Origin of the sequence: Ligilactobacillus animalis KCTC 3501 = DSM 20602, assembly GCF_001434535.1 — a bacterium.
Lineage (GTDB): Bacteria > Bacillota > Bacilli > Lactobacillales > Lactobacillaceae > Ligilactobacillus > Ligilactobacillus animalis.
Window position 1 is genome coordinate 57672 of sequence record NZ_AYYW01000014.1, and the last position, 57671, is coordinate 115342.

Sequence of the window (57671 nt, forward strand, 5' to 3'; positions counted from 1 at the left end):
GATTTGAGTAAAGGCTGTGCCCCCTTCAGGCGATAACTTGAATTGTCCTAGAGACATTGCACCTAATAAGATCAAGAGCAAGTAGATCAAAGCAACTGCCCCCATGGAGAAGAAACCTGATTTAGCCGTAACGAGTGAAACGCTCTTGGGATCTTTTTGCCCCATCTGTTGGATAGCTGTGACCACTGTGACCCCAAAGGCTAAACCGGCTAAAGCATCCATCGTGTTGTAACCTTCCAAAAAGCCGTTTGTTAAAGCATTTGAGAAGTTAGAGTATGCTTCTGTAACAGGTGCACTTGTAGTCGAACCTAATGGATTTGCAAAAGCTACCACAAAAACTAAGGTCAAAAGTGCTAGGAACAAAGGATTCAAAACCTTACCGACATTAGACAAGATGTTGTTTTCACGGTAAGAAAATACAAAAGCGGCGCCGAAAAATAAAGCAGAAAATAAGAGCAAGCCCCAGCTGTTATCAGCCCCTAAAAATGGTTTCAAACCAACTGCATAAGCAACAGTTGCCGTCCGTGGTGTTCCAAAGAGTGGTCCGATCGTAGCGTGGATCAAGACCATAAATGTCAATGCAAAGCCAGTCCCAAGCGGTAAACCAACATCATAGACACCTTTAGCCCGAGTGATCGCGATGGCCAAAACTGATAATAGTGGTAATAAGACCCCAGTAACTAAAAATCCAAGGGCTGCTGGTCCCCAGTTATGTCCGGCTAATTGACCTAAATGTAAGGGGAAGATCAAGTTCCCAGCCCCAAAGAACAGGCCAAATAGTAATGAGCTGACGACAGCATAATCTTTAAATGTCATCTTTTTTTCTGTGTTATTCATAATCCATACTCTCCTTTTTTAGTTGCACAAAATATCAGAACTAAAAGAAAAAGCGTCCTTAGACTAATTGCTTAGTCCAAGGACGCCTGTAGAGCGTGGTACCACCTTGCTTCATGAACGCCTCGCTACGTTCACCTTTCACATACGGCCCGTGCCTAGAATAAAGGGCGATATGCTAACACTGTAATGGGTGTACCCAGAGTATCTACTAGAAGTTCGTTCGATACAACGCTCGAAAGTGATTTTTCATCGTAAGGCTGACCTGCTCTCTTTCACCGACCAGAGCTCGCTTTTAGGCGCACATACGATTACTTGTCTTTCTCATTGCGTTCGCTGATATTTATTGTTGAACTAAATTTACAACCTTTTTTTGGTAATGTCAACACTTTTTTTGAAGAAAATAAGTTAGCACCAAAAATGAGTTTATAGAAATAACATTTTCAAATAATTTTTTTCTAATGTTCGTTGCTAGTGCTAGATAATAAAGGGATAAGTAAATGTTTTTAGTTTTGATTTGATAATTTTATTTCATATTGCAATTATGACCCTACAAATAGCGGTTTTAAAAAGTGAAAACTTTTAGTAAATTAGTTGTTGATAAAAGTAAAAATTATAAATAGAATTGGTAAAAAATTCACTCACGCTAAATTAGGGGGGCGAGATATTGTTACTGGAAATCAAAAATGTCAGTACCGCATTCAAAGTTGAGGGCCAATTTTACAACGCACTTGATGATGTTTGCTTAGAAGTAAATGAAAATGAAGTTCTAGCGATCGTTGGTGAATCTGGCTGTGGTAAGAGTACTTTAGCCACGAGTATTATGGGGCTACACAACGAGAAGCAAGCCAAAGTGACTGGAAGTATCAAATATCGTGGGACCGAATTGGTCGGCACGAGGCGCCAACAACTAGAACAGATCCGTGGCAAACAGATCGGAATGATCTTTCAAGATCCGCTCTCTGCACTTAATCCGTTGATACGTGTGGAAGATCAGATCAAAGAAAGCTTGGACCTCCATACTAAGATGACAGATGAGCAAAAACATGCTCGTGTGCTTGAATTACTACAGCAAGTAGGTCTAGAACATCCCGAGCTAGTGGCACGGCAATATCCACATGAGTTATCAGGTGGGATGCGCCAACGTGTCGTTATTGCGATCGCGATCGCCTGCAAGCCCGATCTGATCATTGCTGATGAACCGACCACAGCCTTAGATGTTACGATCCAAGCTCAGATCTTGGATTTATTGCTAGCGATCCAAGCTGAAAATCATGCGGGCATCATTTTGATCACCCATGATCTAGGGGTCGTGGCAGAGATGGCCGACCGAGTTGCTGTGATGTATGCGGGGCAGGTCGTTGAGTTAGGGTCGGCTAAGCAAATTTTTACCGATCCCAAACATCCATATACACGATCACTCTTACGCTCAATGCCACAAGCGGACAGCGATCAAGAAGAATTATACGTGATCGAGGGGATGGTGCCATCTTTGAAGAATGTGGAACATAGCGGTTGTCGTTTTGCTAAACGTGTCCCATGGCTAGATACCTGGGAACATGAAAGTGAACCGCAAATGCACCAAGTTGCGGTCGGCCATTACGTCAGATGTATTTGTTGGCGGGATTTCAAATTTCCCGATGAAACTAAAGTAGGGGGCGCTGATAATGGGTGATGAATTGCTAAAAGTAGAGAATTTGCGGGTCCATTATCCCGTACGATCAGGTTTTTTCAATCATGTAACAGATTATGTCCATGCGGTCGATGGGGTCTCATTTACGATCCAAAAGGGGCAAAGTTACGGTGTGATCGGTGAATCAGGCTCGGGGAAATCAACGATCGGGCAAGCACTTGTTGGCTTGGTCGAAGCGACTTCGGGGACGATCACTTACCGTGGAAAAGATGTGACTGACAAGCGGGTCAGAAAGAAACTAAAGTACAACAAAGACGTACAGATGATCTTTCAAGATTCACTTTCCAGTCTAGATCCAAAGAAAAAGGTCATCGATATCATCGGTGAGCCACTCAGAAATTTTGAAAAATTGTCACGTAAAGATTTAAAACAGCTGGTACTTGAATTACTACAAACTGTGGGCTTGGATGAGGAATCACTGTATAAGTATCCCCATCAATTTTCTGGGGGACAACGGCAACGGATCGGAGTTGCGCGAGCCGTGGCGACTAAACCCAAATTGATCATTGCTGATGAACCAGTCTCGGCTTTGGATCTGTCGGTACAGGCTCAAGTCTTGAATTACATGAAGGCGATCCAAAAAAAGTATGGTGTAGCCTTTCTGTTTATTTCACATGATCTAGGGGTCGTCCATCACATGTGTGACAATTTGGCGATCATGCATCGAGGACGCTTTGTTGAAATTGGGACACGTGAGGATATTTATACAAAACGTCTTTTGGCTGCTATTCCGCAGACAGATGTAGAAAATCGGGAAAGTCATCGCAAAAAGCATCAAGCACTCGAAGCCGAATATAATGCTCAAAAAGAGGATTATTATGATAAAAATGGTCGGGTCTATCCGTTAGAAGAGGTAACGCGGACACATTCTGTTGCTTTGAGAAAAGAATGAGCACTGAAAGGGGAATCGATATATGTGGAAAATTATTTTGAGACGTGTTTTGCTGATGATCCCAGAATTAGTCTTGCTGAGTATCGTGATTTTTTTGATCGCAAAATTAATGCCTGGAGATCCATTTACGGGGATGATCACACCGCAGACTTCACCCGCCCAGATCGAAGCTTTGCGTGTTAAAGCTGGGGTCTATGATCCGTGGTATCTGCAATACTGGCACTGGATCGTTCGGATGGTCCATGGGGATCTAGGGATGAGTTATCAGTTTAAGACACCCGTTGGAAGTCTGATCTTATCGCGGATGGGCAATACGATCTGGTTACATTTATTGACTTTGATCTTGAGTTATTCATTAGCTATTCCATTGGGGTTGATCGCAGGGCGGTATGAGAATTCGAGATTGGATAAGGGGATCATGATCTACACCTTTGTTGCATATGCGATCCCGTCCTTTGTCTTTTACCTGTTAGGGGTTTGGTTATTTGGGTATAAATTACGCTGGTTTCCGACTTCTGGTTCCGTCTCAGTCGATGTTACCGGAACGCTAGGTTATATTTTGAGTCGTTTGGATCATATGATCTTACCGGCTTGCTTGATGGCCGTTCTTAGTGTGACCGCGGTCGTGCAATATTTGCGGAGTGAGGTGATCGACAATAAGAATCAAGATTATGTCAAGACAGCTCGGGCCAAAGGTGTACCAGAAAAGACGATCTTCACCCATCATATCTTTAGAAATTCATTATTGCCGATCGCTGCTTTCTTAGGATATTCGATCACAGGTCTGCTGGGAGGCTCGATCTTTATCGAACAGATCTTTAACTATCCAGGCATGGGGCTATTATTTATGAACTCGATCTTAAACCGCGATTATTCAGTGATCACCGCCTTAGTCCTGTTATATGGCACGATGACTTTGATCGGCTCGTTATTGTCGGATATCATTTTGAGTTTGGTCGATCCACGGGTCCGGATCGAATAATGGGGGAAGGATTATGAAAAAGAATACGTCTAATTTCTCAATGATCGTGCGCGAATTTAAACAGGACAAGGGAGCAACATTTTTCTTGTTTTTACTGTTAGCACTGATTTTTTTTATTTATATTTATGCAGCTTTTTTGAATACTAAGCAAGTAATGCATGTGGACATCATAAACAGCTACGGCCACCCCGGAAAAGGTGGGCATTTGTTGGGGACCGACCAAGGTGGACGTGATGTTTTGAAGTATTTAGTGTTGGGGGCACGTAATTCATTAGATATTGGTTTAGCGGTCACATTGATCGTTGAAGTGATCGGGATCGTTTTTGGCTTGGTCGCAGGTTATTACGGTGGGCTCGTCGATAATATCATGATGCGCTTTTTGGATTTTATGATGCTGTTACCGATGCTGATGTTAGTTATCGTGATCGTGTCGATCATTCCAAATTATAGTATGTTGGACTTTATTTTAGTCGTTTCGGCTTTTTTATGGGTCGGTACGGCAAGGTTGATCCGCTCTAAGACGCTAGCTGAAGCGCATAAAGAATATGTTTATGCGGCTGTGACTTCAGGGAGTAGTGCTTGGAAGATCATGTTGACCGATATTTTGCCAAATATCAGTTCACTTATCATTGTTGATCTGATCTTGAGCTTGACATCAAATATCGGGATCGAAGTTGGTTTAAGTTTCTTAGGGTTTGGTTTGCCGGAATCAGTGCCAAGTTTAGGTTTGATGATCGGATTAGCTCAAGATCCGGATGTCATGATCGGGGCGCCTTGGGTCTGGATGCCGGCATCGTTGTTGATATTGTTGTTGTGTGTGGGCATTAGTTATGTTGGAAATGTTATTCGACGTGCGTTTGATGCACGTCAGCGCTTAGGATAAGCGAGGAGGAATTTAAAATGGGGAGAAGACATTTATTCACGCAAACAGTAGCTTTATTAACAGTTTTAGCTGGAACACTAGCTGTTCCGACCAGTACTGTCTTAGCCAAAGATGTCACGTTGAAACAAACGCATGTTAATCATAAAAAGGAACTAAAAGGTGGCACGCTAAAAGTCGGCTATCCTTCAAATACGAACTTTAAAGGCATCTTTATCCAAGAATTGGGGACCGATTCTGAAACAAATAGGTTGGCAGAATTAGGCCAATCGGGATTGTTCAGAAAAGATAAAAATGGTAAGTATGTCAAAGGCGGGTTAGCCGATGTTTCATTTGACCGCGGTAGTAAAATAGCTTTGATCACGATTGGACCGAAAACTCGCTGGTCTGATGGCAAGCCAGTGACAGCCCGAGATATGGCATTTGTCTATGAGATCATCGCTAATAAAGATAGTACATCTGAATACTACAGTGACGCTCTTGAGACGATCATGGGGATGAAGGAATATCACGAAGGTAAAGCTGATAAGATCTCGGGTCTGCAGATCAAAGATAGCAAGCACCTTTTGATCCACTATAAGAAGATGACACCAGCGATGGAGTATGTTGATTCAGGTTATCTGTACAATGATGCTCAACCCTATCACTACTTAAAAGATGTGCCGATGTCTAAGATGGCACAAAGTGATAAGGTACGCAAACACCCATTGTTCTTTGGACCATATACGATCAAAAAAGTCGTTCAAGGTGAAGCGATCGAGTGGGTCCCAAATAAATATTACGGTGGTAAGAAGCCTAAGTTAGACAAAGTGGTCGAAGAAGTTGTACCAGTAGCACAGATCGCAGAAGCTATGCGTTCGCATAAGTATGATGTCATCTTGCATGAATCACGGGCTACTTATGCTAAGACGAGCAAGGTCGATCAATATGTGACACTAGGGACGATGGCATATGGCTTGCAATACATGGGCTTTCGTGTCGGGGATAAGGGTGCGAATGGTACAAGCGTGTTAGACAAAAAGCTAGTTACGAATAACCGCTCTTTACGTCTTGCTTTGGCTTATGCGATGAATACGCAACAGATCGTCAAAGAATATGGTGCTGGTCTGCAAAAATGGGCCAATTCAATGGTCTCGCCAGCTTATGGTGCATATCATGACAATAAGATCAAGCCGTATTATCAAAATTTGAAGAAAGCTGATCAATTGCTTGATCGAGCTGGTTTCAAACGAGGAAAAGATGGTTATCGGACTCAGCCAAATGGTAAAGAATTGACATTACATTTGTTAGATCAAGCAAGTGGACGTGGAAATGATGAGATCCGAGCTAATTATATGCAACTTTGGAAAAAGATCGGGGTCAGAGTTGAGTTAGTAAATGATCGTCCTTTGGAATTTAATACATATGAAGATCTGCTTCATAGTAATTCACATAAGTTTGATATTTGGTTTGGTAACTGGTCATTGGGTCAAGAGCCATCAACTGCAGCGACTGCAGCTTACAGTCCAAAGTCTTCGTTCAACCACGGGCATTTTGTAACTAAAGAAAACACAAAACTATTGAAGTCGTTGAATTCAGAAAAAGCATTTAACCCTAAATATCGGATCGAGCAGATGCACAAGTGGCAAGAATATATGCGCAAAGAAGCTTATGTCGTTCCACTTTCATATAGTTATGATCTGACAGCAGTAGGTAAAAATGTCAAAGGAATGACGGTCGATGATAGTACGCAATTGACAGTGTGGGACAATGTTTGTTTAACAAAATAAAGGGGAGTATAAATTGAAAAATAAAAAATTTTTGCAGCGCTTGGCTGTAGTAACGGCAGTAAGTTTAATGACTGTTTCTAGTGTACAGCCTTTAACAGCTAAAGCAGTTAGTTTCCCAGATGAATATGTGAATCATAAAAAAGCTCTCAAGAATGCGACCTTGCGTGTAGGGTATGCCAGCGATGAGCCGTTTAAAGGTATCTTCATCGATGAACTGGACAGTGACGGGAAAACAAGTGTTATGGCTGCACCTGGTTCCGCTAGTTTATTTGGCTATGATAACGATGGTAAGTATGTTGCTGGAGGCTTTGGCAATGTTAAGTTTGATCGAAAAAACAATACTGCTTTGATCTCGATCACTAAGAAAGCCCGCTGGTCAGATGGTGAGCCAGTGACCTCCCGTGATGCAGCCTATGCTTACGAGATCCAAGCTAATAAAGATAGTAATTCTCCTTATTACAATGAGATGTTAGAAAATATCGAGGGTGTGAAGGAATATCACGAAGGTAAAGCTGATAAGATCACAGGTTTGGAAGAAAAGGATAGTAAACATTTATTGATCCATTTTAAAGAATTAACACCAGCGGCTGAATATGCTGGCTCTGGCTATGTAGCGAATGTGGCCTATCCGTATCATTACCTAAAAGATGTTCCATTCGATAAATTAGTTTCAAGCGATAAGGTCAGAAAACACCCATTGTTTTTCGGACCATATGCAATAAAGAAAATTGTTCAAGGTGAATCGATCGAATGGGTCCCAAATAAGTATTACGGTGGTCCTAAACCTAAATTAGCTAAGATCATAACCGAGATCGTACCCCTTTCTCAAGCTGCAACAGCTATGAAATCAGGGAAGTATGATGTTCTTTTAAATACATCAAGTGCAACATACAACAAGATAAAAGATGATAAGAAATTGGTAACTTTGGGGAGTTTAGGAACGGGGATCACCTATCTTGGCTTTAAAGTGGGTCATGCCGATAAAGATGGAAAAAGTGTGATGGATAAATCTTTACCGATAAGTAATCGTGCACTTCGTCAAGCTATGGCTTATGCAATGAATGTAGAGGCCGTAACTAAAAAGTTTGGTCATGGAGTGACAAAACATGCTAATACGCTGATCTCGCCAAATTATGGTACGTATCATGATAAAAGTGTCAAAGCGTATAACTTTAATTTAAAGAAGGCAAATGAACTGTTAGGCAAGGCTGGATTTAAGCGAGGTAAAGACGGGTACAGAACACAACCTAATGGTAAAAAATTGGTGTTGACCATGTTAGACCAAAAGGGAAGCGAGAGTAATGTGGCAGCTCGAGCTAACTATATCCAACTATGGAAAAAGGTAGGACTAAATGTCAAATTATATAGTGGTAAAGCGCTTGAGTATAACAACTATTTAGATGTGTTATCAAGCAATAAGAAACACAATTTTGACCTTTGGATCAGTGTTTGGAGTTTGCCACCGGAACCAACTAGCTATCCAAGTTACATTTCGGCGCCAACATCAGAATTAAACTACGGTCATTTTACATCTAAGGAAAATGATAAATTGGTTGCTCAGATGAATTCACAAAAAGCATTCAATACCAAATATCGGATCCAACAAATGCATAAATGGCAACAATATATGCAAAAAGAAGCGTATGTTGTTCCGTTATATTACCAATATGATCTAGAAACAGTTGGTAAGAATGTGAAAAATATTTCAGCTGATGCCACGGATGTTAAATATAATCTCTGGGATCAAGTAGCATTGACTAAATAAAGCGGGGCTGTGTTTCGTGTTTCACGTGGAACAAATATGCTAAAATTTGGGTAAAACGATTGGAATGAGAAACATGAAAATAATTATTTCACCCGCTAAAAAGATGCAAGATGCTACGAGTGACTTTGAAGTTCAAAGCCGACCTCAGTATATGTCAAAGACACAAGAACTTTTTGAGTGGCTACAACAATTGTCCTATCCACAACTAAAAGAGATCTGGCACTGTAGCGATAAGTTAGCACAGTTGAACTATCAACGTTTAAAGGATTCAAAGCTCGACCAAAATCTAACGCCAGCTTTGTTTTCTTATGTGGGCTTACAGTATAGTTCGATGGCACCAGACTTATTAGAAGTGGAAGCTGTAGAATATCTAGCGCAAAATTTGCGGATCCTTTCGGGATTGTATGGGATCTTAGCACCATTTGATGGCATTATTCAATATCGCCTGGAGATGGGGTCTAAATTGCTGGATTCACAGTATCGTGATCTGTATAACTTTTGGGGCGCTGATCTATACACGGCACTTTATGAGACTAAAGAGCCAGTGATCAATTTAGCTTCCAAAGAGTATGCAAAAGCGATCGAACGTTATTTGACGCCAGCGGATATCTTTATCACTGTTGAATTCAAAGAATTTGACCAAAAGCGCCAAAAATATGTTCAAAAAGCTACACATGCGAAACAAGCACGGGGACAATTTGTACGTTACTTAGCACAACATCAAGTAAAAACTTTAGAACAACTCAAAGGCTTTGATGAACTGGGGTATCATTTTGCAGCCGAAGTATCAACTGAAAAGGAGTACGTATTTTTAAAAGAATGATCAAAAGATAAAAAGGGGATAAACAGATGGAGAAAAAGTGGGCAGTAAAAAGTGTTTTAGCGCTGGCGACAACATTATTGATGTCAGGGACGGTCGTTAATAGTGTTCAAGCGGCTAAGTTTCCAATTGAATACGACAATCACAAAAAGCCAGTTAAAGGTGGGACCTTACGCGTTGGTGTTTCTGAGAATGGGGTATTCAAAGGTGTATTTGCTGATGTTTTACGCTCGGATGCTCCTACAAGTGAGGTAGCGCAATTTGGCGAAATTAGTTTGTTCAGAGTAAACGATGATTACACGTATGCCAAAGGTGGTTTGGCTAATGTTTCTATCGATTATGGTAAAAAGGAAGCAACAGTTAAGTTGAAGAAAAATGCAGGTTGGTCTGATGGGCAACCTTTGGAAGCTAAGGATCTTGAATATACCTATGAAGTTGCAGCTAATCGTGCTACCGGTTCAGCTGATTATAATGGACAGTTGCAAACTATTGAAGGTATTAAAGAATATCATGATGGTAAAGCCGACAAGATCTCTGGTCTAGAAATCAAAGATAAAAAGACTTTGGTGATTCATTTTAAGGAATTGGAGCCCGAGATCAAATTCCTGCATGCAGGGTACATTCTTTCGACAGCAATGCCATACCACTATCTAAAAGATGTTCCGTTTGATAAATTAGCTTCAAGTGATAAGTTACAAGAGCATCCGCTATTTTATGGGCCATTTAAGATCAAAAATATGGTTCGGGGTGAATCGATCGAATGGGTCCCTAATAAATATTACGGGGGTAAAAAGCCTAATGTAAGTAAGGTAGATGTTGAAATGGTCTCTCCATCTAAGTCTGCTGCAGCAATGCGAGCTAATAAGTTTGACGTCTTACTATATGAAAATGGCAGTACCTATAATAAAGTGCGAAAATTATCGCAATATGTTGTTTTAGGCGAAAAAGCAAAGTATTATTCCTATCTCGGTTTTAAGGTCGGACGTGTCAACGATAAAGGTGAAAGTGTGATGGATCGTAAGACACCAGTTCAAAATCGAGCTTTACGCCAAGCAATGGGCTATGCGCTTAACACCGATCAATTTGATAAGAAGTTTAGCTACGGTCTTGCTTATCGGGCTAATACGATCGTTCCGGACGTATTTGGAAAATACAATAATCATAAAGCAAAAGGTTATCCATTAGATCTAAAAAAAGCTAATAAATTATTGGACAAAGCTGGTTTCCGTATGCAAAAGGACGGTTATCGGACTTTACCAAATGGGAAAAAATTCACATTGAAGTTGTTAGCGCCAATGGGATCAGGTCCAATGAACGACCGAACAGCTATCGATGTGTATTTTGAACAATGGAAAAAAATTGGGGTCAAAGTTGAATTAAAGGATAATCGTCTCCAAGAATTTAATTCGTATGTTGAACAATTGACTAAAGATGGCAAAGGCTGGGATGTTTGGCTAAGTGCTTGGTCTGTAACTAATGCCCCAACGACTGGTGTTGCTGGTAGCTATATGCCTAATGACCCATATAACTTAGGACATTTTGTCACGAAAGAAAATACAGAGTTGATCAAATCATTGAGCTCTAAAGCAGCATTTAACGAAAAATATCAGCTTAAACAATTCCATAAGTGGCAAGATTACATGAATAAGGAAGCTTATATCGTTCCAATGAATTTCCGCTACAATACTTTTGTTTTCTCGAAAAAGTTAGCCAATGTTTCGTTGGATGATAAAAAAAGTTACAATTTATGGGAGAATATTGCTTTCACTAAATAATAGAAAATAGCGTAAGTTATCGAAATAAAAAAGTCCCTAGGGAAAAATTTTTTCCTAGGGACTTTTTTAGTGCCAAAATAATAAAACAAGTGGTGGGATCAATAAACTTGGTAAGAGATTCAAAACGCTGATCTTGGTAAGCTTGAGAATGTTTAAGCCTGCGACAAAGATCAAGATCCCACCAACGATCGAAACTTCGGCCATGAGTGCAGGGGAGATAGCTGAGGCAAAAAAGAGAGCACAGAGATATAGACTTCCTTGCCAGATAAGCAACACGACCCCACATAAAGCGATCACCCAGCCGTATGCTGAAGCTAAGATGATCGAGGTGATCCCATCTAATAATCCATTTGTCAAAAGATATGTATAGTTATGATTTAAAGCAGCCTCAAAAGGCCCGAGGATCGAAAGGGAGCCGACGCAAAACAATAAGATCCCCGTTGAAAGTCCACTACTAGCGCGACTTCCTCCCAAGTGAGTGGTGAGTTGCTCAAAACGGTCTTCGAGTTTGAGTGCTTGTCCGATAACGCCACCGGTAACAAGGCTGACAATGAACAATACGGGTAGCTGGCTTTTTTGCATATTAGTCAAAGTACTGTTGAGTCCGATCATTAAGGCGCAAAGCCCTAAAGCTTGCATGACGATCTGATGATAACTGTCACCGAGCCCTTTTTTAAAGATCGAACCGACTGCGCTACCTAAAAAAATCATACCAACATTAAAAAATGTACCCCACATGGGAAGAAACCTCATTTCACAAAAAAAGACTAAGCAAAGCCATGACTTTGCTTAGTCAACTATAGCAAAATTTTAGTGGAATTGCATACCGCCATCAACGATCAAGGTTTGACCAGTGACATAATCGGAATCTGGCCCAGCCAAAAATGAAACAGCAGCTGCTACATCTTCTGGTTCGGAGAGTTTTTCTAATGCAATATCTTTAGCGAAAGTTTGCATGCCCCATTCATCATCTTTGCCAGCATTTTGGCCGACACGGTGGGCAATATCGTACATCATTGGGGTTTTTACGATCCCAGGGGCAAAAGCAGTTACCGTGATCCCTTCTTTAGCAAGGTCACGTGCAGCTACTTGGGTGATCCCGCGAACGGCAAATTTGGTTCCACTGTATAACAAGAGATTGGGGTTACCTACGACACCAGCTTGAGAGGTGGCGTTGATGATCTTACCAACGATTTCTTTACCAACGCGTTTTTTCTTTCTAAACTGTTCAACTGCGGCTTGGATACCCCAAATAACACCAGCAACGTTGATGTGGTATACTTGATCAAATTGTTCAGGTGTGATCGTTTCGATCGGAGTGATCGGACCCACGCCAGCGTTATTAACGATCACATCAAACCCGCCAAATGCATTGTATGTTTTTTGCACAGCTTGGAAGACACTATCCTTATCGGCAACGTCAACTTCGATCGCAACTGCGCTTTTACCAGCAGTCGTTAGATCAAAGGCTGTTTGTTTAGCCGCTTCTAAATTGCGATCGGCAACGGCTACAGCAAAGCCATCATCAGCTAAACGGCGGGCGATCGATTGTCCAATTCCTTGGGCACCCCCGGTGATCAATGCTACTTTTGTCATAAAAAAACCCCTCATAAATTAAAACCAACTTTAACTTCTAACTAAGTATACCATTTTTTGTTGATTAAGAAAATGGTTACAACAGCAAGAAACTTGAAATATACTAAAAAAAAGCTATAGTTAAGTAATTAAGACTGACATTTCAGGGGGTAGAATTGATGCGGATAAAATTTGATGAAAAGATGCTTGTGGCCCAAGACCTTTCAGCGATCGGGAATCTCTCATTGGCAGTGGCGATCCCGATCTTACAAGTACAAAAGATCCCGTTAGCTATCTTGCCTACGAGCCTATTATCGACCCAAAGTGAAGGCTTTGGCACCCCAGCAGTCAGTGATTGCTACTCCTTTGTCAAAGAGACTTTTGCACATTGGCAAGCACAAAATGTTAAGATCACGGCAGCATTGGTCGGTTATATCGATAATTTGGCTACTGGCGAAGCACTATACCAATATTTAAAACAGGCCGAGTTAGATCTAGTTGTAATCGACCCAGTTTTTGCTGATGAGGGGAAATTCTACCCTAATTTAGATGAACGGCATTTAGCTTTGCAAAAAAAGTTATTGCAAGTAGCTGATTTTGCGACTCCAAATTTGACTGAAGCAAAATTTTTAACAGGCCAAATGCAAAACGATCCTGATCTAGCCAAATTAGCCCACGAGGTAGAACGGCTTTTACGTCCAGGAGGTCGGGCGGTCATCACTGGAGTTGAGTTGGATGGACAAAAGGGATGTATTTGGCTGGAGGATGGCCAGTTAAAAACCTGTGTCTTACCGAAAGTAACAGGCCACTTCTATGGGAGTGGTGATGTTTTTGCGGCGCTCTTAGCCTCATTTTTACGGCAAAAAGTTCCGTTTGAACAGGCGATAAAGCAAGCCACGGGGTTGACGCAACAAGCTTTGATCCAGACTGCTGACCAAAATGTTGATCGTAGTTATGGGATCTATCTGGGCGAGTTATTGCCACAATTAGCGAAGGGGATATCACATGAAGACTAGACAAATCGTGACATTAGCTTTGATAACGGCTTTAAATGTAGCTGTGGCACGCATCTTTTTGATCCCGGTAGCATTTACGCATGGAAATATCAATTTATGTGATGCGGGGATCGTTCTTGCTGGGCTTGTCTTTGGCGTGCGCAGTGGTGCTCTAGTTGGGGGCCTGAGTGGCTTTTTGCTCGATCTATTCAGCGGTTATCCGCAGTACATGCTCTTTTCGTTGGTGATCCATGGCACACAAGGAGCACTTGTTGGCGCCGCTCGATCTAAGTCCTTAAAAGAGCAAATACTGGTCTGTGGCGGAGCGATCGGTGTTTTAGTTGGGGGATATTTTATCGCCGATAGTTTGCTGTATGGCTGGAGTGCTGGGGTCTTAGGCATAGCAACTAATTTAGTACAAGGGATAGTTGGAACGGGGCTTGGTTTGGTCTTGGCCCGAAGAGCACCTAAGATAAGAGCGTGGAAGTGGTAATTTGTTCGGTTTTTCTGATATGATGAAAGAAAAACTGGAGGGATTTTTATGCACGAATTAAGTGGGTGGCTACTGTTGATTTTTGCATCAATAGCAGCTAGTATTTTAGCGCAGTTTTTTCCAAAGATCTCGGAAAATTATGTCAGTATGGCCGTTGGCGCGATAATTGCTAGCATCCCCTTTTTCAACGATATGATCCCCGAGTTTGAGCCTGAGGTCTTTATGATCACGATCATTGCGCCATTGCTGTTCTTTGAAGGGCAGGCAATGAATCTCAATCGTGTGGGGCACAAACTCAAAACAATCTTGGGGATCGTAGTCGTTTTAGTAGTCATAAGTACAATCGTAACGGGGTTTGCACTCTCATATATCACGGGGATCGGTTTGTCGCTAGCATTAGTGATGGCAGCGATCAGTACCCCAACTGATGCGACGGCGACAGAATCTGTTTCGGAAGGACTACAGCTTCCTAAGAGTGAAAAAAATATGTTAAAGATGGAAGCTTTGTTCAATGATGCTTCTGGGATCATCTTATTGAATGCGACGGTGCTGTTCTTATTGCGCGGAGAGATCGATTATGGGTCCACGATCATAAACTTCTTATTTGCAGCGATTGGTGGCGCACTGTTTGGTGCTATTATTGCTTTTATTGCGATCTTCTTCCGCCAAGCCTTGATCCGCTTGCCCTTTGACAATGCAGTCAATGCCCAGATCATGTTAGCCGTTGCGTTACCATTTATCATTTATGTCTTAGCTGAAGAGATCCATGTTTCCGGGATCATTGCCGTTGTATGTGCTGGCTTATTGCATAACAGTGAAGCGCAGCGGAGTCGTTTCAGTGATATGCATCAATTCTATTTGGGAAATAATATTTTTTCCTTAGTCCAAGAATTATTGAATAATGCCGTCTTTTTGATCTTAGGCTTAAACTTTGTCCGGATCATTATGGACGAAGATGTGACCTTCTCATCATGGATCTGGATCACAGCTGGGATCGTCTTGTATGCCATGAATTTGCTTGTTCGGTACCTCTACGTTTTACTGATCATGAAACGTGGTCACCATAGCGCTTTGATCTTTTCGTTAGGTGGTGTTCATGGGGCCGTTACGTTAGCGCTTGTCTTTATGGCTGCAAGTTTGGGGCTAAGTTCAAATCAATTCAACCTGGTCATCATGTCTGAATCAGTAATGATCATTTTGAGTATGTTAGTACCAAGCATCGTTTTCTGGTTTATTTTGCCAAAGGAAGAGCATGATACAGGCGAAAAGAAAAAGTATCGCCAAGAGATGGTCAATCGAGCGATCAGTGAAGTTGAACAGATGTATCTGCCAGAAAAGGTCAGGCAAAGTGTGATCTATGATCTGCGTGACCAAAATTCAGAGACCAGCTTGCGGCAATTTTGGCAACAGTGGTTCTACGTTTCACGCCGTCCAGCCTTTAACAAGGTCGAACGTTCCTTAGAGCAACAAGCCTTGTTATGGTCATTTTATATTGAACGTGAGTATTTGGCAGGATTACTGGAGGAAGGGGAAGTTGATTCGACCGACCTATATGATTTGTATAATGAAGTTGCATTAGCTGAAGCCATGGTTTTAGATCCAAAGAGTTCATTCCACTGATCAGCAGAGACCCACTGCGTATTATCGCGGTGGGTCTCTCTGTGTATTTTAGTGTATTTTTTGATAGATCAAGATACCAAGATAAAAGAGCGGAGCAAACAGCAAGAAAAGTAGGCTCATAAAAAAGCTCTTGGCTAAACTGTAAGCTAAGCCGGTGGCGCCATCATAGGATTGGGTATAAGGTGAGGTGTACTCAAAGGGATTGACCCGCACGCCACTTGAATCCCAGCGGCCACCGCAATAATGGGAAGCGACGTCTTGGTGGTGTTGATCTAAAGCCTTTTGTCGTAAAGAGACAAATTGATCATCACTGATGAACAGGCGTGGATGTCTGAGACGAAAAAATGGCAGTAATAATAAAGTGATCACGAAATAAAGCTGATAGAACTCAAAATGATATGCAAAGCTGGGGTAAAAAACGAGTGCATCAAGATACATCAAGAGCGCTACCAAAGCGAGCGCACCAAACAACAAATAACATGACCATCTAAAGCATATACTAACGATCCGCATTTAGCTCAGTCCCTTTTTAATTTTTTTATTATAATAACATCAATTTCTAATGAAATAAAATGTTTTGGGAACAAGAAAGAGCCACCACGATATTCCGTGGTGGCTCTTGTTATTGATCATTGTGTTTATTACCAAATAGCGATCCGTTTGTCGGGTGCTAGATACATCCCATCGCCTGGTCGAACGTCAAAGACTTGGTAGAAGTCGTCTAAGTTACGCGGCTGGATATTTGCCCGTAAGACATGGGGGGCATGAACATCGATCGCTAACAGGAGTTTTTCCCGTTCTGGTGCAGACTTCATCCCCCAGATCCGAGCCCAGTTGATGAAGAATTCACGCAGATCAGCATCCGGTTCACTTTTGGCGGCTTCAAGCGCACAGCTCAACCCACCTGCATCCGCAATGTTTTCGGAAACGACGAGCTTGCCGTTGACTTTTCCAGCGGGCAATTCTAAGCCGTCAAATTGTGCGATCATTTTTTCGGCTAATTTTTGGAAGTGGGCTAGATCTTCTTTAGTCCACCAATTAGCTAAGTTCCCGTGTTCGTCAAATTGAGCCCCGTTGTTATCAAACGCATGAGAGATCTCATGGGCGATAACGGCACCGATCCCGCCATAATTGGCACTTGAAGATTGTTCAAGGCTGTAAAATGGCGCTTGTAAGATCGCTGCTGGGAAGACAATGATGTTAAATGAAGGATGATAGTAAGCGTTGACCATGTGTGCGGGCATCTCCCAACGTGTGCGGTCGACCTCTTCATCGATCCGTTCAAAATGACGCTTAGTTGCGATCTTGGTGAAATTCGTCACGTTATCAACTAAGTTTAAGTCATCATTGACGATAAACTTGGAGTAAAGGGGATCGAGTTCATCGGGATAGCCGACATTGATCCCGAGTGCATCTAATTTGACGATCGCTTTTTTACGCGTTTCATCGCTTAACCATTCATTTTCTTCCAGTCGTTTCTTATAGACGGCGATCATCTTTTCGACCATGTGGTGCACATCGGCTTTAGCTTGAGCACCGAAGTATTTATGGGCATAATAGAGCCCGACTACTTGACTGTATTGGTTCGTAGCTAAGTAAAAGGCAGCTTTTTGCGGTTTCATCGCCTCTTTTGAACCAGAGAGCGCCCGGTTATAGGTGCCACCTAAAACCCGGATCTCATCGCTCAATAACCCAGTCAGATCGAGCAGTGTTTTGACAAATAACCAGCTCCGCATGCTCTCAAAGTTTTGTTCGTTGACTAATTCATTTAAGGCTGCATAGTATTTAGGTTCGCTGACGATCACTTGTTCAGGTGCTTTTCCAAGTAAAGCCGTCACGACTTTAGCGAGATCAACATGTTCGCTCAACGCTACGAAATCTTGGAAAGTGTACTTGTTGTAGGATTTGACGTAATCGGCGCGTTCAGTGCTGTCCTTTTGGAAAGGAGCCAGCTTTTTGTCGTAAGCCAAAGCTTGTTTGATCGTCTTTTGGCTAAATTCTTCATCATAACCAGCTAACTTGAAGAGTTCAGTCAGCATCTGTTCTAAGATCTGAAGCAATGTTTTCGCTTGTTCATTGCCAGGTTCATAGTAGGTCTTATCGGGTAAAAATAAAGATGGCACATCAGCATGGAGCGCGTAATGTTTAGTATCTTTCATATCCGGTGAAACATAGAATTCAAACGGTGCATCATAGCTCTCAAGGAACAGATCCGGTAAAGCATCTTGCCAAGCTTTTAGATCTTTTAAGGCTAAGATCTTATCTAGATACTTTTTAGCTGGAGCAAAGCCAGCATTGTTACGAGCTTCAAAATCAGATGCAAGGCGGTAGAATTTCACAAATTCTGCCATTTCTTTAGTCTGTGGTCGGACTTGGTCTGTCAACATCTTGCCAAAATCAGACATCAACGTTTCTTCGATATTATCGGCCAAGTCGGCAAAGCCCCCAGTAGTTGCCTTATCTGCTGGGATCACGGCGGTTTTGAGCCATTCACCATTGACGGCTTGGTAGAGATCATCTTTTAGCAAAGCTTCATTGACAGTTGTTTTTTTCCCCATCGCAAATTCCCCCTTAGGATCTTTAAAAATCGGCCGTATCAGGGTCAGTTGCAAAGCCCGCAACGCCCTGTAAGGCATCGATCTGTTGCATTTCGCTTTCGGTCAATTCAAAATCAAAGACTTCAGTATTTTCTTTGATCCGAGCCGGATGGACGGATTTTGGTAGTGGCAAATAGCCGTGTTGTAACGACCAGCGTAAGCAGATCTGAGCGACAGATTGGCCCTTTGTTTCTGCTAAAGCTTTTAGTGTTTCGTCATTAAAAATCTGACCGGTTCCAAATGGACTGTAAGCTTCCAATAAAATATCGTGCTGTTGACAGTAATCAATGGTCGGTCGATCGACGTCACCTGGGCAGATCCGGATCTGGTCGACCATCGGCTGGATCGTTTGTGTCTCAGCCAAGATCTCAAGGTGCTTTGGCTTGAAGTTTGAAACGCCGATAGCTCTGACTTTGCCAGCTTTATAGGCATCTTCTAAAGCACGCCAAGTTTCTTGGAGATGTTTTTTCCAGTCTTGGTCACGAAAGGCCTTTGGATTAGGCCAATGGATCAAAAATAAGTCCAAATAGTCGGTCTCAAGGTCGGATAAAGAACGATCAAGGGCTTGAGTAGCCAGTTCGTAAGTATGAGCCTGATTATCCAATTTGCTTGTGATAAAAAGGTCATTACGAGCGATTCCGCTTGCTTTGACGGCTTGACCGATACTTTTTTCGTTGCCGTACATTTCAGCTGTATCAATATGGGTAAACCCGGCATCCAATGCGGCTAAAACAGAATCTGTTGCTGTTTTACCGGCTGGAGTTTGCCAGGTACCAAAGCCCAAAACTGGAATCTTAACGCCATTTGCAAGTGTGTATGTGTTCATCAAACTCATAAATTCCCACCTATCCTTTATTGAATTATTGTGTACTACACGCCTCGATTATACCATAATTAAGTAAATGTCCACTTTTCGAGTGCTTACAAATCAAAGAAAATTAATCTTTTTTGAATAAAAGCATTTTCACGTCTAATATTTGTGTGAAACACAATATAAGTATGCTATACTACTAAATGAGTTGCGGACGAGTTAGTCTGCTATTTTTGTTGATCACTTTTTTGAAAAATGTAGTTTATTGCTTTATTTAGGGGGAAACGATGTGAAATTTTGGGGCAAGACAACACAAGATGCAATTAGATCTGGCTTAGAGGAATTGCATAAGACTAAAGCGCAGGTCGAAGTAAAAGTTATCAGCGAAGGAAGAAAAGGCTTTTTAGGGTTTGGCAAGAAACCAGCTGAGGTGGAACTCGTTGTTAAGGAAGAAACAACACATAAAAATGCTGGACGACCACACGCTAAAAAAGTGGCTGTTGCAAAACAAAAGGTTGAAGACTGGGAGAAATATCTGCACGAATTAGGTTACTATTTGGCAGATGTCACACAGAAGATGGGAATCAAGACAACGATAGATGTGGTGGTGGAAAAACGGGTCGTGACCTATAATTTTGAAACCGAGCAGGAAGGTAGCTTGATCGGGCGCCACGGAAAAACGCTCAATGCGTTACAGTTGTTAGCCCAGGATTTCTTGGATAGGAAGAGCAAAAGGAAGGTCCAAGTCATCTTAGATGCGGCTGATTACCGGGCGCGACGCAAAGAAACACTCCAGTTTTTAGCACGAAAAGTTGCACGGGATGCAATTCGCCAAGACCGGCGGCAACGGTTGGATCCAATGCCTTCGTTTGAAAGAAAGATCATCCACGCTGCTTTGGCTAGAAATACCGAGGTCAAAACCTATTCGAGCGGTAATGAACCGCGACGCTTCGTCGTTGTTGAGCCGGCGTATGCCAAAAATACAGGGAAGAACTAAGAGAGGATTTTGACTATGTTTGAGCATAAACCCAACCATTTGGAAGATGAATTGTGCTTTTCGATCTACACAGCACAACGCTTTTATAATCGTTTCTATACTGAAGCCTTGAAGAAGTATAACTTGACCTATGCACAATACATCACGTTATTAGTTTTATGGGAAAGTAAAGAAAAGATGATCATTCGTGATCTAGGTCTACGTTTGAAACTCGATACAGGTACATTGACACCTTTATTGAAGCGCATGGAAAAAGAAGGCTGGGTAACTCGTACGAAGACAAAGGCTGATGGACGCAAAGTTTATATCACTTTGACTGACAAAGCACTTGAATTGGAAGATCAGATCAAGGGCCGTGTCACTGGTTTCTTTGGTTCAGTCGATATGTCCAGTGACGAGTATAAAAATGCCGTCAAATTTATCCAAGACATCGCTAAGAAATTAGAAGATAACAACAAGTTGTTGGTGGAAAAAACTAAATTCTAGTAGCGTTATATCCGCTAGGCAGATATCTGCTTAGCGGATATTTTTTTGGGAAAATTCCCACAAGTTGACACTTTATCCCACTAGAGGAAAGGAAATTCCACTTTACTAGAAAGTGATGAAAACGGATACATTAAAATGGTATGCTTAGTTTGGTAAGAAAAGCTAAAGTTTTTTAGGAAAGGTAGTGAAGTTTTATGATGGAGAAGATCCAGCGCTTTGGGGGCGCAATGTTTACGCCAGTCTTGCTTTTCTCGTTTGCCGGGATCATGGTCTCGATCGCGATCGTAGCGACGAATCCAGTTTTAGTCGGTGATCTAGCTAAAGAAGGCACGATCTGGTATAACTTTTGGAAGATCGTTGAAAATGGTTCTTGGACTGTTTTTAACAACATGGAGCTCTTGTTTGTGATCGGTCTACCGATAGGGTCAAGCTAAAACGGCTAATGCGCGGGCGGTAATGGAAGCCGTAGTCACATATTTGACCTTTAATTATTTCATCAGCACAATGTTGCAATTATTTGGCTCAAGTTTTGGCGTTAATTTCAAACAAGCAGCTGGTGACGAAAGTGGATTGAAGCTGATCGCCGGGATCAAGACGTTAGATACTGGGATCATCGGTGCGATCTTTATCTCAGCGATCGTGGTCTACTTGCACAATCGCTATTTTGAAAAGAAATTACCTGATTTCTTAGGGATCTTCCAAGGATCATCTTATGTTGTTGTTTTAGGATTTTTTGCAATGTTACCGATCGCCTTATTGACCTGCTATATCTGGCCTAAGATCCAATTTGGGATCAGCTCATTACAAGCGATCTTAGCTACTTCAGGCGTAGTCGGAGTCTGGATCTACACCTTCTTAGAACGGATCTTGATCCCAACAGGCTTGCATCACTTTGTTTATACCCCATTTGTCTTTGGTCCCGCGGTCGTTGAAGGTGGGATCACACAATACTGGTTTGCTCACTTAAACGAATTCTCACGTTCGACCCAACCGCTTAAGACGCTGTTCCCAGAAGGTGGTTTTGCTCTTCATGGTAACTCTAAAGTCTTTGGGGCACCAGGGATCGCGTTAGTCTTTTACTTCACAGCGCGGCCAGAGAATCGTAAAAAAGTGCTCTCCATGTTGATCCCTGTAACCTTGACAGCCGTCTTGTCCGGGATCACTGAACCGTTAGAATTTACGTTCTTATTCCTATCACCACCATTGTTTGCAGTTCATGCTGTTTTAGCTGCAACTTTGGCAGCAACACTATACACATTTGGTGTTGTTGGTGATATGGGCGGGGGCTTGATCGATCTGTTGACGAGAAACTGGATCCCAGTCTTTTCAAATCATGCCGGTACGGTGCTCATCCATATCGTGATCGGACTATGTTTCACATTTATCTGGTTTGTTGTTTTCAAATTCTTGATCGTAAAATTCAACATTATGACACCAGGGCGCGATATCGACAAGGAAGCTGACATCAAGCTTTACTCCAAGCAAGATTACAAAGATAAAAAAGCGGGTAAAAGTGATGAAAAGGCGGCTCCAGCAAATCGTTATCGGGAACAAGCAGCGATCTATTTGGAAGCAGTCGGTGGACGTGACAATATCGAAAAAGTCAACAACTGTGCGACACGCTTACGTTTGACCGTCAAAGATCCAGCTTTGGTCGAAGATGATGCTGCCTTTAGAGCCGGTGGCGCACATGGTGTCGTGCGAAATGGCAATGCTTTACAAGTGATCGTGGGCTTAGATGTGCCCTAAGTCAGAGAACAATTTGAAGAATTAATGAACATTGGTGATTAGAGGAGGAATTTAACATGGATAAGAAGTTTTCAGTTATAATTGCTGGTGGTGGGAGTACCTTTATTCCAGGGATCGTCTTGATGTTATTGGAGAACTTAGATAAATTTCCGATCCGTCAGATCAAGTTTTATGATAATCTCGAATCGCGTCAAAAAGTGATCGCAGATGCTTGCGAGATCATTTTAAAAGAAAAGGCACCCGAGATCGATTTTGTTGCAACAACTGATCCAAAGACAGCCTTTACTGACGTAGATTTTGTCATGGCTCATATTCGTGTCGGACTATATGCGATGCGTGAAAAAGATGAAAAGATCCCACTTAAATATGGGGTCATCGGGCAAGAGACCTGTGGACCAGGGAGGATCGCTTACGGGATGCGTTCGATCGGGGGCGTCTTAGAGTTGATCGACTACATGGAACAATATTCACCAGATGCATGGATGTTGAACTATTCCAACCCAGCAGCGATTGTGGCTGAAGCAACACGCAAGTTACGGCCTAACTCTAAGATCATCAACATTTGTGACATGCCGGTCGGGATCGAAGAACGGATGGCGCATGCGATCGGGCTCAAGTCACGCAAAGAGATGGAAGTGCGCTACTACGGCTTAAATCACTTTGGCTGGTGGACTGATATCAGAGATCATGCTGGCAACGACTTGATGCCACAGATCAAAGAGCACGTAGCTAAATACGGCTATTCACTCAAAGAAGAATTAGGTGAACATGAATCACAACATACTGATCCAAGTTGGATGCACACCTTTGCTAAAGCCCGTGAAGTCTATGCAGTCGATCCAGATACCTTACCAAATACGTATCTCAAATACTATCTCTATTCACAAGATGAAGTTGAGCATGCCGATCCAGAATATACTCGGGCAAATGAAGTTATGAATGGGCGTGAAAAACACGTCTTTGGCGAATGTGAAAAGATCGCACAAGCCGGAACAGCTAAAGATACCAGTTTAGAAGTTGATGAACATGCCAGCTATATCGTGGATCTAGCACGGGCGATCGCCTACAATACGCATGAACGCATGCTGTTGATCGTGGAAAATAACGGTGCTTTGAGTAACTTTGAACCAACCGCGATGGTCGAAGTTCCATGTATCGTAGGTAAAAACGGACCTGAGCCATTAGTTCAAGGCCAGATCCCTCGTTTCCAAAAGGGCTTGATGGAACAACAAGTTGCAGTCGAAAAGCTCGTTGTTGAAGCTTGGGAAGAACACTCCTATCAAAAATTATGGCAAGCCCTCACTTTATCCAAGATCATTCCAAATGCGCGTGTCGCTAAACAGATCTTGGGTGATCTGATCGAAGTCAACCGTGATTTTTGGCCAGAACTCAAATAGTGTAATCGCTTTAGTTGATTGTGCGAAATATGCTATAATTTAGCATAGTTAAACAAAGTAGGGGGACGCACATGACACTGGAAGAATTGATCACAAAACATCAAAAGGCCTTAGGAGATCTTGATAAGACAATCTTGCGTTATGTGCTGGATAACAGACCAAAGATCCAACAGATAAGTATTACTGAATTAGCAACTGCCACATATACCTCTAAATCGACAGTTTTGCGCCTAGTCAGGAAATTAGGCTTTACTGGTTTTTCAGAATTCAAATACTTTTTAAAGACGAGCACTAAAGAGGCTAAGCCAGCTACGGAGATGTTTGCCGATCTCCAGGTCTCAGATATCATTAAGACGATCAAAGGCTTGGAACATATCGAATGGGATGATCTGACAGCCCAGCTCAAAGAGGCCCAAACGATCTATTGTTACGGCACGGGTTTTTCGCAACGGCGAATCTTAGATGAATTTGCTAAAAATCTGTTGCAACTAGGTAAACGGGCGATCACGATCCCCAATAAGACAGAGCTTGATATGGCGATGAAGATGATCACGCCGCAAGATGTAGTTTTGTTGGCCTCGCTTAGTGGAGAGACGGAAAATATCAAGGAAAACATCTTCATGTGGACGCTAAAAAATGTCCCCCTTGTAAGTATGACCCGAGCAGGCGAGAACACCTTTGCGAGTCATTCGGATTTTGCTTTGCATTACTATGTGACGCCATTTTCCGTTATCAAAGAAAAAAAGGTCGAGTCGTTAGTCACATTATCAGTCGTTGTTGATTATCTTTTTCGAAAGTTGACCGAAAAAATGAGTAAAGATAGGTGAGAAAAATGTTGAAACAAGTACTGGCAAGACCAGCTGTATACAAGAAGATCTTATTAGGCTACTGGATCGGTTCAAGTGTGATCTTATTTGGATATCTATATTTGGTCGCACTTGACCTTGGCAAAAGTCTGCCAGCGACTTTACAAGCAATGCCTAGTTTAGCTCTAGTAACGATCATTGCAGGTCTCAACTTATTGTTAGCGGCGGGTTTATGGAAGATCTCAGCCACGGATAGTCCACTATTTTTGAGTCTAGCTTTGGTACAACAACTCTTGAGTTTAAACTTTGTAGGGGCGTTACTGATCTATTTTTACCAACGTTTCAGTCAACAGAAGTTTCTCCAGAAGCCGACAAGAGATCAAGGTGCGCTGGTAATTTCCTTTACGCTGGTCATCTTACTGACACTTTTTGTTCTCTTGATCAGGATCAGATTGGAATTTGTAAACTAACACAGTGCGCAAAAATGCGCTTATTTCCTAGGAGTTGCATTCTGGAGCACGACTATGAGCACAGTACGTAAGAATTGCATAGTTACACAAAAAAGCATGCCAAAACAATTTTGGCATGCTTTTTTATATTAAAATGAGTATTGTTCGACCGGGGTTTCAAACCAGTCGTAACGTAAAAGTTGTTTGAGTTTTTTATTTACAGGGATCCAGATCCCACTCTTTAAGATGTCTTTCATTGTTTGGATGAAGAGCATGTCATGTGCCACGCTGTCAGGGCGGGCAACTTCAATGACTTCATCATCTTCAGTTTTTAAGGTGATCTTGTTTGATTTTACGTCTACAACTTGTGCAGAGACAATATCAGTCTTTTTATCCATATAGATGTTCCTTTCTGGATGGTATCTTAACTTGATACTGTCTTAACTATACGCTAGTTGCTTAAATTTGTTTATAAATATGCCTTAAATTTAGTTTAAGAATCACTTGTTTGAACTTGAGTGATCAATTTTTTGACTAACTGTTGAGTTGCTTGCTCTTGTAACTCTTTGAGCACATTCTCCCGTTCGGTGCTAGACATTGTTGGGTTTTGTTGCAATTTCTGCGCTAATTCTTGTTGAATTACCTGGGAAATATTTTCCTTGAGCTCGGTGTCATGTTCTTTGAGTAATTTTTTAAGCTGTTTAGCTTGTTTAGTGCTCAAAACAAACCAATTATCAGTCAATTTGAATTCATAAGTTCGATGTTTGAGACGATCATTATTGTCTAAAATGCCAAAGAAAAGCTCGGAAAGGCCATTTTGGTAGACATAACGCTCTTCAGTTACGACTAATTGCGGAGTTTTGCCAGTTTGCGAGTATTTGGTAGTCGTATCAGTCGTTGGCGTTTGGCGCAATTTCTTCTCATCAGAAGAATTGTGGTAGAGATAAACTCTTTCTGACTTAGTACCAAGTGGTTGGTACAGCAATACATCGAGGTGATCGGGGACTGAAGAAACGAGTTTTTGTTTTTTGGTGACCGTTTGAACTTTCATCCCCCAATTATAGGAATCATTTAACACGATCGCACCGGTACAGAGCACCATGATCGCCAATGACAGTAAAGCATATAAAACGCGATGCTTAAGGGTAGGTAGGACTGTAAAACAAAAGAAACTGATCGTGGCTAAAACTAAAATAATGATACTCATTTACTTAGCCCCCTTTTTAGTGATCGTGACTTTAGGTGCATTATTGCCCTTCTTTAAGAAGAAAGCAAAGAACAATGCGACAGCCGCAAAGAGGATCGAAATAAAGAATGCAGCATGATAACCATTCAAAACAGCCCCAGTAGCGAGGTCAGCATATTTGAGCGGTGTTTGGACCAAAACACTGTGGGCTGGCATTGAGTTTTTGGTGACCGAGCTCAAAACGGAGATCAAGATCGCAGTCCCGATCGAGCTTAAGACTTGGCGGAAAGTATTGTTGACCGCCGTCCCGTGAGAGATCTTATTGAACGGTAAGACATTCATCCCTGAAGTCGTGACGGGCATCATTGTTGCGGAGATCCCAAACATCCGGATCGCATAAAAGACGATGATCAACATGATCGAGGTCTCTTTAGTGATGAAAAGAAATGGGATCGAGCCTAAAGTCAACATCGTCATCCCGGCAAGCGCCATGAATTTAGCTCCGTAACGGTCAAATAAGCGTCCCGTGATCGGTGACATGATCCCCATTGCTAGAGCTCCGGGTAATAAGATCAAGCCAGAATGAAAGGCGGATTCGCCGCGAATATTTTGGATGTAAAGTGGGATCACCATTTCTGAACCAACTAAAGCCAAGTTAGCCACCCCACTTAAGATCGCAGCCAGGCTAAATTCACCATATTTGAAAACTGTGATGTCCAAGAAAGGTTCGTCCATTTTTAATTGGCGCCAACAAAAGAGAACAACAAAAATCGCCCCGACAGCTAGATAGACGAGGACGTAGAAATCGCTCCAGCCGTCGTTACCAGCTTTAGAAAAGCCATATAATAATGCTCCAAACCCGATCGTTGAGGTGATGATCGAAATGACGTCGATCTTTTGATGGGTGTTAGGCACCACGCTTTTCATAAAGAAGAAGGCTAAGATGATAACGGCGATCACGATCGGAATGATCATGCCGAATAATTCACGCCAAGTCCAGTTATCGACGATCCACCCAGAAAGTGTTGGCCCTAAAGCTGGTGCAAGCCCGATCACAAGTCCGACCGTCCCCATAGCAGCTCCACGTTTTTCCGGGGGAAAGATCGAGAGCATGATCGTTTGAAGTAACGGCATTGAAACGCCGACCCCGATACCTTGGATCAAACGACCGGCGAGAAGGACTCCAAAATTTTGGGCGGTAAAGGAAACGACTGTCCCTAGTAAAAAGGTCAACATCGCCCAGAGATACATCGTTTTTGAGCTGAAGCGGTTGATCAACCAAGCTGAGATCGGGATCATGACCCCATTGACCATCATAAAACCAGTCGTTAACCATTGAACGGTTGCCGTTGAGATCGAAAAATCCTTCATGATCGCAGGAAAAGCAGTGTTCATCAAGGTACTATTCAAAAAAGTACAAAAAGAACCGACCATTAAAACTAAGACCAATAGATTACGATTATAACTATTGCCATTGATGTCGGTCGGATGTGTAGCATTATTCAAACAAGTTCACTCCTTTATTATTTTAGATATTATTTTCAATTTATGTGCGTTGCCTACTATAAACCTTATTTACCAACTTTGTCAAGATAGTTGACAAATCGCCTAAACAATATAAAATCTAAAGTAGGAAAATTATTTGCGAGGGGGAAGAAACTTGAAAGAGACGAAGCATAAGATGCACAAACCCCACTTTATCCATGACATTCGGATCGGGATCGGTGATATGTGTAAGATCACAGGGGTCACAGGGCGGCAATTGCGCTATTGGGAAGAGCGTGGTTATATCAAGTCGCTAGCTGATGAGAAGAATTCAGTGCGTAAGTATAGCTGGGAAATGTTGTACAAAGTCGGTTCGATCAAAGTTTTTATCGATGAGGGTTATACTTTAGCCAAAGCCGTAGAAAAATCTGAATTGCGTGAAAAAGAAATGGCGATCATCCGCAAATTTATGGCAGCCAATATGCATGGCGTGGAGATCACGGATGAAGAAAAACTCTACGGACAGTTAGATCTAGGGCAATGTGAAGGTAAAAAGATATACGGTGTTGTCGATGAAAATGGCAGTCATTTGGAATTTGGTGAAGGGTAATGTTTGTCCATCATATTGCAATCATTTGTAGTGATCGAGCGCAAGCAGTTGATTTTTATGTCGACAAATTAGGCTTTAAGATCGTATCTGAGCATGTTCGTCCCGAAAAAGATGATATTTTGTTGAATGTAGCTAAAGATGGGCTAGTATTGGAGTTATTCATCAGGCCCAATGCACCAAAACGTGTCAGTGGAGCTACTGGAGAGGCAAGGGGTTTGCGTCATTTGGCTTTCAAATGTGACGATGTTGCAGCGGAAAGGAAGCGTTTGTTGGCGTTAGGCGTCAAATGTGAGCCGTTGCGGCGTGATGACTTTGATGGTAAGTTGATGACCTTTTTCTTTGATCCCTACGGCTTGCCCCTCGAATTACATGAATAGAAGGAATCGTAATGGTAGAAAAATTAAAACAATATCCAGTCACAGCTATTACTGTGGTAGCAATGGTGTTGATAACATTATTATTAGGTGATCTGGCTTGGTTTAGAAAATTAGCAGTAGTCTTATTGACCTGGTGGGTCGGAGTAGGCTTTGAAAAACCGGTCAATGAGATGATCGTTCAAGAAAAATTAGGAAAGCTCATGGGCAAAGGCTTTGTTTTGATAGCAACAGCAGTTTTTGCGGCCGTAGTGACCTATGTTCAAATAAGATTTTAAGAGTGTGAGACAATGCGGTCAGCGCCGTATGAATAACGCGGAGAGCCCCATAATGCGTACTTTGCATTGTGGGGCTCTCCGTGTTATTTACTAGGCGTTGCATTGTCGAACACGTTTCAGCTACATAGCTTGGATGCGTATTTTGCCCGCTTAAGCTAACTTTCAGACCGTTTGCCTATCATTACCGACCATTTAGGCGTCTTTAGCGAAAATCAGCCTAATATTTGCTAGAATTTAGCTAAAGGAAGGGGGAAAGCCAAAATGAAAAGTAAATTTGAGATCGACCCTAAATTACCCGAAGAATGGGCCGAATTTCATGTGCATGAATTGACGGCCAAGTTACAACAAGTCATCCAATTACTTGAGCATGATGAACAAATTTGGGGCTATGCTGATCAGATCGTTAAGCCGTTACCTTAGCTCAGATCATTTCCTTAAATAGCCAAGCTGGTAAGGTCTATGCTATCACCGAGCACGGTAGCTATCAGATAAAGAAGAAATTGTATGAAGTGGCTGAACTTTTATCCCCGGATTTTGTTAAGATCAGTCGCAGTGAATTTGTTAACTTGAATTATTTAGATCATTTGGAATTGACTGTGCAAGGAACGATCGCTTTAAAACTAAAAAATGGTACTACGACCTTTGTGGCTAGACGTTGTGTCAAAAATCTCAAAGAAAGGCTAGGGATCTAAGATGAAAATATTTAAAAAGATAATTAATGCTAGTTGCCTGGGGATCGCGATCGGGGTGATCTTATCCGTCATCTTTTCCAGTATTTTGGGGCAGGGAGAATATATGCCCTCAACGCCAACGTTTATGGAACTATTTACGACCCCAGTTAGAGCGATGGCAAGCTCGATCATTTTGTGGGCTCTAATGGGAAATGTTTTTTATTTTTCCGGATCGATCTTCAAACAAGAACAGTGGAGTTTGCTCAAGATGTCGCTCCTTCATTATCTTGTGACATTGATCTGCTTTTTCCCGTTAGCTTATCTGGCGGGCTGGTTTCCTCATAATATTTTGTGGATCGCTAGCTTTTTACTGATGTATACGGGAATTTATCTCATTATTTACCTTGGAAATTATCTTTCCACATGGTTAGAGATAAAAAAGATCAATCAAAAAATCAAATAAAAGCCTAGTCCTAAGCGGTTTTATAGCCTACTTAGGGCTCTTTATATCAAATTTAATTTATTTTACAATATTAGTTGACTCTATATATTATACGTCATATAATATTAGTGAAGTTAAGATATAACAGGGAAAAAAGAAAGGTGGGAAAAACCGCATGGAAATCAAAGTAACAGCTGATCTATTAGATGGTTTGGTCTTAGCCTTGTTAGAAAGTCAAGATTACTATGGATATGCGCTGACACAAGATATGCAGCAAGCGATCTCGATCTCAGAATCAACGATGTATCCGGTCTTACGTCGCTTACAAAAGGCAGAATATGTGACCACATACGATGCGCCTTATCAAGGACGCAATCGTCGTTACTACAAGATCACTGAGAGCGGGGAAAACCATTTACAACGTATCAAAAAAATGTGGAATGATTATAAGGAAAGTTTAGATGCTGTCTTTGCCGCAGCGGATAAGCGCAAGCAAAATGCACAAGATGAGGAGGGGCAACATGAATAGGGAAAAATATCTGGCTGAATTAGAAGAATACTTACAACCTTTAACGCCAGAAGAACGTGCCGATGCCATTATGTTTTATTCAGAATTTATCGATGATGCAGGGTTAGAGACCCGCAGTCAGATCGAAGAACGGTTAGGCACACCACGGCAATTGAGTCGGAAAGTCTTAGCTGATTATTCGATCAAGACGACCGATGAAGAAGTCAAGTATCAACGCACGGCGACCCCACAGTCAAATGTGAAGATGATCTGGTTGATCTTACTAGCTTTATTAGCTTCACCATTCCTCTTAGGTTTTGGTGGGATCATGATCGCAGTGTTGATCGGGATCTTAGTCTTACTGGCAGGGTTAGTTTTTGGCGCTGGCGTGCTCTTATGCGCCGGTGTAGTTGTAATGGGGCTCTTGATCTATATCGGGGTCGCAATGCTATTTAGCAGTTGGGCAGTCGGGCTCTTTTATCTAGGCTTAGGGCTGTTAGCCTTAGGGGGGCTTTTAGTCGTTATCCCGCTAGTCTATTGGTTGATCCGCTTGATCTTGCAAGGGATCGCCAACTTCTCCAAGTATCTCTATGATAACTTGAGTAAGAAACGCAAAGAAAAAGGAGGCAGTGACCATGAAGAAGACATTTAAATTTGGTTGGTTGATCTTAGCTATCGGTGCCGTGATCGCAATTGTGGGCGCTGTGTTCCACGGCGTTAAGGCAGTCGAATTCGATGGCTTAAAGGTCCAAGCCGTTAAAAAAGATAGAGATATTCAAAAGACGTATGCTAAAAAAGAATTTGATCGGATCGAGATCGAAAATGGGTCGGGTTATTTTGCGCCGGTCGATCTTGATATCAGACAAGGCTATGATTATAGCGTTTCTTACAGTGGAAGTTCACGCTTTGAACCAAAGATCAGTTATCAAAATGGAACATTGAAGATCATTCGGGGGCGTAATATATCTGGTACAGTGAGCTTTGATTTTACGGATCATCGCACAAAGATCGATAGCAAATTAGTCATTACGGTACCCGAAAATGTAAAATTGAGCACGTTAAAAGTTGAAGGTATCTATAATAACCTCGACTTGGAAAAACTAAATGTTGGAATGCTAGAGCTTGACTTAAATCACACTAAAAAACTTGAATTAAATGAAGTGACGGCAGAAAGAACAGACGTTGATACTGGTATTGACGCTGGTCAGATCATCAACTCTAAGCTCAACAATGGTAAATTAGAATTTACTGCAGAGGCTGATCTAGACCTAGTGGTTTCAGGTGGTGAACTAAATAACATCAAAGTCAAAACAGAAGGTCGAGGCAGAGTCTACTATAAAGACGGGCTAGTCTTGAATGGTGGGAGTACACAATTAGCTGACATCGAATACGGTTATGAGTATAGCGATGATGAAAGTGATAGCGAAGATGTTGATGACACCGAGCCAAGTCCAGATCTTGATGCCGATACGATCACAGTCAAGGGTAAATATGAGATCAAAAACACAAATGGTGCGATCCGTGTCGGCAATGTAACAGTACAAGGTTACCGTTTGACCAACAAACATGGTAAAAATACATTACATGACCAACAACAGACAAATGGTGGTACACTAGAAGAAAATGCAGATCAAGCTGATGTCTTGACTTTAGATAATCAAACCGGCGAAAATACGGTAAAGTAAATCAATTAATTGAAAGGATGAAGTTGCGATGGCAAAAACAAAAAAAGAATTAACAAAATCAAATGATAAAGTAGTTTCAGGTGTCTTTGGTGGTGTCGCAGAATACTTTGGCTGGGATAAAGCGATCACCCGGATCATTGGTGCGATCTTGATCATTTTCCCGGGAAATATTGTTCTTGGTTTATTGATCTACTTCATTGCCGCTTTAGTTATACCTGATGCACCAAGTAATGGTCGTAAAGATTCACACCATTCAGAAGATGATAGTGTGATTGAAGGCGAATTTAAAGAAAAATAATGTTAAGTAATAGAGCTTCGCTGGTCGGATAGATCAGCGAAGTTTTTTTCTATTTTTAATTTTTTATTCAAAAAAATAGGTATAGTATTTTAGACAATTCCTCGGTATCATAAAAATAAAAAAATGACTGAGGTAATGAAAATGACATTTTATACCTTACAATATCTTCAAAATCAACGTGAGGTAAATCAGTTGGTGATCTATACCTTAGCTGCGATCGGTTTAGTTATATTATTGTTTGCAGTTTTGATGTATTCACGCAATCGTTTAGATACTAAATACCGCGATATCAGTATCATTATGTTACTGGTGATGCTTTTCTTGTTTGGCTTAGGCTACAGTAATTATGAGCAACACCGTACGCAAACATTAACGACTTCACAGGTCCAACCATTTTTACGTTCGGTTGCACGTGAAGAAGGTGTCAGTACAAAAGACGTGGCTGTCAACAGTCGTAGTCTTGCGGATGGGATCATCGTGAAAGTCAAAGATAAGTACTATCGGGTCGAATTAAGTGTCGATCGTAACAGTTATAAGTTGGCCCGGACGCATTTGATCAATAAAGATATTACGATCCAATAGGGGGATTTTAACGTGGAATTTTATGGACCGATAATTGGCAAATTTATTTTAGGGATGTTATGTATCATCTTACAGATAAATATTGTTGGTAAACGAAATTTAGCCCCAGTGACAGCACTCGATCAAGTACAAAATTACGTACTTGGTGGGATCATCGGGGGGATCATTTATAATCAAGATATTACGGTGCTACAGTTTTTGATGGTGCTCATCATTTGGACTTTAGTGGTGATGGTCTTGCAATTTTTAAAAAATCATAATCGCTTAGCCAAGGTGATGATTGATGGACGCCCAGCGATCTTAGTCAAAAATGGCAAGCTCGACGTGGAAACTTGTTTAAAACGCGGGGTGACGGCCGATGAATTGATGTTTAGATTGCGGGTCAACGGGATCTATGAGTTAGCGCGGGTCAAACGGGCCGTTTTGGAACAAAATGGCCAATTGACAGTGCTCGAATACGGTGATGATGAAAGTATTCGCTACCCCTTGATCAGTGATGGGATCATCAATTACGATATTTTAGAAATGATCTCACGGGATGAAGCCTGGCTTGATGAGCAATTGCAAAAGAACGGCTTTAAGAGCAGTACAGAGGTCTTTTTAGGCGAATACATCAGTGGTAAGTTACATTTTGTGGGTTATCCAAAGAAATAATTAGCAGTTTTTAGCTAATAGGTTTAGAATAGTCCTAGTGCTATACTAATAAAGTAAGTCTGCTGAAAGAAGGATGAATTATGCCATTAAATGAAATTAATTTGGCCTTAGGACCAGAAAAAATGTTGACGACGATCTCAGACCGTTACGCTGACCGGAATTTTTTACTTTATCGTGCATTAGCCAATAAAGATGGATATTTGCTCGTTGATATTTCCGGTGAACATACAGTGTTTGAATCTGGTTTGAATTATCGCGTCTTAAAAGAGATCGGTGAAACGGATTGGGACGGCCTACTAGAATTGCGGTATGTGACTTTAGATACTGATCAACAAAAAGTTTTCAATGCAGTTGTTGATTCTTGGAACAACAAAGCTGCGCGTCCCCTTGGGTTGAAGGCTTCTAAAGTGTTGATCTCTTTGAAAAAGGATTTCCAATTCCTCTTGTTGAATGTCTGGGAAGATGAACAAGACTATTTGGCTTGGAATAATTCACCTGAAAATAAATTAGCGCAATTTGGACACGATGGTAACCGTGCCCCAGTAGATAAGCTCTACATGCGCGTAAGATAAGCTACACAAGAATATGAGATATGACAAGGGATCCACTGTGATACAAAAATATGTATCACAGTGGATCCCTTGTTGCATAGCCTGTTCATAGTCGTGCTCCAGAATGCAGCCTCTAGAAAATAGCAACACCCCAACTTTGAGGTGTTTTTTGCCTCGGAGTTGGGGTGCAGTTATTTCTACGGAGCTGAGCGCAATCCTCCGCACTGTGATTAGTCTTCGTTGATGTGTTCTTCTACTTGCTTGAAGATCGTGATGATGTGGTTGTCGGCTAGCGTGTAGTAGACGTGTTGCCCGTCATGCTTGCTGGAAACTAGTCCCGTTTGGCGCAAGATCTTTAATTGATGTGAGACCGCTGATTGCGTCATGCCGATCGCCTCGGTGATCTCATTTACTGTAAGTTGTTTTTCAAATAATAAATACAAGATCTTATAGCGAGTCTCATTGCCAAATGCTTTGAAGATCTGTACACTGGCTTCTGTTTCCTCCTTTGAAGGGAGATTTAAATCATTATCCATCATAATATTCACCTTGTGTCTTGCTAGAGTTAATAGATTTCCTAACTATTATAGCAAAACTATTTTTAAATTGAGTGGTTGAATAAAAATTAAAATTCCGCTAGACTTGTACATACGAAGCAAAAATGTCTTAATAAATTTATCATTATGGAGGGGAATATGGAGATCTTAAAACCACACTTGAAAAACTATTTGGGTGCGATCATTGGTGCGGTCATTTCGATCATTGTGGCTGCAGGTGCATCTCTATTGCAACCGCGTATCCTACAATTTATCTTAGATAATTTATTAAAAAATGATCGCCAGGCAATGTTCAATTACGGGATGATCTTGATCGCTTTAGCGGTGATCGGGGTGATCGCTGGGATCTTGAATGTTTATTTTGCCGCTCGGGTCGCTCAAGGCGTTACCAGTGATCTGCGGGAGGAGACATACCGTAAGATCCAAACATTTTCTTTGAGCAATATTGAAAAATTTTCGGCTAGTACCCTAGTCGTCCGTTTGATCAACGATATGAATCAAGTGCTAAATGTTGTGATGACGACCTTTATGCAGGTTTTACGGATGCCGATCATGATCATCGGGGCTTTTGTGTTGGGGATCGTCACTATTCCACGTTTTTGGTGGCTACAAGTCGTGATGTTTTTAGCCGTTGCTTTAGTCATCGGGCTGACTTTCCCGCAATTAGGTAAGATGTTTGATCGTTTCCAAAAGAAATTAGATCGCAGTAATACGATCGCTAAGGAAGCGATGCAAGGTATTCGAGTGATCAAATCTTTTAACCAACAAGAAAACGAAGAAGAACGTTTTGGTGAAGTTTCAGATGAGATGAATGATCTAAATATCAAGATCGGTTATGTGTTCTCCTGTTTATTGCCAGCCTTTTTCTTAGTCTGCAATGTGGGGATCACGGCAGTCGTTTATTTAGTTGGGATAAATGTAGAAAATAACCCGGGTGAACTGGCAGCGATCACTTCATATATCGGGTATCTGATGCAGATGTTATTTACATTAGCCTTTGGTGGGATGACGATGGCGATGTATGCGCGTGGTTTTGTTTCTTTGGGCCGAATAAAGGAAGTTTTAGATACAAAACCAGATTTAACATTTGATCCAAATGCACCAGAAGTAGAGCTTGATGGGACTGTTGAATTTGATAATGTCTCATTTGCTTATCCTGGGGCTGAAAATGAAACGCTCAAAAATATCAGTTTTAAAGTTGCTCCAGGTGAATCGATCGGGGTCATCGGGGCTACTGGCTCAGGGAAATCGACCTTAGCTCAGTTGATGACTCGTTTATACGATCCGACTTCTGGGGTCGTTAAAGTTGGTGGGGTCGATCTGCGTGAGGTAAATGAAGGTTCATTGCGTAAGGCGGTATCACTAGTCTTACAAAAAGCCTTACTCTTCTCAGGTAAGATCTCAGATAACTTGCGCCAAGGTGATCGGAATGCTACCACTAAAGATTTTAGATGGGCAGCCCGGATCTCACAGGCAGCTGAGTTTGTGGAGCACTATGATGATCAATATGAACATCCCGTTGAAGAGCGTTCGGCGAACTTCTCTGGTGGGCAAAAGCAGCGTTTGTCGATCACGCGTGGGGTCGTCGGTAAGCCAAAAGTTTTGATCTTGGATGATTCGACCTCGGCTCTAGATGCTAAGTCGGAAAAACGAGTCAAAGAAGCGCTAGAAAAAGAATTGACGCAGACGACGACCTTTGTGATCGCAGAAAAGATCTTCTCCGTGATGGATGCTGATCGGATCATGGTCTTAGATCAAGGTCAGATCGTAGCATTGGGATCGCATCAGGAGTTATTAGCGAATTCACAGGTCTACCGTGAAATCTATGAGACGCAACGTGCTAAAGATAAGATCGAGGAAGGGGAGCTGTAAATGAAGGATTTTAAAATTGCCTGTGGCTACTTTTGGAAGTATTTGAAGCAATATTGGCTAGCTGTGACAATTATGATCGTTTTGACTTTACTAGCGACCTTTTTCCAAGTGATCGCACCGATCTACATGGGAAATGCGGTCACGGCTTTGACTAAGTATGTCGCTCAATTAGCTGACCCAGTGACACGTGCGAGTGCCTCAATGGCTGCTTTTTATACGGCATTGAAATTGATGGCACTGTACTTCTTATTGAATGTGTTAGCTCAATTCATTGCTTGGATGATCATGTCTAAGTTTAATGCGGACGCAACCAATGGCATGCGCAAAAACTTATTTGCTAAATTGCAACGTATGAAGATCCGTTATTTTGATACGCATCAAGACGGGAAGATCTTATCGTTATTTACGTCAGATATCGATAATATCTTCAACGCTTTGAACAATGCGGTCTTTGAGATCGTTTCTCAGGGGGCACTTTATATCGGAACATTGATCGTGATGTTTTCGATCAACGTCAAACTAGCTTTGATCACTGTAGCCTCGACACCATTTGTGCTAGTGATCGCTCTAGTTATCATGTCAAAGGCCCGAAAATATTTAGATGCCCAACAAGATGAGATCTCAAATCTAAACGGTTATGTCAATGAACAGATCAACGGTGAACAGGTCATTTTGAGCAACGGTCTCCAACAAGAATCGATCGCTGGGTTTAAAAAATATAACCAGCGTGTTAAAGATACGATGTTTAAAGGTCAATTCTATTCCGGTCTCTTGTTTCCTTTGATGCAAGGTCTGTCATTATTGAACCTAGCGATCGTGATCGTTGGGGGGATCTGGTTGATCGTGGCGGACTCGATGAATACAGCGACTGGTCTAGGCTTGATCGTGATGTTTGTGCAATATTCGCAAACCTATTTCCAATCACTGACACAATTGACCTCGATCTACTCGATGATTCAGCTGGCATTGACCGGTGCGAGACGTTTGGCTAAAGTCGAAGCCCAAGCAGAAGAGGATCTAGTTTTGGACGGTAAAAAGCAGGAGGGCTTACGTTCAAAAGTAGCTTTAAATGATGTGCATTTTAGCTATGATGAAGGTAAAGAGATCTTGCATGGGATCGATCTGTCAGTAGATAAAGGTCAGATGTTAGCCTTAGTTGGACCAACGGGATCAGGTAAGACGACGACGATGAATCTTTTCAATCGCTTTTATGACGTTGATTCTGGGTCGGTGACTTTTGATGGAGTGGATGTACGCGACCTTACACTCAAGTCATTGCGTTCAAAAGTTGGGATCGTATTGCAAGATTCGTTGCTCTTTACCGGAACGATCGCCGATAATATCAAATACGGCAAACCAGATGCTAGTGATGAAGAGATGATCGCCGCGGCTAAACAAGCACAGATCCACGATTTCGTCGTTAGTTTGCCCGATGGATATGCAACTAAAGTCAGTGATGAGCAGTCGATCTTTTCAACGGGGCAAAAGCAATTGGTAAGTATTGCGCGGACTTTACTGTCTGACCCTGATTTCTTGATCTTAGACGAAGCGACATCTAACGTTGATACGGTGACGGAAGAAAAGATCCAACAAGCAATGGATGCAGTCCTAGCTGGACGCACGAGCTTTGTGATCGCGCACCGCTTAAAGACGATCGTCAATGCCGATAAGATCGCAGTTCTACGCGACGGTAATGTGATCGAGCAGGGCAGTCATGCAGAGTTGATCGCCCAAAAAGGTTTCTATTACGATCTATATACAAACCAAATGGTGCTGGATTAACGAACACAGTGCGCAGAAAAGCGGGTAACTCCGTAAAAATCATGTATCCCACTTTTGAGACCGTTTTTGTCTTGAAAGTGGGATCTTTTTATTTCCGGGGAAATATTGATTTGAGCGTATCAATTGTATTTTTGCTTACTTTCCGTCAGACTAGATGATATGAAAGTACGAGGTGAAAGCGATGATCCATTATCAAGATGTAGGGATGAAATATGGTGAGAACACGATCTTAGAGCATATCGATCTTGAGATAGATGCTGGGGAATTTTTTGTGCTAGTGGGTCCCAGTGGTAGTGGTAAAACAACGCTCTTACGGATGTTAAATCAACTGACGATCCCCACTCAAGGCAATATTTATCTAAATGACAAGAAGATCAAAGAGTATGATAAGCAAAAATTACGCCTAAATACTGGATATGTGTTACAAGATAGCAGTTTATTCCCAAATTTGACACTGGAAGATAATATCACGATCCAACTCGAACAACTCGGAGTAGGCAAGGAAAAACGCCGGGCGCGAGCACATGAATTGTTGCGAGCGGTCGAACTTGATCCTAAAGTATTTGCCAAACGTAAGCCAGCTGAACTTTCAGGTGGCCAAAAGCAACGCGTGGCGATCGTCAGAGCTTTAGCCACTAAGCCAGACTTAGTTTTGATGGATGAATCATTTAGTGCCTTAGACCCTGTGTTGAGGCGCCAGTCGCAGGATCTGATCTTAGATCTGCACCAAAAATTAAAGCCGACGATCGTTTTTGTGACACACGATATGCAAGAAGCTTTGCGTTTGGGTGATCGGATCGCTGTTATCCATGCGGGACATTCACAACAAGTCGGCACACCTACGCAGATCATGCAACATCCCGCCAATGAATTTGTAAAGGACTTCTTTGATCCTGAATGCCCTCACTTTTGGAACTTGGAATATTTATTACAAACTACGTATCCGACTAAGATCGCAGATGCTAAATATGCGATCGAGCTCGAGAGTTTTGATGACTTATTGATCCAACTGCAAAAAACGCCTGAGTTGCAATTCACGTATCAAGCCCAGACTTATCAGATCACCTATCAAGCGCTCCTGGCTTATCTAGCAGAACAAGGGGGACGGAGCTAATGGCAAAATTATTTGAAACGCTCAGTGTGCAACGCACTGAGATCTTACAGGCACTGGGGCAGCATTTGACGATCTCACTTATTTCATTAGTGATCGCTATTTTGATCGCAGTTCCTTTAGCGATCAGTTTGCGTGATCGACCATTTTGGGGCGAGGCTGGTTTGCAGGTAGCTGGGATCATCCAAACGATCCCCAGTTTAGCGTTATTAGGGCTCTTGATCCCATTAGTTGGCATTGGAACGCTCCCAGCTGTGATCGCTTTGACGTTATATGCGATCATGCCGATCTATCAAAATACGTATGCAGGGCTGAAAAATGTCGATCCCAATTTAAAAGAGGCTGCTCAAGCATTTGGGCTTTCACGCTGGAAACAACTGCAACGGCTCGAATTTCCGTTAGCTTTACCGTTGATCTTATCGGGGATCAGGATCGCCTTAGTCATGGTCATCGGTACGGCAACTTTAGCTGCTTTTATCGGTGCTGGTGGCCTAGGAAGTTATATCATGCTGGGGATCCAGCAAAATAACAATGATTATCTGCTGATCGGGGGCATCTTGTCGGCAGCTTTAGCCTTTATCTGTAGTGGTCTTTTAAAATTTATCGGCAAAAATTCTCGTCGGATCTATGCAACTTTGGCGCTCTTAGCTCTTTTGGGAGCAGGCGTTGGTGGGGTAAGAGTATACGAAACTTTACAGCCCAAGCCCGTTAAAGTCGTGATCGCCGGCAAACTTGGCAGTGAACCCGAGATCTTGATGAATATGTATAAGGAATTGATAACCCAAGCTGATCCTAAAGCCGAAGTGACATTAAAACCTAACTTTGGTGGAACGACATTTCTGTTCAAAGCACTGCAAAAGGGGCAAGTTGATATCTATCCTGAATTTACTGGGACAGTCTTAGAGGCGTTGGTCGATTACGATCAAAAGACACCTGGTGATCCAAAAAAGACCTATACGCTAGCGCAAAAGCAATTATTAAAGCAGTATGATCTGCGCTATTTAAAACCGATGGCGTATCAAAATGGTTATGATCTAGCAGTGACTAAGGAATTTTCGCAAAAATACAATGTGACTAAATTAAGTGATCTGGCACGGGTCAATGATAAGGTCCATGCCGGCTTTGATCCCGATTTTTCCAATCAAGAAGATGGTTATTTGGGCTTAAAGCAAGCCTATAATTTAGATTTTGGCAAGATCTCGGTCATGGAGCCCGCCCTACGCTATCAAGCGATCGCGCAAAAGAAGGTCAATTTGGTCGATGGATATACGACTGACCCGCAAGTGCGCCAATATGATCTAGTGGTGCTAGAAGACGATAAGAACTTTTTCCCACCGTATCAAGGAGCACCGTTGATGAATGAAAAATTTGCCAACGATAATCCTAAAATCGTACAAAGTTTAGAAAAATTAGCTGGCAAAATCACGACTAAAGAGATGCAAGAAATGAACTATGAAGTCAGTGTTAAGCATCAAAAGGCCAGTGTAGTCGCCCATAAATATTTAGTCGAACATGGACTGTTAAAATAAGCGGGATACAAAGAGGGTCTACCATGATGACTTTACATCATGATAGACCCTTTTATTATTTATATTTTACTTTTTACGCATGAAATATCCGATCAGACCGATGACTAGGCCTAACAAACTAAAGCAGACCCACCCAAAGCCGAGCTCAAAGAATGGGAAATAAGTTTGAGCAAACTTGAGCAGTGTTTGGACTAGCACAGTTTCTTTTAGCCCAGCTGGCAAAACATTCAACATGTCAAAGAAAGCAGGGATCAAAGTCAGAAATGTCGTAGTTTTGTAGACCAAAGCGTAATTGTTGAACAATGGTGAACAAACACCTAATAAGATCAAAGTGATCGCTAACGGGTATAAAAACATCAAGACTGGTAATGACCAAGCGATGATTGCATCAAGTCCGAGGTTAGCGATCGCAAATGATAGCAAGCAATAGACCAGTAAGATCGCTTTATATGAAAAACGACTGAATAGTTGATGGAAGGCTTGGGAACAGGCGATTGCAAGCCCCATTGAAGTCGATAAACAGGTGATCGTCGTCAAAGTCGCCAACAATGCATCACCAAAAACGCCCATATAGTGATGAGAGATCTGCGTTAAAGTGATCCCACCGTTTTCTGCCAAGCCAAAAGTCGAGACGCTTTGCGCTCCTAATAAGATCAAGGCAATATAGATGATCCCGATCGAAAGGATCCCAAGTGAACCACCTTTAGCAGTTGCCAAAGCGATATCTTTTTTATCCTTCAGACCAAATTGGCGAACGGCCGTAACGACAGTGATCCCAAAAGCGATCGAAGCCAAAGCATCCATCGTGTTGTAGCCCTGGAGAAGCCCCGAGGTCAAGGCGCCCGTCAAATATTCCTTAGTGATCGGTGCACTCGCAGCTGAACTGAGCGGGCTGATAAAAGCTAGTAAAAAGATCACAAATAACATTACTAAAAAGACAGGGTTGAGCACCTTACCGATCAAAGCGGTGATCTTACTTTCTCGACTAGATAGAAAGTATACCAATAAAAAGAAGATCGCTGAATAGATCAATAGGCCTAATGATTGCTGATTTTGTGGAATATGTGGTGCAAATCCGATCGTAAAGGGAACGGTCGCCGTTCTAGGGGTCGCAAAAAATGGTCCGATCGTAGCGTAGATCAAGATCATAAAGAGTAACGCATAGCTGTGCCCGACTGGACGCGCTAATTCATAAATGCCACGTGATTGCGTGATACTGATCGCTAGTAGACCTAAAACTGGTAGTAAAACACCTGAGGCTAAAAAGCCAACTGCAGCGCTTAGCCAGTGGCCCCCAGCCATTTGGCCTAAATGAACGGGAAAGATCAGGTTGCCAGCCCCAAATAACATCCCAAAGATCAAAGAGCCGATCATTAGATAATGTCTGAAAGTTAATTTCTTACTGTCCATAAAATCCTCCTATACTATTTATAAAAAAAGTCCTCTCAGGTCAAGGCGGCCAGACAGGACACAAGTAATATTTAACTTTTAAGCTACATTATTTTTGCTTAAAAGTCAAAGTAATTCAAATAGTTGCATGGTGAAATTAAAAATGCTACACTGTAATTGAAAATATGAACATATATTCATAAGTTTAGAGGTGAGAATAATGAGGGAGATCATTTCCGCAAACAAAAATAAAATTATTCAGATCGTAATTACAATTTTGCTATTTTTAGTGGCACATTTGCCAAATTTAAGTACTGGACTGGAATTTGCTATTTACCTAGTGGCTTATCTGATCATCGGGTTTGGTGTGATCAAAGAAGCGATCGAGCATATCTTTCAAGGTAAATGGTTCGATGAGAATTTTTTGATGATGATCGCAACAGTTGGAGCTTTTGCTGTCAAACAATATCCCGAAGCGGTCGCCGTGATGTTATTTTATGCTTTAGGTGAACTCTTTGAAGATATTGCAGTTGAGCGTTCACGCGCTTCGATCACACAATTGTTAGATATTCGTCCAGAATATGCTAATTTAGTCGCCGAAGATGGCAGTGTAACTAAGATCGCGCCCGCACAAGTCCAACTTGGTGAAGTGATCAAGATCAAACCAGGCGAACGTGTACCTTTGGATGGTAAAGTTATTAGTGGAAGTGCATATTTAGATACGGCTGCGTTGACGGGTGAATCTGAACCGCGCTTGGTCGAAGCTGGAACCCAGATCTTGAGCGGTGCGATCGTGTTAGACAGTGTTCTCGAAGTTCAAGTGACCAAGCTGTATGGTGAATCAACGGTCGCTAAGATCTTGGAATTAGTTGAAAATGCAAGTCAAAAGAAGGCGCCAACGGAAAAATTCATCACCAAATTTGCGCAAGTCTACACACCGATCGTGGTCGGAGCTGCGTTATTATTGGCGATCATTCCACCGCTATTTTTTGGCCAGCCATTTAGCGAATGGTTCTATCGGGCATTGATCTTTTTAGTGATCTCATGCCCATGTGCGTTAGTCATTTCGATCCCTCTGGGCTTTTTTGCCGGGATCGGTGCCTCATCTAAGGCTGGTGTTTTGGTCAAAGGGAGCAACTACTTAGAATTATTGACGCAGATCCAGACTTTAGTGTTTGACAAGACTGGGACTTTAACAGAAGGCAAATTCCGGGTCGAAAATGTCTATCCTAATGCAGGTATCAAAGAAGCTGAATTAGTTGAATTGGCAGCAATCGCCGAGATGCATTCACCGCATCCGATCGCGCGTTCGATCGTGGAGTATTTCCCAGGAAAATTACCGACCGAAAAATTAGCAACTGTAAAAGAAGTGGTCGGTCAAGGGATCAAGGCTGTTTTTGCTGACCAAGAATTATTGGTCGGTAAAAAAGCTCTGTTGAATGAACACGGGATCGCGTTGGCAGAATTACCAACAACAACTACGGGTACACTAGTCTATGTTGCTTATGCTGGCAAATATTTGGGCTGCTTAGAGATCGCTGATACGCTCAAACAAACTTCCGCAACAACGCTAAAAGAACTCAAAAAACAAGGGATCAAGACGGTGATGCTGACGGGGGATAGGCAAAAAACAGCGGATGCGATCGCGTCTAAATTGGCGATCGACACGGTCAAAGCAGAACTTTTACCGCAAGATAAGTTGACTGAAGTTGAAAAGTTACAACAAGCTCAAACTAGCAAAGTCGGCTTTGTCGGTGATGGGCTAAATGATACCCCTGTTTTGGCGAGTGTTGATGTTGGGATCGCTATGGGAGCTTTAGGCTCTGATGCGGCGATCGAAGCAGCGGATGTTGTTTTGATGCGTGATGATCCAGCGGCGATCTTACGTGTTTTAAATATTGCGCGTTGGACTAAAAAAATCGTTTGGCAAAATATCTGCCTAGCTTTAGGAATTAAATTTGTCTTTTTGATCTTAGGTGCCTTTGGTGACGTAACGATGTGGGAAGCTGTGTTTGCGGATGTTGGGGTCACTTTGATCGCAGTTTTGAACGCTTTGCGGATCATGCGTAAATAACACACAATACTAAATAAACCGATCTGACTAGTATCTGGCTGGTCAGGTCGGTTTATTTAGCTAAAAACAACTTCAAATTCTTCACAGACGACTTCGAGTTCAGGCGTAAAGTCCAGCTTTACTTCGGCTAATTCATCAGTGAAGAAAGCTTGATGGACTTTACGCCAATAGGCTAGGCTCCGATCGCCTTCGCCCTCTAAATAAGCATGGCGTGCGGAAACGTTTTTAAATAATGTGCGGTAGACTTTGGTCGTTTTGGTGATGCAGATCGCCTTGTCGTTGCCATCTAAGATGATATTATATTCACCGACTTGAGGAAGGGACTCATTTTCTAGCGCATATAAGGGATAAGAAGATGTAGTAGCTGTTTTTTGCCCGCGCAAAACAAGTTTGGCTAAAAGATCAGGTTCACAGCCAAAAGCCCAAGCTTCATGAGGGGCATTGGCAAGCGTTGGATCACCGGCACAAAAGGCGTGCCACATTTCAGTTGCATTCATCGGCTAGTACCTCGACTAAATTTTTTCAAAGTATAGCATAATTTTTTGATGAATGCTTGCATAAAGATATTTTGACGGTATATACTTAGATTTATGCAAACGTTTTTATGGGAGGTGGTGCTCAGATGGCAACGATAAAAGATGTCGCTAAAAGAGCTGGTGTTTCGCCGTCAACGGCTTCACGCGCGATGCATGATAGTCCGTTGATCAGCGAAGAGACCAAGGATAAGGTGCGCCAGGCGATGAGAGAGCTGGATTATTCGCCTAATTTTGCTGCTCAAAATTTAGCTAATCAAACCTTAAATACGATCGGGGTCATTTTGCCAGCCCGCGAAGAAGCTGTGGGGGACAATCCGTTTTTTATCCAGATCATCCAAGGCTTAGCTTCGATCTGCAATGCGCACGATCAGTTAGTCTCGGTTGCGTCTGGTCAAACGACTGAAGAACTGATCAAAAATATCGAAACGATGATCAAGCGCGGAAATATTACGCGCTTCGTATTTGTCTATTCCCAAGCCAATGATCCGGTGCTGGAATGTATCAAGCAACATTCAAAGATCCACTATGTTGTGATCGGTTCACCATATACCGATAAAGAGACAACGTGTTATGTAGACAATGATAATTTCAAAGCGGGATATGATGCAACTAAATTCTTGCTGGACAAAGGAATTGCCCAAGTCGTCTATGCCCACACTAATTTAGCTGAAAAAGTACAAAATGCACGGTATAAGGGGTATTTAGCAGCTTTAGCTGAAGTTGGTTTAGCTGAATCACCGCTGTGTTTGAGTACAGTTCCGGCTGCTGAAATGCAAAATGCCCAAGCTTTTAGTAAGATAATGGCTAAAAGTAGTGGTAAAGTCGGGGTCGTAGCGTGTGATGACATATTGGCGCTTGAGATCCAGCACCTCTGTGATATTTGTGAGGTCGAGCGATCTGAACTTGCTTTGTTGGGCTTTAATAACTCATTGCTGGCTAAAACGGCACGCCCAGCCTTGACTTCAGTTGAGATCTTTCCACGCTTTTTAGGTTCCGAAGCTGCGGCGTTAGCGATCAGCACTAAGGAAAATGACAATTTAAAGCTGGAGACCGATCATGTAGTCGTACCACATAAGATCGTGGAACGAGCTTCGACCAAAATCTAAAAATCTCAGAAAAAGAGATTTTTTTTGCTTGCAAATGCAACCGATTGCATTTATAATCAATATGTAAAATGAAAACGTTTAAATTATATTTTTAAAAGGTGGTCAGTGTAATGAAAAGAATTTTTGAAATCGATCCATGGAAAGTAGTCACACATGAATTTAAACCCGAAGAAAAACGACTCCAAGAAAGTATGACAAGTATTGGAAACGAATACATGGGTATGCGTGGGATGTTTGAAGAAACATATTCCGGCGATACACATAAAGGTATTTATCTTGGGGGCGTTTGGTATCCAGATAAGACACGTGTTGGTTGGTGGAAGAACGGTTATCCTGAATATTTTGGTAAAGTTATCAATGCGGTCGACTTCACTAAAGTTGACATCAAGTTGAACGGCTCTTCTGTTGACTTGGCTAAGGATGAATTTTCAGACTTTGAACTTGCACTCGACATGAAGAAAGGGATCTTGAACCGGAGCTTTATCGTTGAAAAAGACGGTCAAAAATTCCGTTTGAACTTTGAACGTTTTGTCAGTGTAGCACAAAAAGAACTCTACGCTTCCAAGATCACGGTTGAAAACTTAAACGATACTGAAGCAAACGTTGAGATCAAATCATACATTGATGCGGATGTTTTTAATGAAGATGCAAACTATGATGAAAAATTCTGGAATGTTTTGGCACAAAATGTAGCTAAAACACATATGTCTTTAACGGCACAAACGATCCCAAATAACTTTGGTACACCACAGTTTACAACTGAAATGTTAGCTGACCACGTAACAGATCTACGACCAATGGCAGCCGAAACGACTGAAAAGAGCGTAGTCAATATCTTTGCAGGCCAAGTTGCGGCTGGTCAAATAGTAGCCTTTGAAAAACGCGTGATCGTGGTAACTTCACGTGATTACGATACACAAGAAGCTTTAACACAAGCTACGCAAACTTTGAGCCAAAAACAAGCTGAAAAATCATTTGAAGAATTGAAAACAGAACAAGCAGCTGGTTGGGCTAAGCGTTGGGAGAAAGCTGATGTTGAGATCTCAGGTAATGCTGAATCACAACAAGGTATTCGTTTCAACTTGTTCCAACTCTTCTCAACTTACTACGGTGATGATGCCCGCTTAAACATCGGGCCAAAAGGTTTCACCGGTGAAAAATATGGTGGTGCCACATACTGGGATACAGAAGCTTTCGCAGTTCCATTGTATTTAGCTTTAGCTGACGAATCGGTGACAAAGAACTTGCTCAAGTATCGCTATGATCAATTAGAAGGGGCTTACCACAATGCACAACAACAAGGTTTGAAGGGTGCATTGTATCCAATGGTGACTTTCAATGGGATCGAATGCCACAACGAATGGGAGATCACATTTGAAGAGATCCACCGTAACGGAACGATTGCCTATGCAATCTACAACTATACTCGTTACACCGGCGATGAAGAATATGCGACCCACAACGGCTTTGATGTCTTAGTCGGGATCGCACGCTTCTGGGCTGATCGTGTGCATTACTCCAAGCGCAAGGGTCAATACATGATCCACGGCGTAACGGGACCAAACGAATACGAAAACAATGTCAATAACAACTGGTACACCAACATGTTGGCTAAATGGTGCTTGAACTATGCAAATGAGATCGCTGATAAAGTTTCAGCTGAAAAATTAGCTCAACTCGATCTTGGCGAAGCAGAACGTCAAAAATGGCATGAAATTGCGGATAACATGTACTTGCCTGAAGATCAAGAACTCGGGATCTTCGTTCAACATGATACCTTCTTAGACAAAGATCTGACACCAGTTAAAGATCTTCCAGAAGGACAATTACCATTGAACCAAAACTGGTCATGGGATAAGATCTTGCGGTCACCATATATCAAACAAGCTGATGTTTTACAAGGGATCTATTACTTTGTAGAAGACTTCACGCCAGAACAAAAAGAAAAGAACTTTGATTTCTACGAACCATTGACCGTGCATGAATCAAGTCTTTCTCCATCGATCCACTCTGTTTTAGCTGCTGACCTTCACAAAGAAGATAAAGCTTTTGAAATGTATTCACGGACAGCACGCTTAGACTTGGATAACTATAACAACGATACTGAAGATGGCTTGCACATCACTTCAATGACTGGTTCATGGTTAGCGATCGTTCAAGGCTTTGCAGGGATGCGTGTGATCGATGGTGAACTTGAATTTGCACCATTCTTACCTAAGGAATGGGACGGCTACAAGTTCCGGATCAACTTCCGCGGCCGTTTATTGAGCATCGAAGTCGATAAGACAGGTTCTAAGATCGAATTGTTGAAGGGTGAACCTTTGAAGATCAAGTTAAATGGCGAAGAAACAGAATTAACAGTAAAATAGGAGGAAACTAATGAAAGGTGCAATTTTTGATTTAGACGGTGTGATCACCGATACAGCGAAGTTTCACTTTGAAGCTTGGAGCCAACTAGCAAAAGAACAATTAGGACTAGTTTTGCCTGCTGAATTTGAAGCTGAATTAAAAGGGATCAGTCGGACTGATTCTTTGATCAAGATCTTGGAATTTGGTGGTTTACGTGATAACTATACTGAAGAAGAGATCTTGGCGATGGCCGAAAAGAAAAATGGCTATTACTTGCAAGCAATCGAAACTTTGACAAAAGAAGATATTTTGCCAGGGATCACCCGTTTGATCGGTGAATTAAAAGATCATGGTGTTAAATTATCAATTGCTTCAGCTTCCAAGAATGCGCCGGCGATCTTAGAAAAGTTAGGCTTATTGGACGAGTTTGATGCGATCGCTGATCCAAGTAAAGTCGCTAACGGCAAACCAGCACCCGACATCTTCTTAGCTGGTGCCAAAGCAGTTGAGCTTGAACCAAAGGATTGCGTTGGAGTCGAAGATGCTGTTTCGGGTGTAGCTGCGATTAAAGCTGCGAAAATGACAGCGGTGGCCGTAGGAGATGAGACTGAATTAGCTCAAGCAGATGTAGTCGTTCCAACGACAGCAGATTTCTCCTATGCCCTTTTTGAAAAGACATGGGAAGCTGCTAAATAAGTAAATAATTTTAGAGGTCAGGGGGAAACTCTGGCTTCTTTTTTGTCCTCTCGACTAAAATCTATGTTATGATTCAAATAAGAGTATTTTAGAGAATGGGGAGAGTAATTTGGCTTATTGGCAAGGTTTATTGATCGGTTTTGCCTTCGTGGCACCGATAGGGATGCAAAATGTGTATGTGTTCAACAACGGCTTATCATATAAATTGAGTCGAGCTTGGCTGTATACTTTTTTAGTTTGGGTCTTTGATGCGCTCTTTTGTTTAGCGGCTTTCTATGGTATCGGGGCTTTGATCACCCATAATCATACGTTGAAATTATTTATCATGTTAGCCGGTGGTCTCTTGACGGCTTATATCGGCTGGGGGATCATCCGGGCCGCTAACCAACGTGCTTTGACGAGTGATGATAACAAGATCAGCTTAAAACAAGCGATCACGACCGCTTTTGTAGTCAGTTGGGCTAATCCGCAAGCTTTGATCGATGGGACGATGATGTTGGGGGCTAGTCGCGGGACTTTGACCTTTGCTGAAAGTATCTTTTTCATCATCGGAGTCGTCAGTGCTTCCTTTATTTGGGATATGGGGATGACAACAGCATTTAATGTCTTTCGTCACAAGATCCCAGATAAACTGCTGTTGTGGATCAATTTGATCAGCGGGATCATTGTTGTTGCTTACGGTATTTTCTTATTTGTCGAAGGTGGCAAACAATTATTTTAATAGACCGACAATAAATAAAGCGGGCCTCACTACGTATTTGTATCGTGGTGAGACCCGCTTTTCTGCGCACTGTGATATAGTCGTGCTCCAGAATGCAACTCCTAGAAAATAACACCACCCCAACTCCGAGGCAAAAAGCGCCTCAAAGTTGGGGTGCCGTTATTTTTACGGAGCTTCCCGCATTCTTCCGCACTGTGATCAAAAAACGTTCGCGATCTTAGTTAGTTGTTTTTGGCAATGCTTTAACGAAAGATCGCAGCTGGTGCAACAATTTGTTAAACCTTCAATATGTAGTGTGGTAAAATCCTTTAATCCGTGGAAGGCCAAAAGCTTTTGGAGATATTTATTTCCCAGGTTATGTTTGTGTTTATATGTGTCCCAAAAATACTTGAGTGTTCTGGGATGATAGGTCCAATCTGTTGCTTGGAGATGCAAGGCTTTTTTGTGTGGTGCCAGCTCGCTCAATGTTGCTACGATCAGATTTAAGTATTGTTTGAGCTCCGCGGGTAAGAACCGTTGTTGGATCGGAGCGACGAAAAGATATTTATCAGCAAGCATAAAATTATTAAGCCATTCATCATGCTCGCAAAGCAATTTTTGTTCAAACGCTGATAGTGGCTTTTGATGTTGCTTTTTCCGCAAGGCCATTAACATTTGTGAGTTTAGCGTAGGTGTACCACCATTGATAAGATCGTGAAAAATGATCCGATCTTTGGGGTGAGCTTGCTAATAATTTGTAATAAAATGTTGGTTAAGCCGATCCAAATGCGTACTTTTATCTTTGGCGTATGCTTGGATGACTAAAAGTGTTGACATAATAATACCTCTAGTTCTTTATCTATAAAAATTTATGATATGCCAACTTAGTGGGGATGTCAACCTGCCAAAGTGAAGGGAGTATAAAAAGCCACCTAGAGTAATTGATCCTCTAGGTGGCATTTATTCTATTCTTCTTCGTTATATGGATCGATCAGTAAGGCTTCAGCTAAGAGAAGTTCTTCATAGATAAAGTAGGCTTCTTCAAATGTGAGCTTGCCTTCGTGGATCGCTTGGCGAATATAGGCGCGTTCGGCAAAGAAACAGCGCTGGAAGATCCTGACCTGCATATGTTGAAAACGTGAATTACGGATCTTTGGTAATCGAGTGATCCGATGCCAACGCTTGGTAAATTCTTTCAAGGTCGATTCGCGGGATTGGTCTTTTAAATAGGCGATCACGAGGTTTGTTATCGGTGTCGGTAACTTCATTTTGTGAACTTCAGTGATCCCGGCTTGGACCATTTCTGAGCGAACTTGGTCAAGTTTGGCTAAAGTTTCAGCGCGATTGGGTTCTTTAGGTAAGATGAAGCGTAAGACGATCGTTGGAACTAGCATGCTTAAAATGATCAAAGTCAATTCGGACATCAAGATCAGATTAAAGTGTTCGCTGGCAACTCCCAGACCAGGTAGTGTGAAAACTAAGGCTAGTGTAACCGCCCCATGAACACCGCCGATCGCAAACAGCCATGCATCTAAATTATTTTCCTTTAATTTGAAACGTGCATAACAGTAGCGGACGAGTAGATTGACGAGATACAAGATCAAACCACTCAAGCCCCAGAGCGAAATATTCAACCAGCTGAATTGTTCAAGCATGATCTTGGTCGAGGTGATCCCAAAGACGACAAAAACCAAACTATTCAATAGATCAGCGAAGACTCGCTGGAATTCCCGGGCAGTAAAGTTTTGGCGCGCATCAGCAAATAAGGCGACGCGTTCCTCGCTGTTATGCAACAGACCTGAGACAACAACGGCGATGATCCCAGAGAGATGAAGTTCCTCAGCGATGATATAGATCATAAACGGGGTAACCAGATAGATCAGCGTTTGGATCGAAACGGTATTGATGAAAACACGCAAAATGTGTTGTCTAAAATACATTAATAACATTGAGATGATAAAGCCGACCAGAACACCACCAATAGCCGAAACGAAAAAGTCGGTCATGATATGCTGGATACTCAATTCATCTAACACGAGCCAGACAGCAGTTGCTTGCAGTAAGACTAGCCCAGAAGCATCGTTAAATAGCGATTCGAGTTTTAAAAGGGAGTTGGTCTTTTTGGGTAATTCAAGTCCTTCCGAAACAGAAGCGGTCGCGGTCGCATCGGTCGGAGTGCTGATCGCTGCCATAACAAAGGCCAAAGGCAACGATAAACCCAGGAAATAGTGCAACGAAAACCCAGCAAGCAAGGTACTTAAGGCCACCATGATAACGGTGATCCCCACGATGACTTTTAGATGGTGACGCACAAAACTAAAAGCAGTAGCTTGTCCTTCATAAAAGAGCAAGGGTGCGACTAATAAGATCATGAAAACTTCGGCATTGAATGTGGCAACGTGTTGACTGACAGGTGGTATCAGGCCACATAAGATCCCCACAAAGATACTCACATAGTTAGGTGAAATTTTGGGAATATATTTTGATACGATCAAACTAAAAATAGCTGCAAAAATCAAAATAAAGGCTGTAGCTAACACTAGATGGACCTCCTTGATAAATTTAGGTTGTTTACAATTTTAACATGTTTTTAGTCCAAAAATTAGCCCTTAACGAAATTTTGGACTAGAATAGAGTTAGTAAATATTTTAGGGGGCTTTATAATGACAAAAACAGCAGCAGTGATGATCGCACCTGGTTGTGAAGAAGTTGAAGCACTATCAAGCGTTGACGTTTTACGGCGTGCCGGGATCAAATGTGATATGGTCGGTTTATTCGATAAGATCGTCAATGGTGACCATAATATCGTGTTGACTTGTGATAAGGTCATGGATGAAAGTTTATTGGACTATGATATCGTGATCTTCCCAGGTGGCTTGCCCGGTTCAGAAGCCTTGCGGGACAACGAGACATTGCGTCAGTTCATGGTCGAACGTAAAAAAGCTGGTAAGTGGAATGCAGCGATGTGTGCTGCGCCAATCGCTTTTGCACGCTATGGCTTGTTGGATGATAGCCAATATACGTTATATCCAGGAATGGAAGCTGGGATCGCAGATGAAGTCAAAAACGGTAACTTTGACGAAGCTTTAGTTGTCGTAGATGAAAAGAATCATTTGATCACCAGTCGCGGACCAGCCACAGCTTGGGCTTATGCTTATGAGATCGCCAAAGTTTTAGGCACAGACGTGGATAAATTAAAAGATGGTATGCTTTACAACATGTTGATGTTGAGCCGTTAGTGATGAGAGACCAGAAGTTATTTTCTGGTCTTTTTTTGCGTACTGTTCGTAGGCGTGCTGCGCATTGTGTTATAGTCGTATTACACACTGTGTTCAAAATTTGGTACCTTTCTCCTAAATAATGTATCCTTAAGGTAGAAATAATTGGACAAATTGAATATAACGGAGGATGAGATCATGAATAAATTTTCAAAAGTGACCTTGGCGTTACTCTGTACGGTCGTTTTGGCGGGGTGCTCCAGTAATAATGAATCAAAAACCAATGCTAAAGAACAAAGCACCTCTCAAACGACTAAAAAGAGCAGTAGCCAAAAGCAAAGCTCGACTAGTCAGGATAAAGATAAAGAAAGTCAAAGTTCTGAACAAAGCAGTAGCCAAGAACAGAGCTCAAACACCGAAAGTAGTGCGACCGATGAAAGTCAAGCAGCGGCTAATAAACTTTCTAATAACGAATTGATGCAACAAGGTGCGATCTCGATGCGCCAAAATTTGGGAGATACTGCCCTTGTAGCGACACTATCCGGCAAAGAAGATAGTCATAAAAAAGTTAGCGTCTCTTATAGTGGCGATCTAAATAACTATACTGCTAACTATTATCTCGAAAATGACGCTAAACCAGTCAACGATGAAAGCTTAAAAGATAAATCACCATACGCTACTTTGACAAAGAAAACTTATGCTTCGACCGATGAAGCAGTTAGCCAGATCGAGTATCAAAATGATGCTTCACAAGGGAATTTACCTAAGATCAGCTTAGGTTACGGCTTGCAAGCTACCGTCAATAGCGGTGCCGGGCAACGCTACTTGCATTGGAATGAAGGAAACTGGTCCTTTACCATGCATGGAAGCCCATTTGCCGGTGAAGATCCAGCAACAGCTGCCCGCAAGGCCGTTACCCTTTTGGAACGCTATCGTTTACCAGCACCATCACAACGTGGGAGTGGTCGCTTGGAAGCTTCCAACAAAGCAGGCTTTTTGACCCAATCGCTTACTTGGAATAAAGATAATGTGGTCTACGAATTTAAGGCTGATAATTTAGAAACTTTAGTTCTAGTAGCAGCTAGTTTACAGTAAAAAATTTAGTTTAAAAAAATTCTAAAAAACCTTTATTAACCCCAGTATATAAAGATTGACAAATAGATTTACTAGACTATACTAAGAGTTGTACCAAAGAAAAATAAAAAGTGAGGCGTTCTTAGATGAATTACATTGGGCAAGAGATTCAAGATTTTTCAGTTAAGGCATATCAGCAGGGCGAATTAAAGGATGTCACCAAAAAAGACGTTTTGGGTAAATGGAGCGTGTTCTTCTTTTATCCAGCTGACTTCTCCTTTGTCTGCCCAACTGAATTAGAAGATTTACAAGCTAAATATTCCCAATTCAAGGCAGCTGGAGCAGAGATCTACTCTGTTTCCGAAGATACTGAGTTTGTGCATAAAGCATGGGCTGAAGCTTCTGATGGTATCGGTAAGATCGAATATCCGATGTTAGCTGATCCAGCTGGTAAATTAGCTAAAGCATTTGATGTATTGAATGAGGAACTCGGTCAAACATACCGTGCTGCCTTCATCGTTGATCCAGATGGTGTGATCCAATCATATACGATCAACAACATGGGGATCGGCCGGAACGCCTCTGAGATCTTCAGAACGCTTCAAGCAGCCTCCTTTGTACGCGCACATGGCGATAAGGTCTGCCCAGCTAGCTGGCAACCAGGCGATGATGTGTTGGAACCAGGCTTAGATCTAGTTGGTAAATTATAATTAAAGAATGAGACTGAAAAAAGTCAAAAAAATAAGATGATCTGTAGCACACGGATCATCTTATTTTTTGGCGCGGAAATCTGTAGAGTTATCCCGGGTTATTTTTCATGTCGCAATAAATAAAGGTACCGCAGCATCACTGCACTCAAAATCACAGTGATCGCCCAGATCGTATGGATCCCCCAAAGTTTTTCCAACTCAGCTGAACACAGAGCACCGAGCGCAAAAGCAAGGGTGATCGCTAAATATAATTTAGCTGCATGCTTATCAGCTAAACTGTGAGAGAAGAAAAATCCGTTCCAAGCGATCATGCCTTTTTTGATATTTCCCGTGGAAAAGGAGTTGTTGTAGGGGATGCCCTCGATCTTGCTAAATGAAGTCGTTTGGATCCCGACCCCAAAGGCCAGTGGTGGCACGACTAGATAGTCGGGGGTACTGACGGGCAAGAAACCGATCACTAGACAAGCCAAGATACAGGGGAACAATGATAAAGGTTTGACATAGGGAGAGTCTAGTTTTTTAGCGAGGAAGCTGATGACAAAGATCCCTAAAATAAAGAAGATAAAGGTAAAAAAGCGCGTTTCCGTGATCGTAAGTCCCTTGCTGGCAATATCGACGGCTAAGAAGACGATGTTACCGGTCTGCCCCGCGACCAGCGAATGTTCCCGCAAGACATAGGTATAGGCATCGATATAGCCACCACAAAATGCTAAAGTCAGCCCGGTCAAAAGCGATTGGGCGTATTTTTGTTTGATGATTTCATAATTATTGATAAGACCACTTCCAGATAAAAAATTAACTATCTCTTATTTTAGCACTTGCCGTAGTTTTGAGTACGTATTTTGTGGCTGATTCCGATATAATTAAAATTGGGCGCGGGGCCCGTGAATACCAAAAAGGAGAGAATGCATATGTATACAGAACAGATCAAAGCAGTTCAAGGGGCTGCGAGTAAGAAGTTAGCTTTTTTGCGTCAAAATCCGCTGGGGTATTTTCTATTATCCATGTTAGCGGGAATGTATATCGGTTTTGGGATCTTATTAGCCTTTACCGTCAGTGGACAGTTGCAAGGTGCTCCAAGCACTAAGTTGTTGATGGGGACAGTTTTTGGCGTGGCACTTAGCTTAGTGATCATCGCTGGGGGCGAGTTGTTTACTGGCAATAATTTTGTTTTAGCAGTTGGAGCTTTGACTAAGCAAAATACGTGGTTTCAGGCAAGCTATCTATGGGTGATCTGCTGGTTAGGTAATGCTTGTGGAGCGATCTTATTGGCAATTCTATATAATGCGACCGGTTTGCAAGTCGACGGGGTGGCCAAAGCACTTACTGCGACTGCTGTGGTCAAGATGACGGCTGGTCCAGTAGCCTTGCTCATGCGGGGGATCTTGTGTAATATCCTCGTCTGTTTAGCGCTATGGTCGAGTTTTCAGACAAAAAATGATGCTGCTAAATTGATCATGGTCTTTTGGTGTTTATTGGCCTTTTTTACGACTGGTTTTGAGCATAGTGTGGCCAATATGACTTTACTGACGGCAGCACTTATCGAACCAGCTGGGCAAGTGATCACAGTCGGAGCGTGGCTGTATAATCTGTTTTGGATCTCGTTAGGAAATATGCTAGGAGCGATCTGCTTTTTAGCCGTACCGTATGTGATCGCAGCTAAAAAATAAATCATAGACTCATAGTTTTGACTATGGGTCTTTTTAAAAGCGGGAAATGTTTAGTATAATGGAGATTAGTTTCTATTTTGGTAAAGGGGTGGCAAATTATGAAAGAACCAATTATTTCTTTTAAAAATGTCGTTAAAAGCTACGATGACGATGTCCCAGTGTTGAAAAAAGTCAGCTTTGATATCGAAGAGGGCAAATTCTATACACTTTTAGGGCCATCTGGTTGTGGTAAAACGACGATCTTACGGATGATCGCAGGTTTTTCAGAGCCGACTGCAGGTGATATTTACTTTGAGGGAAAGCGGATCAACGATATTCCTGCGAATAAACGTCAAGTTAATACCGTTTTTCAAGATTATGCGCTCTTTCCGCATATGAATGTTTTTGATAATATCGCTTTTGGATTGAAGATCAAAAAGACACCGAAAGCAGAAATTGAAACTAAAGTCAAAGAAGCCTTGCGCTTAGTGCAGTTAGCCGGTTATGAAAAGCGTGGGATCAGCGAGATGTCTGGGGGACAACGGCAACGTGTTGCTATTGCCCGGGCAATCGTCAATGAACCTAAGATCTTATTGCTAGATGAACCTTT

General features: G+C 42.0%; 57 protein-coding genes, 2 pseudogenes and 1 other annotated feature (2 of these 60 cut by a window edge). Of the genes and pseudogenes, 44 read left to right on the top strand and 15 right to left on the bottom strand.

The features are described from left to right. Window positions 1-837, bottom strand: the 5' portion of a protein-coding gene (gene brnQ, locus FC30_RS03095; RefSeq protein ID WP_010690007.1) for a branched-chain amino acid transport system II carrier protein. 537 nt of this gene lie to the left of the window's left edge; the window shows 837 of its 1374 coding nt (coding positions 1-837); the start codon lies at window positions 835-837; the stop codon falls past the left edge of the window. 75 nt (window positions 838-912) lie between these two features. After that, window positions 913-1171 (bottom strand) — a binding site (T-box leader). A 330-nt stretch (window positions 1172-1501) separates the two neighbouring features. Between brnQ (FC30_RS03095) and FC30_RS03100 the strand changes: the two genes are divergently transcribed. The 8 genes from FC30_RS03100 (at window position 1502) to FC30_RS03135 (ending at window position 11410) form a co-directional block, all read left to right on the top strand. Further along, the gene (locus FC30_RS03100) at window positions 1502-2509 is read left to right on the top strand and encodes an ABC transporter ATP-binding protein (RefSeq protein WP_010690006.1); all 1008 of its coding nucleotides are present in this window, start codon (window positions 1502-1504) and stop codon (window positions 2507-2509) included. Continuing rightward, complete coding sequence (locus tag FC30_RS03105; protein WP_010690005.1) at window positions 2502-3419, top strand: ATP-binding cassette domain-containing protein; 918 nt, start codon at window positions 2502-2504, stop codon at window positions 3417-3419. Before FC30_RS03100 ends, FC30_RS03105 begins: the two co-directional genes overlap by 8 nt. Before the next feature lie 22 nt (window positions 3420-3441). Next, window positions 3442-4401, top strand: coding sequence for an oligopeptide ABC transporter permease (gene opp4B / locus FC30_RS03110; protein WP_005919065.1), 960 nt, complete (start codon window positions 3442-3444; stop codon window positions 4399-4401). Window positions 4402-4414: 13 nt separating this feature from the next. Continuing rightward, window positions 4415-5284: an ABC transporter permease gene (locus tag FC30_RS03115; protein WP_010690004.1), complete on the top strand. Its 870-nt coding sequence runs from the start codon at window positions 4415-4417 to the stop codon at window positions 5282-5284. A gap of 17 nt (window positions 5285-5301) precedes the next feature. Further along, window positions 5302-7050, top strand: coding sequence for an ABC transporter substrate-binding protein (locus FC30_RS03120; RefSeq protein WP_156400129.1), 1749 nt, complete (start codon window positions 5302-5304; stop codon window positions 7048-7050). 13 nt (window positions 7051-7063) lie between these two features. Beyond that, window positions 7064-8815 carry an ABC transporter substrate-binding protein gene (locus FC30_RS03125; RefSeq protein ID WP_235804168.1) on the top strand — a complete coding sequence of 584 codons (1752 nt, stop codon included), beginning with the start codon at window positions 7064-7066 and terminating at the stop codon, window positions 8813-8815. A gap of 73 nt (window positions 8816-8888) precedes the next feature. Continuing rightward, on the top strand, window positions 8889-9638 hold the full coding sequence (gene yaaA, locus FC30_RS03130; RefSeq protein ID WP_010690000.1) for a peroxide stress protein YaaA: 750 nt from the start codon (window positions 8889-8891) through the stop codon (window positions 9636-9638). Window positions 9639-9664: 26 nt separating this feature from the next. Beyond that, window positions 9665-11410 carry an ABC transporter substrate-binding protein gene (locus FC30_RS03135; protein WP_010689990.1) on the top strand — a complete coding sequence of 582 codons (1746 nt, stop codon included), beginning with the start codon at window positions 9665-9667 and terminating at the stop codon, window positions 11408-11410. A 66-nt stretch (window positions 11411-11476) separates the two neighbouring features. On the opposite strand, the gene FC30_RS03140 is transcribed toward FC30_RS03135, so the two are convergent. Then, window positions 11477-12148 carry a DUF554 domain-containing protein gene (locus tag FC30_RS03140; protein ID WP_010689988.1) on the bottom strand — a complete coding sequence of 224 codons (672 nt, stop codon included), beginning with the start codon at window positions 12146-12148 and terminating at the stop codon, window positions 11477-11479. Window positions 12149-12220: 72 nt separating this feature from the next. Beyond that, window positions 12221-13006: a (S)-acetoin forming diacetyl reductase gene (locus tag FC30_RS03145; RefSeq protein WP_010689987.1), complete on the bottom strand. Its 786-nt coding sequence runs from the start codon at window positions 13004-13006 to the stop codon at window positions 12221-12223. Window positions 13007-13164: 158 nt separating this feature from the next. Between FC30_RS03145 and FC30_RS03150 the strand changes: the two genes are divergently transcribed. Genes FC30_RS03150 through FC30_RS03160 form a run of 3 tightly spaced genes read left to right on the top strand, consistent with a single transcriptional unit; the run spans window position 13165 to window position 16093 of the window. Beyond that, on the top strand, window positions 13165-14001 hold the full coding sequence (locus tag FC30_RS03150; RefSeq protein ID WP_010689985.1) for a PfkB family carbohydrate kinase: 837 nt from the start codon (window positions 13165-13167) through the stop codon (window positions 13999-14001). After that, entirely contained in the window at window positions 13991-14473 is a 483-nt protein-coding gene (locus tag FC30_RS03155) for an ECF transporter S component (protein WP_010689984.1), read from the top strand. Before FC30_RS03150 ends, FC30_RS03155 begins: the two co-directional genes overlap by 11 nt. Window positions 14474-14521: 48 nt before the next feature. Then, the gene (locus FC30_RS03160; RefSeq protein WP_010689983.1) at window positions 14522-16093 is read left to right on the top strand and encodes a cation:proton antiporter; all 1572 of its coding nucleotides are present in this window, start codon (window positions 14522-14524) and stop codon (window positions 16091-16093) included. A 48-nt stretch (window positions 16094-16141) separates the two neighbouring features. Here the strand turns inward: FC30_RS03160 and FC30_RS03165 are convergent, their stop codons facing one another. The 3 genes from FC30_RS03165 to FC30_RS03175 form a co-directional block, all read right to left on the bottom strand. After that, a complete protein-coding gene (locus FC30_RS03165; protein ID WP_066024264.1) occupies window positions 16142-16606 on the bottom strand; it encodes a hypothetical protein in 465 nt (154 codons plus the stop codon). Window positions 16607-16734: 128 nt separating this feature from the next. Beyond that, entirely contained in the window at window positions 16735-18651 is a 1917-nt protein-coding gene (locus tag FC30_RS03170; RefSeq protein WP_010689980.1) for a M13 family metallopeptidase, read from the bottom strand. Between the two features lie 22 nt (window positions 18652-18673). After that, on the bottom strand, window positions 18674-19525 hold the full coding sequence (locus FC30_RS03175) for an aldo/keto reductase (RefSeq protein WP_010689979.1): 852 nt from the start codon (window positions 19523-19525) through the stop codon (window positions 18674-18676). A 265-nt stretch (window positions 19526-19790) separates the two neighbouring features. Between FC30_RS03175 and jag the strand changes: the two genes are divergently transcribed. The 6 genes and pseudogenes from jag to FC30_RS03205 all read left to right on the top strand — a co-directional run bounded on the left by jag (window position 19791) and on the right by FC30_RS03205 (window position 25406). After that, window positions 19791-20498 carry an RNA-binding cell elongation regulator Jag/EloR gene (jag, locus tag FC30_RS03180; protein ID WP_010689978.1) on the top strand — a complete coding sequence of 236 codons (708 nt, stop codon included), beginning with the start codon at window positions 19791-19793 and terminating at the stop codon, window positions 20496-20498. Between the two features lie 15 nt (window positions 20499-20513). Beyond that, window positions 20514-20984 (top strand): MarR family winged helix-turn-helix transcriptional regulator, encoded by a 471-nt coding sequence (locus FC30_RS03185; protein WP_010689977.1) that lies wholly within the window; start codon window positions 20514-20516, stop codon window positions 20982-20984. 194 nt (window positions 20985-21178) lie between these two features. Continuing rightward, window positions 21179-22733, top strand: a pseudogene (locus FC30_RS03190) (alpha-glucoside-specific PTS transporter subunit IIBC). Between the two features lie 56 nt (window positions 22734-22789). Next, window positions 22790-24130, top strand: a complete 1341-nt coding sequence (locus FC30_RS03195) for a 6-phospho-alpha-glucosidase (protein ID WP_010689973.1) — start codon at window positions 22790-22792, stop codon at window positions 24128-24130. Window positions 24131-24201: 71 nt separating this feature from the next. After that, window positions 24202-24957, top strand: a complete 756-nt coding sequence (locus FC30_RS03200; RefSeq protein ID WP_010689971.1) for a MurR/RpiR family transcriptional regulator — start codon at window positions 24202-24204, stop codon at window positions 24955-24957. Between the two features lie 5 nt (window positions 24958-24962). Continuing rightward, window positions 24963-25406 carry a hypothetical protein gene (locus tag FC30_RS03205; protein WP_010689969.1) on the top strand — a complete coding sequence of 148 codons (444 nt, stop codon included), beginning with the start codon at window positions 24963-24965 and terminating at the stop codon, window positions 25404-25406. A 128-nt stretch (window positions 25407-25534) separates the two neighbouring features. Here the strand turns inward: FC30_RS03205 and FC30_RS03210 are convergent, their stop codons facing one another. The 3 genes from FC30_RS03210 to FC30_RS03220 form a co-directional block, all read right to left on the bottom strand. After that, window positions 25535-25783 (bottom strand): hypothetical protein, encoded by a 249-nt coding sequence (locus FC30_RS03210; protein WP_010689967.1) that lies wholly within the window; start codon window positions 25781-25783, stop codon window positions 25535-25537. 95 nt (window positions 25784-25878) lie between these two features. Next, on the bottom strand, window positions 25879-26592 hold the full coding sequence (locus FC30_RS03215; protein ID WP_010689965.1) for a DUF4811 domain-containing protein: 714 nt from the start codon (window positions 26590-26592) through the stop codon (window positions 25879-25881). Further along, window positions 26593-28077, bottom strand: coding sequence for an MDR family MFS transporter (locus FC30_RS03220; protein WP_010689964.1), 1485 nt, complete (start codon window positions 28075-28077; stop codon window positions 26593-26595). A gap of 154 nt (window positions 28078-28231) precedes the next feature. Between FC30_RS03220 and FC30_RS03225 the strand changes: the two genes are divergently transcribed. The 13 genes from FC30_RS03225 to FC30_RS03280 all read left to right on the top strand — a co-directional run bounded on the left by FC30_RS03225 (window position 28232) and on the right by FC30_RS03280 (window position 34730). Further along, complete coding sequence (locus FC30_RS03225) at window positions 28232-28666, top strand: MerR family transcriptional regulator (protein ID WP_010689963.1); 435 nt, start codon at window positions 28232-28234, stop codon at window positions 28664-28666. Next, on the top strand, window positions 28666-29043 hold the full coding sequence (gene gloA2 / locus FC30_RS03230) for an SMU1112c/YaeR family gloxylase I-like metalloprotein (RefSeq protein ID WP_010689962.1): 378 nt from the start codon (window positions 28666-28668) through the stop codon (window positions 29041-29043). The genes FC30_RS03225 and gloA2 overlap by 1 nt, the downstream gene beginning before the upstream one ends. Before the next feature lie 11 nt (window positions 29044-29054). Then, window positions 29055-29318, top strand: coding sequence for a hypothetical protein (locus FC30_RS03235; RefSeq protein ID WP_010689960.1), 264 nt, complete (start codon window positions 29055-29057; stop codon window positions 29316-29318). 261 nt (window positions 29319-29579) lie between these two features. Continuing rightward, a complete protein-coding gene (locus tag FC30_RS09460) occupies window positions 29580-29738 on the top strand; it encodes a hypothetical protein (RefSeq protein ID WP_010689958.1) in 159 nt (52 codons plus the stop codon). Between the two features lie 44 nt (window positions 29739-29782). Beyond that, on the top strand, window positions 29783-30010 hold the full coding sequence (locus FC30_RS03240; protein WP_235804170.1) for a LytTR family DNA-binding domain-containing protein: 228 nt from the start codon (window positions 29783-29785) through the stop codon (window positions 30008-30010). Window position 30011: 1 nt separating this feature from the next. Continuing rightward, on the top strand, window positions 30012-30452 hold the full coding sequence (locus tag FC30_RS03245) for a DUF3021 domain-containing protein (RefSeq protein ID WP_010689955.1): 441 nt from the start codon (window positions 30012-30014) through the stop codon (window positions 30450-30452). Between the two features lie 154 nt (window positions 30453-30606). Beyond that, window positions 30607-30960, top strand: a complete 354-nt coding sequence (locus FC30_RS03250) for a PadR family transcriptional regulator (RefSeq protein ID WP_010689954.1) — start codon at window positions 30607-30609, stop codon at window positions 30958-30960. Further along, window positions 30953-31591, top strand: coding sequence for a DUF1700 domain-containing protein (locus FC30_RS03255; RefSeq protein ID WP_010689953.1), 639 nt, complete (start codon window positions 30953-30955; stop codon window positions 31589-31591). The genes FC30_RS03250 and FC30_RS03255 overlap by 8 nt, the downstream gene beginning before the upstream one ends. Next, window positions 31575-32624, top strand: a complete 1050-nt coding sequence (locus FC30_RS03260) for a DUF4097 family beta strand repeat-containing protein (RefSeq protein WP_010689951.1) — start codon at window positions 31575-31577, stop codon at window positions 32622-32624. The genes FC30_RS03255 and FC30_RS03260 overlap by 17 nt, the downstream gene beginning before the upstream one ends. A 28-nt stretch (window positions 32625-32652) precedes the next feature. Further along, window positions 32653-32922: a PspC domain-containing protein gene (locus tag FC30_RS03265; RefSeq protein ID WP_035447119.1), complete on the top strand. Its 270-nt coding sequence runs from the start codon at window positions 32653-32655 to the stop codon at window positions 32920-32922. Between the two features lie 141 nt (window positions 32923-33063). Beyond that, a complete protein-coding gene (locus tag FC30_RS03270) occupies window positions 33064-33504 on the top strand; it encodes a DUF3290 domain-containing protein (protein ID WP_010689946.1) in 441 nt (146 codons plus the stop codon). 12 nt (window positions 33505-33516) lie between these two features. Next, on the top strand, window positions 33517-34158 hold the full coding sequence (locus tag FC30_RS03275; protein WP_010689945.1) for a DUF421 domain-containing protein: 642 nt from the start codon (window positions 33517-33519) through the stop codon (window positions 34156-34158). 80 nt (window positions 34159-34238) lie between these two features. After that, window positions 34239-34730: an antibiotic biosynthesis monooxygenase gene (locus FC30_RS03280; RefSeq protein ID WP_010689944.1), complete on the top strand. Its 492-nt coding sequence runs from the start codon at window positions 34239-34241 to the stop codon at window positions 34728-34730. Window positions 34731-34939: 209 nt separating this feature from the next. On the opposite strand, the gene FC30_RS03285 is transcribed toward FC30_RS03280, so the two are convergent. Next, the gene (locus FC30_RS03285) at window positions 34940-35248 is read right to left on the bottom strand and encodes an ArsR/SmtB family transcription factor (protein ID WP_029507356.1); all 309 of its coding nucleotides are present in this window, start codon (window positions 35246-35248) and stop codon (window positions 34940-34942) included. Between the two features lie 156 nt (window positions 35249-35404). Here FC30_RS03285 and FC30_RS03290 point away from each other — a divergent pair, with 156 nt between their 5' ends. The 4 genes from FC30_RS03290 to FC30_RS03305 all read left to right on the top strand — a co-directional run bounded on the left by FC30_RS03290 (window position 35405) and on the right by FC30_RS03305 (window position 41560). Further along, entirely contained in the window at window positions 35405-37138 is a 1734-nt protein-coding gene (locus tag FC30_RS03290; protein WP_010689942.1) for an ABC transporter ATP-binding protein, read from the top strand. Further along, the gene (locus FC30_RS03295; RefSeq protein WP_010689941.1) at window positions 37139-38920 is read left to right on the top strand and encodes an ABC transporter ATP-binding protein; all 1782 of its coding nucleotides are present in this window, start codon (window positions 37139-37141) and stop codon (window positions 38918-38920) included. It abuts the gene before it with no gap. A gap of 181 nt (window positions 38921-39101) precedes the next feature. Further along, window positions 39102-40034, top strand: coding sequence for an ATP-binding cassette domain-containing protein (locus FC30_RS03300; protein ID WP_010689940.1), 933 nt, complete (start codon window positions 39102-39104; stop codon window positions 40032-40034). Further along, window positions 40034-41560 carry an ABC transporter permease/substrate-binding protein gene (locus FC30_RS03305; RefSeq protein WP_010689939.1) on the top strand — a complete coding sequence of 509 codons (1527 nt, stop codon included), beginning with the start codon at window positions 40034-40036 and terminating at the stop codon, window positions 41558-41560. The genes FC30_RS03300 and FC30_RS03305 overlap by 1 nt, the downstream gene beginning before the upstream one ends. A 66-nt stretch (window positions 41561-41626) precedes the next feature. Here FC30_RS03305 and brnQ (FC30_RS03310) read toward each other — a convergent pair whose 3' ends face one another. After that, window positions 41627-42970, bottom strand: a complete 1344-nt coding sequence (gene brnQ, locus FC30_RS03310) for a branched-chain amino acid transport system II carrier protein (RefSeq protein WP_010689937.1) — start codon at window positions 42968-42970, stop codon at window positions 41627-41629. Between the two features lie 199 nt (window positions 42971-43169). Between brnQ (FC30_RS03310) and FC30_RS03315 the strand changes: the two genes are divergently transcribed. Then, complete coding sequence (locus FC30_RS03315) at window positions 43170-45023, top strand: heavy metal translocating P-type ATPase (RefSeq protein WP_010689936.1); 1854 nt, start codon at window positions 43170-43172, stop codon at window positions 45021-45023. A 56-nt stretch (window positions 45024-45079) separates the two neighbouring features. Here FC30_RS03315 and FC30_RS03320 read toward each other — a convergent pair whose 3' ends face one another. After that, complete coding sequence (locus tag FC30_RS03320; RefSeq protein WP_010689935.1) at window positions 45080-45520, bottom strand: ASCH domain-containing protein; 441 nt, start codon at window positions 45518-45520, stop codon at window positions 45080-45082. 125 nt (window positions 45521-45645) lie between these two features. Here FC30_RS03320 and FC30_RS03325 point away from each other — a divergent pair, with 125 nt between their 5' ends. From FC30_RS03325 to FC30_RS03340, 4 genes are all read left to right on the top strand, one after another. After that, on the top strand, window positions 45646-46665 hold the full coding sequence (locus tag FC30_RS03325; RefSeq protein WP_056938465.1) for a LacI family DNA-binding transcriptional regulator: 1020 nt from the start codon (window positions 45646-45648) through the stop codon (window positions 46663-46665). Window positions 46666-46775: 110 nt separating this feature from the next. Beyond that, on the top strand, window positions 46776-49034 hold the full coding sequence (locus tag FC30_RS03330) for a glycoside hydrolase family 65 protein (protein WP_010689932.1): 2259 nt from the start codon (window positions 46776-46778) through the stop codon (window positions 49032-49034). A 10-nt stretch (window positions 49035-49044) separates the two neighbouring features. After that, window positions 49045-49710 (top strand): beta-phosphoglucomutase, encoded by a 666-nt coding sequence (gene pgmB, locus FC30_RS03335; protein ID WP_010689930.1) that lies wholly within the window; start codon window positions 49045-49047, stop codon window positions 49708-49710. A gap of 109 nt (window positions 49711-49819) precedes the next feature. Next, on the top strand, window positions 49820-50431 hold the full coding sequence (locus FC30_RS03340; RefSeq protein WP_010689928.1) for a LysE/ArgO family amino acid transporter: 612 nt from the start codon (window positions 49820-49822) through the stop codon (window positions 50429-50431). A gap of 198 nt (window positions 50432-50629) precedes the next feature. Here FC30_RS03340 and FC30_RS03345 read toward each other — a convergent pair. Both FC30_RS03345 and FC30_RS03350 read right to left on the bottom strand, forming a co-directional pair. After that, window positions 50630-51142 (bottom strand): annotated as a pseudogene (locus tag FC30_RS03345) (NAD(P)H-dependent oxidoreductase); the annotation flags it as partial. Window positions 51143-51375: 233 nt separating this feature from the next. Then, window positions 51376-52950, bottom strand: coding sequence for a cation:proton antiporter (locus FC30_RS03350; RefSeq protein ID WP_010689926.1), 1575 nt, complete (start codon window positions 52948-52950; stop codon window positions 51376-51378). A gap of 123 nt (window positions 52951-53073) precedes the next feature. Between FC30_RS03350 and FC30_RS03355 the strand changes: the two genes are divergently transcribed. The 3 genes from FC30_RS03355 to FC30_RS03365 all read left to right on the top strand — a co-directional run bounded on the left by FC30_RS03355 (window position 53074) and on the right by FC30_RS03365 (window position 55412). Further along, window positions 53074-53649 carry a DJ-1 family glyoxalase III gene (locus tag FC30_RS03355; RefSeq protein ID WP_010689924.1) on the top strand — a complete coding sequence of 192 codons (576 nt, stop codon included), beginning with the start codon at window positions 53074-53076 and terminating at the stop codon, window positions 53647-53649. Window positions 53650-53826: 177 nt separating this feature from the next. Further along, complete coding sequence (locus tag FC30_RS03360) at window positions 53827-54723, top strand: hypothetical protein (RefSeq protein ID WP_010689923.1); 897 nt, start codon at window positions 53827-53829, stop codon at window positions 54721-54723. A 125-nt stretch (window positions 54724-54848) separates the two neighbouring features. Continuing rightward, window positions 54849-55412, top strand: coding sequence for a redoxin domain-containing protein (locus FC30_RS03365; protein WP_010689920.1), 564 nt, complete (start codon window positions 54849-54851; stop codon window positions 55410-55412). A gap of 98 nt (window positions 55413-55510) precedes the next feature. Here FC30_RS03365 and FC30_RS03370 read toward each other — a convergent pair whose 3' ends face one another. Further along, the gene (locus tag FC30_RS03370) at window positions 55511-56140 is read right to left on the bottom strand and encodes a YoaK family protein (RefSeq protein WP_010689918.1); all 630 of its coding nucleotides are present in this window, start codon (window positions 56138-56140) and stop codon (window positions 55511-55513) included. A gap of 183 nt (window positions 56141-56323) precedes the next feature. Here FC30_RS03370 and FC30_RS03375 point away from each other — a divergent pair, with 183 nt between their 5' ends. Continuing rightward, entirely contained in the window at window positions 56324-57082 is a 759-nt protein-coding gene (locus FC30_RS03375; RefSeq protein WP_010689916.1) for a formate/nitrite transporter family protein, read from the top strand. Window positions 57083-57180: 98 nt separating this feature from the next. Beyond that, window positions 57181-57671: the 5' end (the start) of an ABC transporter ATP-binding protein gene (locus tag FC30_RS03380; RefSeq protein WP_010689914.1), read on the top strand. Its footprint extends 598 nt past the window's final position; only the first 491 of its 1089 coding nucleotides appear in the window; its start codon is at window positions 57181-57183; its stop codon lies beyond the right edge, outside the window.

What these genes read in the sequence shown, in the direction of transcription:
- FC30_RS03105 (WP_010690005.1), top strand. Translation starts at nt 2,502, where the DNA reads ATGGGTGATGAATTGCTAAAAGTAGAGAATTTGCGGGTCCATTATCCC.
- opp4B (WP_005919065.1), top strand. Translation starts at nt 3,442, where the DNA reads ATGTGGAAAATTATTTTGAGACGTGTTTTGCTGATGATCCCAGAATTA.
- FC30_RS03115 (WP_010690004.1), top strand. Translation starts at nt 4,415, where the DNA reads ATGAAAAAGAATACGTCTAATTTCTCAATGATCGTGCGCGAATTTAAA.
- FC30_RS03120 (WP_156400129.1), top strand. Translation starts at nt 5,302, where the DNA reads ATGGGGAGAAGACATTTATTCACGCAAACAGTAGCTTTATTAACAGTT.
- yaaA (WP_010690000.1), top strand. Translation starts at nt 8,889, where the DNA reads ATGAAAATAATTATTTCACCCGCTAAAAAGATGCAAGATGCTACGAGT.
- FC30_RS03135 (WP_010689990.1), top strand. Translation starts at nt 9,665, where the DNA reads ATGGAGAAAAAGTGGGCAGTAAAAAGTGTTTTAGCGCTGGCGACAACA.
- FC30_RS03140 (WP_010689988.1), bottom strand. Translation starts at nt 12,148, where the DNA reads ATGTGGGGTACATTTTTTAATGTTGGTATGATTTTTTTAGGTAGCGCA.
- FC30_RS03145 (WP_010689987.1), bottom strand. Translation starts at nt 13,006, where the DNA reads ATGACAAAAGTAGCATTGATCACCGGGGGTGCCCAAGGAATTGGACAA.
- FC30_RS03150 (WP_010689985.1), top strand. Translation starts at nt 13,165, where the DNA reads ATGCGGATAAAATTTGATGAAAAGATGCTTGTGGCCCAAGACCTTTCA.
- FC30_RS03155 (WP_010689984.1), top strand. Translation starts at nt 13,991, where the DNA reads ATGAAGACTAGACAAATCGTGACATTAGCTTTGATAACGGCTTTAAAT.
- FC30_RS03160 (WP_010689983.1), top strand. Translation starts at nt 14,522, where the DNA reads ATGCACGAATTAAGTGGGTGGCTACTGTTGATTTTTGCATCAATAGCA.
- FC30_RS03165 (WP_066024264.1), bottom strand. Translation starts at nt 16,606, where the DNA reads ATGCGGATCGTTAGTATATGCTTTAGATGGTCATGTTATTTGTTGTTT.
- FC30_RS03170 (WP_010689980.1), bottom strand. Translation starts at nt 18,651, where the DNA reads ATGGGGAAAAAAACAACTGTCAATGAAGCTTTGCTAAAAGATGATCTC.
- FC30_RS03175 (WP_010689979.1), bottom strand. Translation starts at nt 19,525, where the DNA reads ATGAGTTTGATGAACACATACACACTTGCAAATGGCGTTAAGATTCCA.
- FC30_RS03185 (WP_010689977.1), top strand. Translation starts at nt 20,514, where the DNA reads ATGTTTGAGCATAAACCCAACCATTTGGAAGATGAATTGTGCTTTTCG.
- FC30_RS03195 (WP_010689973.1), top strand. Translation starts at nt 22,790, where the DNA reads ATGGATAAGAAGTTTTCAGTTATAATTGCTGGTGGTGGGAGTACCTTT.
- FC30_RS03200 (WP_010689971.1), top strand. Translation starts at nt 24,202, where the DNA reads ATGACACTGGAAGAATTGATCACAAAACATCAAAAGGCCTTAGGAGAT.
- FC30_RS03205 (WP_010689969.1), top strand. Translation starts at nt 24,963, where the DNA reads ATGTTGAAACAAGTACTGGCAAGACCAGCTGTATACAAGAAGATCTTA.
- FC30_RS03210 (WP_010689967.1), bottom strand. Translation starts at nt 25,783, where the DNA reads ATGGATAAAAAGACTGATATTGTCTCTGCACAAGTTGTAGACGTAAAA.
- FC30_RS03215 (WP_010689965.1), bottom strand. Translation starts at nt 26,592, where the DNA reads ATGAGTATCATTATTTTAGTTTTAGCCACGATCAGTTTCTTTTGTTTT.
- gloA2 (WP_010689962.1), top strand. Translation starts at nt 28,666, where the DNA reads ATGTTTGTCCATCATATTGCAATCATTTGTAGTGATCGAGCGCAAGCA.
- FC30_RS03235 (WP_010689960.1), top strand. Translation starts at nt 29,055, where the DNA reads ATGGTAGAAAAATTAAAACAATATCCAGTCACAGCTATTACTGTGGTA.
- FC30_RS09460 (WP_010689958.1), top strand. Translation starts at nt 29,580, where the DNA reads ATGAAAAGTAAATTTGAGATCGACCCTAAATTACCCGAAGAATGGGCC.
- FC30_RS03245 (WP_010689955.1), top strand. Translation starts at nt 30,012, where the DNA reads ATGAAAATATTTAAAAAGATAATTAATGCTAGTTGCCTGGGGATCGCG.
- FC30_RS03250 (WP_010689954.1), top strand. Translation starts at nt 30,607, where the DNA reads ATGGAAATCAAAGTAACAGCTGATCTATTAGATGGTTTGGTCTTAGCC.
- FC30_RS03255 (WP_010689953.1), top strand. Translation starts at nt 30,953, where the DNA reads ATGAATAGGGAAAAATATCTGGCTGAATTAGAAGAATACTTACAACCT.
- FC30_RS03260 (WP_010689951.1), top strand. Translation starts at nt 31,575, where the DNA reads ATGAAGAAGACATTTAAATTTGGTTGGTTGATCTTAGCTATCGGTGCC.
- FC30_RS03265 (WP_035447119.1), top strand. Translation starts at nt 32,653, where the DNA reads ATGGCAAAAACAAAAAAAGAATTAACAAAATCAAATGATAAAGTAGTT.
- FC30_RS03270 (WP_010689946.1), top strand. Translation starts at nt 33,064, where the DNA reads ATGACATTTTATACCTTACAATATCTTCAAAATCAACGTGAGGTAAAT.
- FC30_RS03280 (WP_010689944.1), top strand. Translation starts at nt 34,239, where the DNA reads ATGCCATTAAATGAAATTAATTTGGCCTTAGGACCAGAAAAAATGTTG.
- FC30_RS03285 (WP_029507356.1), bottom strand. Translation starts at nt 35,248, where the DNA reads ATGATGGATAATGATTTAAATCTCCCTTCAAAGGAGGAAACAGAAGCC.
- FC30_RS03290 (WP_010689942.1), top strand. Translation starts at nt 35,405, where the DNA reads ATGGAGATCTTAAAACCACACTTGAAAAACTATTTGGGTGCGATCATT.
- FC30_RS03295 (WP_010689941.1), top strand. Translation starts at nt 37,139, where the DNA reads ATGAAGGATTTTAAAATTGCCTGTGGCTACTTTTGGAAGTATTTGAAG.
- FC30_RS03300 (WP_010689940.1), top strand. Translation starts at nt 39,102, where the DNA reads ATGATCCATTATCAAGATGTAGGGATGAAATATGGTGAGAACACGATC.
- FC30_RS03305 (WP_010689939.1), top strand. Translation starts at nt 40,034, where the DNA reads ATGGCAAAATTATTTGAAACGCTCAGTGTGCAACGCACTGAGATCTTA.
- brnQ (WP_010689937.1), bottom strand. Translation starts at nt 42,970, where the DNA reads ATGGACAGTAAGAAATTAACTTTCAGACATTATCTAATGATCGGCTCT.
- FC30_RS03315 (WP_010689936.1), top strand. Translation starts at nt 43,170, where the DNA reads ATGAGGGAGATCATTTCCGCAAACAAAAATAAAATTATTCAGATCGTA.
- FC30_RS03320 (WP_010689935.1), bottom strand. Translation starts at nt 45,520, where the DNA reads ATGAATGCAACTGAAATGTGGCACGCCTTTTGTGCCGGTGATCCAACG.
- FC30_RS03325 (WP_056938465.1), top strand. Translation starts at nt 45,646, where the DNA reads ATGGCAACGATAAAAGATGTCGCTAAAAGAGCTGGTGTTTCGCCGTCA.
- FC30_RS03330 (WP_010689932.1), top strand. Translation starts at nt 46,776, where the DNA reads ATGAAAAGAATTTTTGAAATCGATCCATGGAAAGTAGTCACACATGAA.
- pgmB (WP_010689930.1), top strand. Translation starts at nt 49,045, where the DNA reads ATGAAAGGTGCAATTTTTGATTTAGACGGTGTGATCACCGATACAGCG.
- FC30_RS03355 (WP_010689924.1), top strand. Translation starts at nt 53,074, where the DNA reads ATGACAAAAACAGCAGCAGTGATGATCGCACCTGGTTGTGAAGAAGTT.
- FC30_RS03360 (WP_010689923.1), top strand. Translation starts at nt 53,827, where the DNA reads ATGAATAAATTTTCAAAAGTGACCTTGGCGTTACTCTGTACGGTCGTT.
- FC30_RS03365 (WP_010689920.1), top strand. Translation starts at nt 54,849, where the DNA reads ATGAATTACATTGGGCAAGAGATTCAAGATTTTTCAGTTAAGGCATAT.
- FC30_RS03375 (WP_010689916.1), top strand. Translation starts at nt 56,324, where the DNA reads ATGTATACAGAACAGATCAAAGCAGTTCAAGGGGCTGCGAGTAAGAAG.